This window comes from Amycolatopsis sp. NPDC058340 (assembly GCF_042723975.1).
GTDB lineage: Bacteria > Actinomycetota > Actinomycetes > Mycobacteriales > Pseudonocardiaceae > Amycolatopsis.
The window spans coordinates 584871-640057 of record NZ_JBHXIB010000001.1 but is presented as its reverse complement, the minus strand read 5'-3'; the positions used below and the strand labels follow the sequence as shown (position 1 = coordinate 640057).

Sequence of the window (55187 nt, the reverse complement as noted above, 5' to 3'; positions counted from 1 at the left end):
GCGGCTGATCGCGCATTTCCCGCAGGGCGGCGAAATGGTCTTCGACATCTTCAGCAGGCTGGGGATCAAACTGCAGAAGCTGAATCCCGTGGTCCGCAAAGCCAACGCGACGCTGTACTGGGGCATCGACGAGATCTCCGAGCTGGAACGGCTCGGGCTGACGCTGGTGTCGAAACTCGACTCGACGGATTACGCGACGCCTGAGGTGAAGGACCGGCTTTCCGGGTCGATGCGGGCGCAGTTGTGGGTCGCGGGGCTGTTCCCGGCGTTCAAGAAGATGGGGCGGATCCTGCGGTTCCGGTTCTGAGGGCGGCGCGGGCCGTGAGGGGTGCTGCCGGGGTGTTGCGAAAGTGGCTTTCACAACGCTGAAGGTTGCGAAAGTGGCTTTCGCAACACGCGGACGACGCGGGCCGGAAGCCGGACGGCAGGGATCGCGACCAGGCCGGAGGCGTGACTCGCGTGATCAGACCGCGCACTCGCGTGATCAGGCACCGCACACACGTGATCAGGCGGCGCACACACGTGATTGGACGGCGCACACGCGTGATCGGAGGCGGAACTCGGGTGTGCGGCGTCCGATCACGCGAGGCGGTCAGCGTGACTCGAGTACCCGTTCGACGAACCGGTGCAGCTTGTCCTCCAGCCGGAAGACGCGTTCCTCCAGCGTCAGCGACTCGAACGGCTGCGGCACGTCCGACTTCAGCTCGCCGCGGATGTACTGGCTGCACGCCAGATTCGCGCACGCGTAGATGCCGAGCGTGTTGCCATCGCGGCCGAGTTTGCCGGCGCGGCGGCCGGAGAACAGCGCGATGTCGGACAGCGGATGTGTCGTCGTGCACAGGCCGCACATGTTGCTCAGCAGGACACGGCCCTTCGGCCGGGGGGCGGCGCGAAGGGACAGCCCGACGGTTTCCCCGCGGTACGGCAGCACGAGATACGCCTTCGCGGCGGCCTTCGGATCGCGCCAGCCGAGGAATTCCCTTTTCTCCCAAGGGATCTCTTCGGGCCGGGCGGGCAGCGTGACCCCCTTGGCCTCGCCTCGGGTGCAGTTCACGAAGGACGCCCTGATCTCGTCCTGGCCCAGCGGTTCCATGCCCGCACGGTAACCACCGCGCCCGGGAACTGGCGAACCGTTTTCCGCCGAAGGTCATACGATCACCGGGTGCGCGGGAAGACGATGTCGAGCCGGTTCCGGCTGGTGCTCAGGACCAGTCTCGGCTTCGCCGCGCTCGGCGTCGGGTCCAGTGTGTGCGGCGCCGGCGTGGTGGCGTTGCTGCTGCTCCTGCAGGGTCTCCCGAGCGAGGTCGGCGATCGCGGCTGGATCCTCGGCGTCACCGCGGCCGGGATCGTGGCGCTGTCGCTGATCGTCGGCACCTTGTGGACGGCGTGGCTGCAGCGGCGCACGGCGGTCTGGTTCGTCTTCGGCCGCCCGCCGACGAAGGCCGAGGCCGCGCGGGCGCTCCGGCTCCCGGTCGACATGGGGATCGTGAGCGGGACGCTCTGGCTGATCGGCACGATCGTGCTCGGTTCACTCGCCCGGGTGCTCGGGTCCTGGATGGACGCGCTCGGGATGGCGCTGGTCATCGGGCTCGGCGGGCTGACCACGGTCGGCCTCACCTATCTCGCCGCGGAATGGGTCGCCCGGCCGGTGATGACGATCGCGCTCAAGGTGACCCCGCCGAAGGGGACGCTCAAGGTCACCGTGCTGACCAGGGTGGTCGTCACCTGGTCGCTGGCGAGCGGCGTCCCGTTCCTCGGCGTGCTGCTGGTGGCCACGCCGCCGGATCTCGGCCAGGGCGACCACGTCGCGAGCCTGATCATGATCTCGGTGATCGGGCTGGGCGTCGGCGCGATCGGGACGGCGCTGCTCGCGAAGGCCGTCGCGACCCCGTTGCACCGCCTGCGCATAGCGCTCGACGAGATCGCCCGCGGCAACAAGGAGGTCGTGGTCGAGGTCGACGACTCCAGCGAGATCGGCCTGCTGCAGACATCGGTCAACGACCTCGCCGCCGGGCTGCGCGAGCAGGAGCGGATGCGGGATCTCTTCGGCAGGCACGTCGGCGACGAGGTCGCCCGGCACGCGCTCGAGTACGGCGCCTCCCTTTCGGGCGACGTACGCGAGGTGACGGCGCTGTTCGTCGACGTCGTCGATTCGACGGCCCTGGCGAGCCGCACCCCGCCCGAAGACCTGGTGAAGACGCTCAACCGGTTCTTCACCAGCGTGGTGCACGCGGTCGGGGCACGGGGCGGGCTGGTCAACAAGTTCCAGGGTGACGCCGCGCTCTGCGTCTTCGGCGCCCCGACCCGGCTCGCGGACGCGCCGACGGCCGCGCTTTCGGCCGCGCGGGCGATCCGGGACGCGGTCCGGGAGACCGGCGAGCTGGATCTCGGCATCGGGGTCGCGAGCGGGCGGGTCTTCGCCGGTCAGCTGGGCACCAGCAGCCGGTTCGAGTACACCGTCATCGGCGACGCGGTGAACGAGGCCGCGCGCCTGACCGAGTACGCGAAATCCGCCGACGGCCGGATCCTGGCGAGCGAAGCGGTGCTCAAAGCGGCCTTGGCGAGCGAACGCTCGCACTGGGAGCCGTACGCGGAACTGGAGCTGCGCGGACGTCAGGAACCGACGCACGCCTGGGCGGCGAGCGCGCTCAGCCCGGAATGACGTCCGGCCAGCGCAGCAGCGTCGAACCCCAGGTCAGCCCCGCCCCGAAGGCCCCCATCACGACGCGGTGCCCCGGCTGGAGCGCCCCGTCCTTGGCCGCGTCGGCCAGCGCGATCGGGATCGACGCCGCGCTCGTGTTGCCGACCTTCTCGATGTTCGAGTACATCACGTCCTCCGCGAGCCCGAGCTGCTTCGCGCAGGTCTGCAGGATGCGGATATTCGCCTGGTGCCCGATGAACCGGTCGATGTCGCCGACCATCCAGCCCGCGGAATCCAGTACCGCGCGCGCCGACTGGACCATCCGGGCGCAGGCGTGGCGGAAGACGGTCTGGCCCTGCATCACCAGATAGTGGTCACGCGGATCGTCCGAACGGCGGTTCTTCGCGCCACCCGCCTCGACCCAGAGCAGTTCCGCGAGTTCGCCTTCGCTGTGCAGGTCGAACGGGCCGAGCGCGCCGAGTTCGCCGGGGTCGCCCGCGCGCAGCAGGACGGCGCCCGCGCCGTCGCCGAAGATCGGCACCGTGCCGCGGTCTCCGGGGTCGACGAGCGAGGTGAAGACGTCGGCGCCGATCACCAGCACCCGCCGCGCGATCCCGGCGGCGATCAGCCCGGCGCCGGTGGCGAGCCCGTAGACGAACCCGCTGCACACGGCGTTGACGTCGAAGGCGGCGACACCGTTCAGCCCGAGCTTCGTCGCGACCTGCGGCGCGCTGGCCGGGCACAGCTGGTCGGCCGTCGACGTCGCGAGCACGACCGCGTCCGCCTCGGTCTCCCCCGCCGAGGCCAGCGCCCGCCGCCCCGCCTCGACGGCGAGATCCACAGTGGACGTCCCGGGATCGACGACCCGGCGCTCGGCGATGCCGGTGCGCGAGCGGATCCACTCATCGGAGGTGTCCAGCCGCTGGGCGATCTCCTCGTTGCCCACCACGCGCGGAGGCAGCCAAGAGCCGAGACCGGCGAGAACGGCCGCCTGAGATGAGGGCACCAAGAAATCCTTTCGCGGGGAAATGAGAGGTCTGCCATTCACTTGTAAGCGCTACCATTCAGTAGACCCGCCAGTTGTGTTCCGGGTCACAATTCAAAGAATTCTCACTTTCCCGGCGGCGTGACCCACGCCGCGTGGCGGCACGATCGGAGAACGGGCGCAGGCCGGAGCCGTCCGGATAGCCTGACCTGGTGCATACACCCGACCTCGACCGCCTTGACGTCGCCATCCTCGCCTGCCTGCAGTCCGACGCCCGCACCATCGCCGAGCACATCGGCGCGAAGGTGGGCCTGTCGGCGGCGGCCGTGCAGCGGCGGATCAAGCGGCTGCGCGAGGCCGGGGTGATCGAACGCGAGGTCGCGGTGCTGTCGCCGCGGGCGCTCGGGCTGTCGATGACGTTCGTGGTGATGGTCGAGATGGAACGGGAGAACCTCGCGGTGCTCGACGGCTTCCGCCGTCAGGTGCTCGCGGACGACAACGTCCAGCAGTGCTACTACGTCACCGGCAACGCGGACTTCGTGCTCGTGGTGACCTGCCGGGACATGGCGGATTTCGAGACGTTCACGCGGCGGATGTTCTTCGACAACCCGAACGTGCGGCACTTCACGACGTCGGTGGCGATGGACCGGGTCAAGACCGGGCTGTCCCTGCCGCTGGAGCCCTGAGGGAGGCTGAAGGACGCTTTCCCCGCGTCTCATGCGACGAAAGCGTCCTTCAGCCCCCGATCCAAAGAGGACTGTCCGGCGTCACCACGGGTATCGGCCCGAACGCAAGGGGTCTGTGCCCGGCGTTACACCACTATGGACATATGCAGCCGATAGCGTGAACGTCGCGACAGTCGCGTCATCCGGCCCGCGCCCGGCCATCTCCTCCCCGAGACGAAAAGTTCGCGCCGCGCGAACCACGAGAGCACTGAGGAGTGGCCGTGCACACCGACGCAATTCACCAGAGCCAGTTCGTTCTGCTGAACAACAGCAGCACGCCCGTTCTCTCCCGCCTGTCCTTCCACGCCGGCGAGCCCTTCGCGGTCACCGTGTCGTTCCGGACCGAGCGCGGCCGGTGGGTCGAGTGGACCTTCGCGCGTGAGCTGCTCGTCACCGGCCTCACCGACCCCGCCGGGCTCGGCGACGTCCGCGTCCGCCCCGACCTCTCCGAGGACGAGGCGATGCTGACGCTCGAAATCGAGTCACCCGACGGCTATGCGTCGTTCGAGCTGGAGCGCGAGGACGTGGAGACGTTCCTCGAGTCCACTTACGAACTGGTCCCGCTCGGCTCCGAGAGCGAGCACTTCGACGTCGAAGCGCTGATCGAGGAGATCAGCAACGTCTGAAAACTTTCCCGCGGCACGAAAACGAAGGGCGGCCCGAGTGCGCTGGAGGCACTCGGTCCGCCCTTCGTCCTTTTCAGGATCAGCCGAGGACCAGGGAGGTCCCGGTCGCGGACAACGCCGGCCGCACCGGGAAGAAGTAGGTCACCGAGCTGTTCCCGCCGGACAACATGCCCTGGGCCTGGTTGCCCGCGATGAACGAGCCACCGGAGTCGCCCGCCTGCGAGCGGACGTTGGTGGCGGTCATGCCGTAGACCGTGCCTTCGGCGTAACGGACGGTCTGGTTCTTGGCGCCGACGGTGCCGCAGGTCCAGCCGGTGGTCGAACCCGACTTGCAGACCGAAGCGCCGGTGGCGGCCTCGCTCGAACCGCTCACCCGGGTGCCGTTGTTGATGACTCCGCGCGGCGTCCAGTTGCTGTTGACCCGGACGTGGCCGTAGTCGTTACCGGGGAAGCTGGCGCGGGCGAACGAGCCCATCGAGACCCGGTTGTAACCGGTCACCGTGCCAGGGCCGCAGTGCCCGGCGGTGAGGAAGCCGCCGTTGACCGAGAAGCCGATCGAGCACCGCGAAGAGCTGTTGATGTAGTAGGCGTCCCCACCGCGGACGTCGTATTTCAGGGTCGGCACCGAAGTGGTCTCGACCACCGCGACGGCGGCCTTGTCCACCTTGGCCTTCTCCAGGTACGAGTCGACGACGCCGCTCTTGCCCGGCAGGACGTTCACCGTCACCCGGTTGGTTTTGGTGTCCACACCCCAGCCGGTGATCGCGCCGTCCGCCACGCGCTCACTCGCGTTCAGTCTGTCCACAGTGGAATCGAGCTGGGCGGCCGAGAAGCGGACCAGTTCGGCTTCCGCGCCACTGGCGAGCACCTGGCCGAGTTTCGCCGCGTCCGTGACGCCGACGCGGAGCTTGCCGGTGGCCTCGTTGTAGCTCGCGCCGCCGAAGCTGCCGGCGAGCGCCGAGGCGAGTGCCTGTTCGAGTGTGCCGGCGGCGGTCTCGCTCTGGATCCGGGCGAGTGCCTGGTCGGCGGTCAGGCCGAGGTCCCGTTGCAGGGCGGGGACCATCTCGGCGTTGAGCAGGGTGTCCGAAGATGTTGAGGACGCTGCCGCGGGGGTACCCGTGACGAGCGCGCCGGTGGCCAGTGCTGCCGTGGCGGCCACACCGAGGAGCTTCGTGATCTTCATGCTTCTCCCTCGTCATCACGCACGGCTCCGGTTCGCCATGCGATAGCCCTCCCCTGACGGGTGAGGGTTCTGGACTCCGGGGAAGCCCGCAATCCGGGTCGGCGCGGGATAGGTATACCCATTCTTCGGAAACCGAATCCCCTGCTCCACGGGCCGTCACCTACAGCAGGCACCCGGACGGACACGTCCGTAAGTAGGGTTTCGAGCAAATACCTTGCGTAGTCGTTGCCACCCCCTGAACGTGGGATGAATCGCCGAATCGGGTTTGTGGCCGACGTTTCGGGTGTCCGGTGATTTTCCAACCGATGATCCGTCAGCCAACCGGTGACGCTGCGTCCGCGAACGGCCTCAGGGGGTGCCCGGGGTGTCCGTGTTGGGTGGTTTACGACCCGGTAGGCAGTGCTTAGGCTCCGCAGGACAACGCACAAGATCGTGTCGGGCTCAGCGGGAACTCCCCACCGAGGAGCGCATGATGTGGCTTGCCACCCCTCGCCCGACCTCGGTTTCGGTCCGCGCCGGATCGACGGCATTAGTGGGCCGCGACGTCGAGGTCTCGGCGATCGTGAAGATCTTGCTGCGCCGTCCCGCGGCCGTGCTGATCGAAGGCGAACCCGGGATGGGCCGCAGCAGGCTGCTCGAAGAGCTGGCCGGACGCCGCGAGTTCGCGTCCGCCCGCGTGCTTTCGGGCGCCTGCCAGCCGATGCGCGAACCGTTCCCGTTCGGGCCGCTGCTCGAAGCGCTGCGGTCGGCGGGCGACCGGCCGCTCGGTCCGCTCAGCCCGGTGGCCGGGGTGCTGAGACCCTTGCTGCCCGAACTGGCGGAAAGCCTTCCGCCCCAACCGGAACCGCTCGCCGACCCGTGCGCCGAACGCCACCGCCAGTTCCGCGCCGTCCGTGAACTGCTGATCGCCTGCGGGCCCGCGCTCGTCCTGATCGACGACCTCCAGTGGGCCGACGAAGGCACCCGTGACCTCTTGCGTTTCATCGCCGCGGCGATGCCCGCCGAGCTCGGCATCGTGGCGGCCTACCGGACCGGCTCCCCGTCCGGGCACGGTGCGGGCATCCCGTTCCGCACCCCGCCGAACGTCCAGACCGCCCGGGTGACGCTGGGCCCGCTCGATCTCGACGCCGTCGGGAAGCTCGCGGAGGAATTGCTGGACCTGCCGAGGGTTTCCGCGCCGTTCACCGCGAAGCTCCACGAGAGCACCGCCGGGATCCCGTTCGTGGTCGAAGAGACCCTGCGGGCGTTGCGGGACGCGGCCGGACGGCTGCCGATCGGCGAAGTGCTGGGCGACCGGCTGCTGGAAAGCCTCGAAGTCCCCATCTCCCTGCGCGAGGCCATCACCGAACGGCTCGACGCGCTGCCCGGACCCGCCGTCCGGCTCGCCCGCGCGGCGGCGGTGCTCGCCGTCCCCTCCGAACCGGCGGTGATCGGCGAACTCGCCTGCCTCGACGGCGACGCACTCCGCACCGCCCTTTTGTCCACTTTGGATGGCGGCGTCCTCGGCGAACTCGGCGGCGACCGCTACGGTTTCCGGCATCCCTTGGCCCGCAAGGCCGTTTACGACACGATCAGCGGTCCGGAGCGGACTCTGCTGCATTCGCGGGCCATCAAGGTGCTCGCCGAGCAGCCCGCCCCGCCGCTGACCCTGCTGGCGAACCATTCGCGCGCGGCGGGCCGGACCGGGCAATGGCGCCACTACGCCGAAGCCGCCGCCGACGAGGCCATCGCCCACGGCGACACCTCACGCGCCATCGACCTGCTCCAGTCCGTGCTGGCCGAGGCGGGGCTCGGCGAGGACGACATCGCCAGGCTGGCCACGAAACTCAGCCAGGTCGCGCTGCGCGGGTTCCGCCCGGACGTCATCGAGACACTGGAGCGGATCCTCGAAGACCTCACCGACCTGCGGCCGAGCGTGCGCGGGACGATCCGCCTCAGCCTCGGGATGCTGCTGGTCCGCACGATCGGCCGGCTCGGCCGCGGCCGGGTCGAGGTGGAGAAGGCCATCACCGAGCTGGTCGACCAGCCGGAGCTGGCCGCGCGCGGGATCAACCTGCTCGCCCAGCCGATCGACGGGCTGACCCCGTTGTCCTGGCACGAGGTCTGGATGCGCCGGGCCCGCGAGGTCTTCGACCGGATCGAAGACCCGGAGCTGCGGCTCGCCCTGCTCGGCGACCGGATCTCCACCCAGGCGCATATCGGCGACGGCTCGGCCTGGACCGAGTTCACCGAACTGGCCGACCAGGGCGGCGGTGTCGCCGAACGGGTCCAGCTGGCGCGGCTGTGGTGCAACCTCGCCGACGCGCAGTCCTGGGCCGGACATCTGGCCAGGGCGGAAAAGCTGGTCACGGAAGGGATCCGCCGCGCGACCGACGCCGGCGCGCTCTACGCCGCCGGCCTCGCGCAGGGCACCAGGGTCCGGCTCGACTGGGTGCGCGGCGACTGGTCCGGGCTCGCGGAGGCCACCGAGCAGCTCCGCGACGGCTACCCCGACCTCGGCCCGATCGTCATGGAATGCTCGCTCGTCCTCGGCGGCCTGGCCGCCGTACGCGGGGAATTCGCCGCCGCGCAACGACATCTGACCGCGGCGAGCGTGCACGCCCCGGAACACGGGCCCATCCCGGTCGTGCTCTCGGCGGCGGGCGTGCTGATCAGGGTGCTCCTCGCGACGGACGACGTCGACGGGGCGTGCGCGGCGGCCGACAACGCCGTCGCGGCGGCCCGGCGCAAGGGTGTCTGGGTGTGGGCGGCGGCGCTGGTCCCCGCCGCGGCCGAGGCCTACACGCGGGCCGGGCGCTGGTCGGAGGCGGACGCCGTGGTCGAGGAATTCGCCCGCGGGATCGACGGCAAGGATTCGCCGGTCTCCCGGGTCGCGCTGCTCGCCGGCCGGGCGATCCTGCTCGACGCTCGCGGCAAACATCCCGCCGCGGCAACGGTTTTCGACGAGGCCGCGGCCGGCTACGAGGCCTTGCCGATGCCGTATCAGGCCATCGGCGCCCGCGAGCGGGCGGCGCTGTGCCGGCTGACCGCGGGCCGTCTCACCGCCGGGCGGCTCGACGCGGGCGACCGCAAGGCGATCGAGGAGCTCGCGGCGGCCGCGGAGGCCTACGAGCGGCTCGGCGCGACCAGGGACGCCGGCCGCTGCCGCCATCTGCTGCGGGAACACGGCGCGTGGGCGCCCTCACAGCGCGGGCGGCGTGGCTACGGCCAGGAGCTCTCACCCCGCGAACTCGAGGTCGCGCGGATGCTTTCCGACGGCCGGACGAACCGGGAGATAGCGGACGGATTGTTCCTTTCCCCGCGTACCGTGGAACAACATGTCGCCAAGGTCCTGCGGAAACTCGGGGCCCGTTCGCGGACGGACGTGGCCCGCCGGATGACGAATTACGCACCCGCGGCGGCCGACCGGTAACGTCCCGGTGAACGGCCGTTATTCCTTTAGGGGCAAGAAAAGTGCCCGATCGGGCACGGTGATCCATTCCATCGGGTTCAGCGGTGTGCGTATGGTTCCGTAGGTTCATGCGCTGTGCTAGTTTGTTTTGGCCATTAACAAAGTCGGGGCCCGACCCCGTGAGGGAGTAGCGCAGAAGCATGGCTGAGCGAGCCGATTTCGCGCTGGGGACGGTCGAGGCGACAGTGGTCGGGCGGGCGCTTGGCGTCGATGCCCGCTTGTTTCCCTTGCGCGTCCAGAACACTTCGATCGACCCGGAGCGCTACGCCGCGATCGTCCGGAAGGTCTATACCGATCTCGAACAGCGCCGCCTGTCGATCAACGGCGAGCTGAACCAGGCCGTCCGCACCGCGTTCGCGCTGCTGGCGAACCACCGGATCACCGTTTCGATCAACGGTATCGACGGTATCGGCCAGGACATCGCCGTCCTCGCCCTCACCGACGGCAGGCAGGCGCTCGGCATCACGCAGGCCCACGGCGAAGACCTCCTGCAGTTCGCGCTCTTCTCCGACGAAGAGCTGGTCGAGGTCCTCTCCGGGGTGCTGCCGCGGATGCGCCCCGCGTCGACCGGCCGCCGCACGATCGTGCAGAAGGAGGAGCGCGCCGTCTCCGCGATGACCGCGCGCCGCCAGGCCGAAGCCGAGTTCGACGAGGAGGAGACCGACGCGTTCGGCAACCTCCAGTTCACCGGCGTCGTCCGCGCCCGGCCGGAAGCGCCGTCACCGCGCAACGACGAGAGCGACGTCGAGGTCTTGGAGAAGGTGCTGTCCGGGCCCCGGCTCGGCGGCGGGTACATCATCGTGAGCGGGATCGGCCGCCGCGGCGAACGGCTCCGGTCCACACCGTTGAGCTGGCTCGACACCGAAGACGGCCGGTACCTGGTCTGGACCGAGACCGACGAAGCCTCCGGCGCCGTGATCGGTCACTACGACCCGGCGAGCCAGTCGGGCGTGGCGAATTCGATCCGGGACGCCATCGCGGACATCTACTGACCCTTCCCGAATCCGGCGAGAGGACCCTCCGTTGACCGAGGAAGCACAAGAAGCGCAGCCGTTGATGGCGGCGCGCAAGGTGGCGTTCGCGAGCGCGCGGCTGAAGGACATGGCCAAGCAGGGCGGCTTCGCCGTCGACGAGACCACCGGCAAAGAGATGATCCGTTCGCTCCAAGGAGTGATCGACAGCCTTGAAGAGCGCTGGAGCGCGCTGACGAAGCTGCAGAAGTCGCCGGCGATGAGCTCCACCGCGACCGCCCGCTGGGTTTCCGAGCACATGCACGGCACCGCGACCGACGCGCAGGGCCTGCTCACCCAGCTCCAGGCCGCCCGTGCCGAGTTCCCGACCTACATCGAGGCGATCGAACTCGCCCAGCGGAACTACCGGGAACGCGACACCCAGAACCAGCGCGACCTGAAGCAGATCGACACCGAGATCTGAAGGAGAGACCCGTGACCGAATCCGAGGAGAAGACGGCGAAGGTCTCCGACCCGAACTCGCCCGACTACGACAAGCTCGACCCGCACTACGACCCGACGGCCGACTCGTCGTCCGACTACTACGTCGGGCCGCTGGCGGACGAGGCCGCCTCCGGTGACGAGATCCGGGCCGGGGCCTCTGCCGGGACGGACGCCATCTTCAACATCCTCGGCTGGGGGAACACGCCGCTCGTCCTCGTCAAGGACCAGTTCACGCAGAAGATGTACGAGGCGCAGCTGGAGAAGGCGCGCGAAGGTCTCGACAAGAACCTGGACCTCCGCAAACCCGGCGAGCCGCCGTCCACGGTCTGGGCGAACGCCACCCACGAGCAGATGCAGACCGCGATCGCGGACAACGCGGATCCGGCCGCGGTGGCCGAGACCTCCGAAGAGTGGATCCGGGCGGGCAACGACCTGGCCTCGCATCAGCGCAACCTGGCGAAGGCGATCAGCGCGAGCACGGCCAACTGGGAGGGCGAGGGCGGCGACGCGGCCCGCGAGCACCTCGCCGGTGTCGGCAAATGGCTCGGCTCGACCGCGAACGGCGCGACACTGGCCGGGCGGCAGCAGCAGATCCACTCGCAGACGCTCAACGAGACGCAGAAGCTGATGGCGGCGAACCCGCCGGTGGCGTTCAACGTGCAGGAGGCCAACGCCAACCTGCAGAAGATCACCGACCCGTACGTGTACATGGCGCAGCTCGGCAAGGATCTCACCACCTTCAAGAAGCAGCAGGACGCGCGGGACCAGGCCGCGAAGGTGATGACCGAATTCGACACCACGGTCGGCTCGGCGATCGCCACCCCGGCGTTCCCCGCCCCGCCGAAACTGGCGACGGCGACCAGGCAGCTGCAAGGGAGCCCCGCCGGCGGTGGCGCGGGTTCGCCCGCACGCACGCTTCGCGACCGGATGGCGCCCGAAGGCGCCGACGGCACCCCGTTCACCGCGGCCTCGGACCGGACGCGCCCGGACGGCCTCGTCGCTTCGATGGACGGGACGCCGCAGGGCGGGACCAGTGGCCCCGGTGGTGTGTCGCCGTTCAACTCGCCGACCGGCGGGCCGGGCGGCGGCCCCGGTGGAGGTCCCGGTGGAGGTCCCGGTGGAGGCCCTGGCGGGAGCCCCGGTGGCTTCCCCGGCGGTGGCGGCCCCGGCTCCGGCCCGGCCATGCCCAACATGCCCACCATCCCGAACGGGCCGACCGGCGGCGAGACCTACAAACCGGCCGCGTCGTCGGGCCCCAACCTCCCGAACCTGCCCAGAATCGACGACGGCACGCGCACCACGGGCTACACGCCCCCGTCCGTTTCGCCGCCGCCGTTCACCCCGCCGAACATGCCGCCGATCCCGGAGGGCGGCGGACCGCGGCCCGGCGGCGGGCTTCCGTTCACGCCCCCGAGCCTCCCCATCCCGAACGGGCCCAACAGCGGCGGGCCGAGGCCGGTCATGCCGAACATCCCGCCGATCCCGCGTCCCGGTGGCATCGGTGAGCGGCTCACCGGCCCCTCGTTCCCCGACGGCAACTCGTACAAGGGCACGCCGTACAACGCGCCCAAACTCGGCATGCCGAACATCCCCGGCGGTGGCGGCACCGGCGGGACCGGTGGCTTCGGCGGCGGAGGTACCGGTGCGGGCGGCGCGGGCGGTGGCGGTCTCGGCGGCGCCGGACGGGCGACCGGCTCGCTCGGCATGGGCGGTGCCGTCGGCGCGGGCGCGATGGACGCCGAGGCGGCCGCGGCCCGTGCGGCGGGCTCCGGCGGCAAGCCGGGCACCCCCGGCGGCATGGGCCCGATGGGCGGGATGGCCCCCGGGGCCGGCAAGGGTCAGGGCCAGGAGGACAAGGAGCACAAGGTCGCCGACTACGTCGAATCCGACGACCCGTCCTTCTTCGCCGCCGACGAGGTCGTGGCGCCGCCGGTGATCGGCGACTGGAAGAACAAGGACTGGAAGTGACAGCTTCGTTCGAGGTCGAGCCGGACGACCTGACCGCGCACGCGAGCCATCTCGACGGGCTCGTGGACCGGCTGAACACCGCGCACGCCGCGACCGGTTCGGCGATGTCGTCGGACGCGTACGGCCTGCTGTGCGCGTTCCTGCCGCCGATCGTCAACCCGGCGGGCGAACGCGCGGCGGAGACGATCAAGGCGGCCGCGGAAGGGATACAGGCGACGGCCGACAACGTCCGCACCGCGGCGAAGTCCTATGTAGACGGTGACAAGACCAACGCGGAACCGTTCAAAGCGGACTTCTCGGCTTTGGACATCGGAGGAAAGAAGTGACCGGCGCGAACGAGCTCGGCGAGCTCATGCTGGACCCGGACGAAGCCCAGCGCAAAATGGAGCGATGGGCCGCGGGGCTGGAAGAGAAGGCCCAGCGGTACGCGGCCGCCCAAGAGCGGACGGAGCAGCTCCGGCTGACCGCGTCCAGCTCGGACGGCGCCGTGAAGATCACCGTCGGGGCGGACGGCGGCGTGACGGACATCGAGTTCGGCAACAAGGCCAGGACGTACCCGCTGGAGGAACTGTCGCGGCAGATCCTGCAGACCATGCACCAGGCGCAGGCCGGGATCGCGGGCCAGGTCGCCGAGGTCATGCAGGAGTCGCTCGGCGACGAGGACCAGGAGACCAGGGCGCTGATGATCGGCACCCTGCGCAGCCGCTTCCCCGAGATCGAGGAGGAAGAGCCGCCGTCCCCGCCGCCCGCTCCCCCGGCGTCCGCGTCCGACGCTCCGCCCCCGCCGCAGGCCCCTCGCGAACGGCGTCACGAAGCGCCGGACGACGAGGAGAACTCACCCTGGTAGCCCCTCGTGAGTGGTAAGGACGGTTCTAACCGTCCTTACCACTCACGAGGCGTCAGGCGGCCGCGAGTGAGACGACGCGGTTCCGCCCGCTGTTCTTCGCCTGGTAGAGCGCGGAATCGGCGACGTGCAGCAGCCGTTCCAGCACGGTCCCGCCCGACGGGTAGACCGCGGCGCCGATCGACACCGAAAGCCCCCGCACGACCCGGGGCCCCGAAGCGGTCGCGACCTCGACCTCGATCGCCATCACCGCCCGGCGGACCCGCTCGGCCACGGGCAGCACCTCGGTCTCCGTCGCGCCGGGAAGCAGCACGACGAACTCCTCACCACCGAAGCGGCCGACGGAGTCGTAGTCGCGTACGTGCTCGGAGATCGTCTTCGCGACGACCTTGAGCACGACGTCGCCCGCGAGATGCCCGTAGACGTCGTTGACCTGCTTGAAATGGTCGAGGTCGAGCATCAGCACGCCGAGTTTGCGTTTCGCCCTCGCCGCCGACGAGAGCTCCCGTTCGCTCAGCGCGTGCCACGCGTGCGCGTTGAGGACGCCGGTCTTGCCGTCGATGTCCGCCGCGATCTCCAGCTGCCGCACCAGCACGCTGCGGTGCAGCACCAGCACCGGGAGCAGCACGAACGGGACGAGCGCCGGCGCGTGCACGATGCCGAGCGCGGTCGAGGTCCCGAGCACCAGGGTGGTGACTTCCAGCAGGTTGTCGTCGCCCGTGCCGAACAGCGACCGCGGGGATTTGGCCCCGCTGTGCAGGTAGACCGAGAGCGCCACGACGAACGCGTTGGCCACGGTGAACACGGCCGCCGCCTCGACGATCTTCAGCGAGCCGGCGAACCCGGCCGGCAGTCCGTTCCAGCCGGAGACGATGGCCCCCGCGGCCAGGCAGGAGAGCACGATCGCCGCCGCGCAGTACACGACGCGGTAGGCCGGGCGGTGGCTCATCCCCCGCCACACGCGGAACCAAAGATGCAGGTAGATGAGCAGTCCGAGGGCCAGCGCGAGCCCGGACGGCAGGACGAGCACCCCCGCGAACGTCCACACCGAAGTCATGTTGATATGCGGCCGGTCGCAAAGCGCGCGCCGCAACCGTTCCACCGAACGCGAAAGCTCGGCCTGCAGGACGGCGAGGCCGAGCAGTGATCCAAATCGGACGAATTCCGTAGTCTCGTAGTTCGATCGGAGCAAGGCGATTACCGCGGCTGCCGCGGCGAGGCCTTCCACCACAAGAAAAACCGCGGGAACACCGCGTGGTCCGGACCATAGCTCCCAGCGTCGGACCCTGGCTCTCAGACGTGTACCGGCCCCTTCTCCGGCGAGTTCCACTTCCCCCATAATCATGGTCACCGGTCCCCCTTCCGTACACATTTCAATGTATCCGAGGTAGTACTGAGGGTGGCTCGAGTCAATTCCGGAACACACAGATGGAGCAGTGGGAGGGAGGACCATCATGAACGGTCGCGAGGACTGATCCCACCAATTCAGCCGGTTCGGCTCCCGGCCGGGAGCCATACATCGGGGCCGGTGGCGATGGCCCGTTTCCAGGCCATCGCCATCGGTCCCGCCGAGGCGACGGCCACCGTCGCGGCCACCCCGACGGCCACGAACGGGCCGGTCAGCTGGGCGAGGCCACCCGCGAGCATGATCCCGATTCCTTGCACCGTCACCAAACTCGTCGAGGTCAGCCCCATCACCTGCGCCCGGACGCCGTCCGGCACCGCGCGGGCCATCAACGCGACGGCCTGCAGGTGGTATGGCGCCGCGAAGGCCCCGCTGAGCGCGATCAACGCGAGGCAGACGGGTAACGAAGGGCGAAAGAAGACAAAGACCAAAGGAACGACGGATGCGATGGCGAGAATGCCGACGATTCGCGTTTTCCGTCGCGCCGGAACCCATTTCGTGAAGATCCACGAACCTATTACCGAGCCGATCGGGTCGGCCGCGAGAATAAGACCGACCGCGAAACTGCCCGCCCCGAGCCCGACGGCGAGCGGTGCCGCGAGCCCTTCCGGCGCGATGGCGAACCCGGCCAGCATCTTCAACCCGAAGAGCACCCGGATTCCCTTGCCCTGCCACAGTTCCCTGGCGCCTTCGCCACTGAAAGCCCGCGCCACACGGCTTTTCACCGAAGATTCCGTGGCCGCGGGCCCTCGGCGACGCACCCCGATGGACACGAGCAGTGCCGAGACCACAAAGGTCACCGCGTCGATCACCAGGCCCCAATAGGGCGTCACGAGCCCGATCACCAGTCCGCCACCGCCGAATCCGGCCAGCTGTGCCGTTTGGATGGTGATCGTCCGGACCGCGAGCCCGGCGAGATACCGGTCGCCTTCGAGGACGTCCGGGAGCAACGCGAGCTGCGCCGCCCGGAACGGGCCACCCGCCGTCGTCAGGATCACCAGCAGTCCGGCCAGCACCGGCAGCGGCACCCCCGGGACGGCCATCAACGCCGCGATCGCCGCGCGCAGCAGATCGCAGACGATCATCACCGTCCGTCGCGGATACCGGTCCGCCAACCCGGCGAACAGGGTGCCGCCGATCAGCGTCGGCAGATACGTCAGGCCGTAGGTGAGCCCGGTCAGCCCCGCCGAGGCCGTTCTTTCCCAGACCAGCACCGACAACGCGACCCTGGCCAGCTGGTCACCGGCCTGCGAAAGCGCCTCCGCCGCCCACAACGCACGGAACTCGCCGACCGCGAAGGCGGCCTTGAACGCGGTGCCCCGAGCGGAATCCCCCTTCTCCATGAGCCCCTCCCCTTGGCTCACGGTAGTCGATCACTTCCGCTGTGTCAGCGGCCATCCGGCCCACGACGACCGTCAGTGTCCACTATGGACACTGTGGACCGGCGATTTCGCGTGCTCCACCGCGGCCAGCGCGAAGGCACGGACGAGCGGATGCGGCCGGGTCCCGTCGCCGGCCAGTTCCGGCTGGAACAACGTCGCCAGGAAGAACGGGTGCTCCGGCAGTTCCGCGATCCGGGCGTCGCCGTCGTCGTCGAATCCGCTGAAGACCAGCCCACCTGCCGCCAAGGTGTCCAGATGCCGCGCGTCGAGACCGTACGAGCAGTGGTACCGCTCAACGGAACGCGCCGCCCCGAGAATCCGTGCCGCCAGCGTGTCCGGCGTGACGTGGACGGCGCCCTCGTGGCCGACGAGCGAACACGCGAGCGGGACGATCAGCCGCTCGGCCGAATCCGGCTCGTTCTCCGCGTGCCCGATACCGCCGAGGCCGCAGACGTTCCGCGCGAATTCCAGCAGCGCGTGCTGGAAACCGGCACAGGTGCCGAGGAACGGGATGCCGTTCTCGCGGGCGGCGCGCACGGTCTCCACCGCGCCGGATTCGGACCGGTAAGGACTGCCGGGCACCAGCCAGACGGCGTCGAAACCGGCGAGGTCGCCGGCGGTGTCCGTCGGGATCCAATAGGCGTCGAGTTCGAGTCCGTCGCGCTCGGCGAGCCGCTCGAAGAGCATCGGGATGCGGACATGGGAGCGAACGCCGTCCGACCTGTCGCCGACCAGGGCGACCCGGGCTGTCTGTGTCATGCGGCCATCCTGACCCGCGAACCGAGTTCAGCGCCAACGATGATCCTTGCTGCCTCCATAAGCGATACTGATAGCCATGGAGACCCATCTGCTCCGCACCTTCGTGGCGGTGGCCCGCGGCGGCTCGTTCTCGCAAGCGGCCCGCGACCTCGGTTACACCCAATCCGCGATCTCCCAGCACATCGCCGCGCTCGAACACGACCTCGGCACGGAGCTGCTCACCCGGCGTCCCGTCGCCCCGACCCGGGCCGGGGAACGTCTCCTCGAACACGCCGGTCCGCTGCTGACCCGGCTCGACGCCGCCCGCGCGGACCTCGCCCGGCTCACCGCGGCCCCCACCGGACGGGTCGTCCTCGGGCTCACCCCGCTGTCGCTCACCGCCGAAGTCGCCGCCGCCGCGCGGCGCGGCACCGAATTGCGCGTCCTGAGCCGTGACGACGTCCTGACGGAGGTCGCGACGGGCGCGCTCGACCTCGGCCTCGTCGACGGTATGACCGCGCCGAGCGATCCGCTCCCGCTGCCGGACGTCGGCCCGCTCACCACCACCGTCGTCGGCGAACGCCCGCTCGCGGTCGCGGTACCCGGCGGTCATCCGATGGCCGGACGGACGGTGCGGCTCGCCGAACTCGCCGACGCGGCGTGGATCGACGCGCCGGATACGGCGATTCCCTTGGCACGCTTGAGAAAGTTCGCCTCGACCGACGGATTCCGCGGACGGCTGCGTTACACCGGGACCGACGTCCGCGGTCTGCTCGCGCTGGTCGCCGCCGGGCAGGGACTGGCACTGCTCCCGGCGGACATGCTCACCGGCGTGAGCGCGCTTTCCCTGTCCTCACCGCGGGTGGTGCACCGCACCGAACTCGTGCACGGCGATCCCGGCGAGGGCTCCGCGCTGGCCGCCGTGCTGACCGGTCAGCGGCCGTAACTCACCATTCCCTGCGCCATCTCCATCGCCAGGGAACTCGCCACGACGGGGTCCATCATGTTCCGGATGTCCTGCGTGACCTTCTCGCGCGAGCCGAGGTCGGAACGCGGCTGCTCCGGCGGCTTCGTCTCGGCGGGCGGGAGGGCGACGACCCGTTCCTTGGCGGGCTTCTTCTTCGTCGCGGGCGCTTGCTCCTTCACGGTGACCGGGACGTAGACGGTCACCGGGGCGGCCTGCGGCGCGGGCTGCGCGACCGGCGGGGCCGCCTGCTGGGTCACCACGGCGGGCAACGGCTGCTCGGGCAAGGCGGTGTCGTCGACCGGCTGGAAGGTGAAGGTGCCGGCGAACCAGCCGATCGCGAGCAACGCCACCCCCGCCCCGCCGACCAGCCAGGACCGGGCGCGACGATGGATGACGACGGCCTTGGGGCGCAGATCCTTGTCCACCACCGGTTCGCAGACCGGGGGCCGCACCGGCATCGGCTCGGGCTCGGGTTCGTTCTCGGGGCTGCGCCGCCGTTTCGGCAGGCTCGCCGCGATGATCCCGGTCCGGTCCAGCAGCTCCGCCGTCTCGACGGAGAGCGCGGCATCGGTCGGCGTACGGCGCTGGGCGGCGCGCGGCATGGGGACCTCCGGAAGGGGAATCACGAACTTGAGCATTGTGGTGCATTTCCGACGCCGCCGTAAGTAACGCACCCCGATCGAGTTATCCCGAGCCGTCCGGACCACGGAGGGTTACTCCGTTCAGTGGCTTCCGCTTTCTCAGAGATTCCGCATTCCCAAGCGCCCCAACAGGGCGAGCGGCCGCTGGTAAAAGGAGCCGAGCACGCGGGGAATCGCGTCGATGGCGTACGCGTCCGGACCGATCAGGATCCGCGCCGTCCCCCGTTCGATACCACGGACGATGGTCTGGGCGGCCTTCTCCGGCGTCGTCCTCGCGATCTTTTCGAAGCCCTCGGCGGCTTTGTCGATGTCCCGCTCGGCGCCGCCCCGCGCGTCACGGGCGATATTCGTCTTGATGCCGCCGGGATGCACGCAGCTGACCTTGACCGGATGCCGGGCGATCAGCATTTCCTGCCGCAGCGCCTCGGTGAACCCACGCACCGCGAATTTCGCGGCGTTGTAAGCGCTCTGCGTGGGCACGCCGATGAAGCCGAACACACTCGAAAGGTTGACGATGTGCCCGTCGCCGGAAGCGATCACCTGGGGCAGAAACGCTTTCGTGCCGTTGACCACGCCGCCGAGATTGATCCCCATCAGCCAGTCGTAGTCGTCCCAGGTCATTTCCTCGACCGTGGCGCCGAGCGCGACCCCGGCGTTGTTCACCACGACGTTGGCGCCGCCGAAATCGACGGCGACCTCCTCGGCGTGCGCGAGAACGGCTTCACGGTCGGCGACGTCGAGCTCGTACGCCTTCGCGGTCGCGCCCGCCTTCTCGCACTCCGCGACGGTGCCCGCCGCGCGGACGGCGTCGACGTCGGAGAGCGCCAGCCTGGCGCCCCGCCCCGCGAGCTCGATCGCGAGCGCCTTGCCGATCCCCGAGCCCGCGCCCGTGATCACCACGACCTTGTCCGTGAACGACTTCATACCCGCTCCCAACCCGCTCGACTGTTACCGGAGGTAACACATACTACGGCTGTGAGCTTGCTGTGCGTTGATCGATTCGGGCTGTGTTCGTACCCCGCTTATGGTGATCTGTAACCGACAGCCGTGGACGAGCGAAAGGAAGGCGATGCGCCGCGCCCTGTTGCTCGTGCTCTGTGTCGTTCTGTCCGGTTGCTCCGCCGCGTCGGATCCCGCGGCGACCGAAGACGGCGCCGCCGCGACGGTGGCGGCCACCCCCGCGGCACCGCCGACCAATCCCGCGATCGGCGCGCTCTTCCTGGACGGAACGCATTTCTGCACGGCCAGCGTCGTGCACAGCGGCCCCGGCGACCTCCTGCTCACGGCGGCGCATTGCCTGCACGACGGCGAAGGCGGCGAGTACGCGACGGGGATCTCGTTCGCTCCCGGCTACCACGACGGTGTCGCGCCGTACGGCTACTGGGAGGTCTCGGATCCGCAGGTTCCCGACGGCTGGGCCGATTCCTCCGATCCGGATCTGGATGTCGGGTTCGCGACCGCCCGTCAGGCGGGCACCACGAAAACCCTCGAAAGCGTCACGGGCGCCAACACCCTGCTGACCGGTGGCGGATTCGACCACCCGATCACCCTGACCGGGTATCCCGACGAACGAGAGGCGCCGGTCGTCTGCCACGGCACCAGCGCCCAGGCCGACACCTATCAGATGCGCGTCGCGTGCCCCGGCTTCACGACCGGCACCAGCGGCGGCCCGTGGGTCGTCGACCCCGACCCGAAGACCGGGCTCGGCACCGTCGTCGGCGTGATCGGCGGCTACCTGTACGGCGGGGACGATCCGGACACGTCCTACAGCAGCTACTTCGACACGGACGTCGCCACCTTGTACCGGAAGATGGACGCACGGGGATGATCTCCCCATGAGCATCCACGACGTCCCGATCACCGGTGAACCGATCCGCCTCGGCCAGTTCCTCAAACTGGCGAACCTGGCCGAAGACGGATCGCACGCCAAAGACCTCCTCGACGCCGAAGAGGTCACGGTCAACGGCGAGGTGGAGGTCCGGCGCGGCCGTCAGCTGACGAACGGCGACGTCGTGGAGGTCGGCGGCGAAGGCGGCCGCGTCGTCCTGGGCTAGCGGCCGACTCGCCTCACGCGTGACCTGTGATCAGCCGGACGCCACGCGTGACCGAGCGGACGGCACGCGTGATCAGGCGGACGACACACCCGCGGCCGGGCCCTGTCGCCGTGTCGTCCCCCTGATCACGCGTGTCGTCCGGCTGATCACGCGTGGCGTCCGGCTGGACACGCGTGGCGTCCGGCTGGACACGCGAAACTAGCGGCCCTGCAGCGGAGCCAGGCGCAACGCCCTCGCGAGTTCTTCGAGTTCGCGGTGCACCGGCTCGTTCAGCGGGACACCCAGCGCCTGGCACTGTTCGAGGTACTGCGCCTCGCGCCAGCCCGGATAGCGGACCGGGGTGCCGCCCTCCCAGCCGAGCAGGCTGCCGAACAACGCGCTCGCGGCCTTGTAGAACCCGTCGGCGCTGCGCAGCGTCGTCGGCGCGATGGCCATCACCATCAGTCCGGTGTCGTGGTCGTGGTCGCCGACGCCCGCCAGCACCCCGGCGAAGATCTCCACCAGCAGGGCGAAACCGGCGATGGCGGCACTGCCGGCGCCATCGACGTCCCCGAGCGTGTCCAGGTCGAGCACGAATTCGGGGTACGCGCCGGCGGGGGCGGCCATACCGAGCGGGTTCGCGGCCGTCCCGCGCTCCCCGCCCGCCGCCATGACGAGCCCGATCATGGTGTGCGGCAACGCCCTCGCCGCATGATGCCCGGCGCGGCCGAACGGCCCGACGCCGCGCACCGACATGAGCCCGACGCCGTACCGGCCGGCCCGGGACACCGCCCGGTCCATCGCGTCACCGACGGCCCACAACCCCGGCGCGCGGCGGTAGTCGATCAACGCGGCGGCGCCGCGGTCGGCGATCATCAGCGGTTCGGCCCTCGGCCGCACCATCCCGTCGGCCAGCATCGGCAGATGCAGCCGGGTCAGTTCGGCGACACCGGATTCCGGCGTTCCGGTGAGGTCGCCGTGGCACAACGCCTCGGCGGCCATCCTGGCCCGCGACCACGGCAGGTCGTGCGCGGTGAAGATCTCGGTGACCAGGTCGATCAGGGCGTCGATCGGGACGCGTTGCCAGACCTGTTCCGGTATCGGGGAGGGTTCGGCCGGTTCGGGGATCGGCTCGACGGGCGCACGGCGAAGAGAGCGAGGTCTGAGGGGCACTCCGCCGAGGGTGCCCAAACGCGTTTTTCGGCGTCAACGAACCAGGGCAGCTTCTAACCGACTGTGTGATCGGAGCACTCGGAAACGTCGGTGGGCGGACGTACGATCGGGGCATGTGCCGCAACATCACCACGCTGCGAGGCCTGGAACCGGCGGCGACGCCGGACGAGATCGAGGCCGCCGCCCGCCAATACGTCCGCAAGGTGTCCGGGGTGCAGAGCCTTTCCGACGCCACCCGCGAGCCGTTCGAGGCCGCCGTCGCCGAGATCACCGAGATCACCCGGCGCGTGCTGGCCGAGCTGCCCCCGCGCCGTCAGCCGCCGGCGACGGTGCCGCCGCTGCGCCGTCCCGAGGTCCAGGCACGAATCGCGGCGAAGGCCGCGAAGAGCCAGGCATCCTGAGCTACGACGGTTACGGTTAGCGGGTGACATACCCGCAAGACCCCTACGGTCAGCAGCAGCCCTACGGCCAGCAACCTCCGTACGGGCAGCCGTACCAGCAACCGGGCTACGGATACGGCCCGGCGATGCCGCCGCCGCAGGAACAAGGGCTCGCGATCGCGGCACTGGTCGTGTCGATCGCCAGTCTCGTCGCGTGCAGCGGGCTGCCGTCGATCGCCGGCGTCATCATGGGGCATATCGCGCATTCCAAGGCCAAACGCGGGGAAGCGGGCGGCCAGGGGATGGCGCTCGCGGCGATCATCATCGGTTATCTCGGCGTCGCGGTCATCGTGCTGATCCTGATCGGCGTCATCTTCGTCGGCATCCTGACCGACTGGGACTTCGACTAGTCCATCCATGCCCCGCCACCACCCTCAACGGAAAGCTTCGCTTCGACTAGATCCGAAGCGTTTCACCAAAGTCCCGTCGGATATCCTCGACGGCGGTAGCGTGTCCGAGCGGCCGAAGGAACATGTCTTGAAAACATGCGAGGGCTCTGTCCTCCGTGGGTTCGAATCCCACCGCTACCGCCAGTCCTGAGAAACGAAAGCGCCCCAAGTCCACCGACCTGGGGCGCTTCGCATCACGCGGGCACCAGTGCCCAGACGGTCTCGTCGCTACGGCCGCCCAGGAACGGCCGCTGCTCCAGCAGCGAAGCCGTGCCGTTGTCGATCTGCCGCACGGCCAGCTTGCTCGCCCGGTTCACCAGCCCGTAGCGCATGTCGGCGCTCCGCAGCAGCTTCCACTGCTGGTTGATCGCCGAGCCGCAATGCGTTTGCTCGAACTGCGCGCCCTCCGCGGTGCTGCCGGAGACCGGCCGCAGGCATTGACCGCTCCGCTCGTTGGAGATCCTCCAGTACCCGCCGCCCACGTCGGTGAGCCGCCACTTCTGGCCGTTGTCGTTCTGCCTGGCCACATTGGTGATCTTCGCGCCGGCCGACGACGAGCCGTCCACGACCGCCGCGCTGTTGCCGTTGGTGGCGACGGTCAAGTAGTACTTCTTGCCCGCCTTCGGACCGGGATCGGCGACGGGGTTCAGAGTCCACTGCTGGTTCGCCGCTCCGGTGAAGGGCCGCTGGACCAGCGGCGCCGGGTACGCGCCGCCATCGGTGATCGCGTAACCCGTCAGATAGTTGAAGATCGCCACCTTGCCGTTGCCGAGCGGCTGGAACGCCCACCGCATGCCGTTCTGCCCGTTGCAGTCGTACTGCAGGATCGGCGTTCCCGGCGCCGTCCCGCTCTGGGCGCTGTCGGCGCACAGCTGACTGTTGGCGTTGACCAGCTGAAGACCGGTGTTGTACCCCAGGATCCACTTCTGGCTCATGGCGTCGGTCCGCGGCCGGTGGCTGAGGTTGACCAGGCCGCCGGTCGACGAACCCACGACGTCGATCGCGTTGCCGCTCGCGCCCGTGATGACGTAGGTCTTCCCGCCCCTGGCGTGGCCGTCGTCGTTGTCGGGGGTGTCCTTCTTGATCAGGAACGCGCTGTTCGCGACGTTCCAGTGCGTCGCGAGCCAGCTGCCCGGCGTGGGGTTCGTGCTGAAGTAGTCGTCGTTGCCGCAGTCCAGCAGCCGGTCGAAGTCGCGTTCCGTGCAGTCGAAGGACTGGGTGTCGCCGTAACACATCAGATCCCATTCCTGGGAGCAGTGCCCGCCGCCCTGGTAGTGCGGGGCACCCGGCAGGACGGCGCCGAGCATGTGACCGAGTTCGTGGGCGGCCGCGTTGACACCCCAGCAGGAGACGGCGATCTCCGTGTAGTGCCTGCCGTTGTTGAAGGCGTTGGCGGGGCCGGGCTGGTCGTCGCTGTCGCCCCAGGTGCCCGCGCAGGTGTGCGGGTTGTCGGAGAACAGCATGTAATCGCGGTTCGCGTCGAAGAAACCGGCCTGGATGGCGCGGTCGCGGATGGCGCCGGACTTGTAGGTGCCGTCGGGCACCACGAGATTCGCGACGGCGACCTGGCAGCCCGCGCCCGCGGTCGTCACGTAACGGAGATGCCTGCTGCCGCCGGTCGCGGCGGCGCTGTCGTTGAACGAATCGTCGATCCCGGACGCGTAGGCGCGCAGGGACGGAACGACGGTCGCGTACCGGTCGGGCTGGCCCGCCTCACGGACGTACACCAGCTCGACACGTTTGCCGGAAACCCCGTCGCCCTCGCAGATCACCGGATTCGCGGCGATCAGCGCTTGAGCGACGGCTGGAGCGAGCGGGGCCGGGGCCCCACCGGAGGCGACCGCTTCTCCGGTGAGCAGGCCACAGATGAGACCGATGGTCACAAGCAGGCAGGCTGATCGCCGTTTCGCCTTGGACAAGGGCTCTTCCTTTCGCGATGGAGGAACGCGACAAGGACGCTAGAGATCGGATGTATAGCCGCACCAGGCAGAAGGACCGGCAGTCTGGCGCTACCCTTCCGGCATGCCCAAGTACCTGCTGCTCAAGCACTACCGCGGCGCTCCGGCAGCGGTGAACGACATCCCGATGGAGCAATGGGCGCCCGAGGAGATCACGGCGCATATCGACTACATGAGGGACTTCGCGAACCGGCTCGTGGAGACCGGCGAGTTCGTCGGAGAGCAGGCTCTCGCCCCCGAAGGCACCTTCGTGCGATACGACGGCGAGGGCAAACCGCCGGTCACCGACGGCCCCTTCGCCGAGACCAAGGACCTCATCGCCGGTTTCATGATCATCGACGTCGACAGCTACGAGCGAGCGCTCGAACTGGCGGGTGAACTGTCGGCCGCCCCGGGAGCGGGCGGGAAGCCGATCCACGAATGGCTCGAACTGCGTCCGTTGTGGGGCGAGCCGCTCGTCACCACGGAGTGACCGCCGAGCTGGACGAGGCCCTGCTCCGGAGCCTCACGCCGAACGTCCTCGGGATCCTCGTCCGCCGCGGAGCCGACTTCGCGTCGGCCGAGGACGCCGTCCAGGAGGCGCTGATCGAGGCCGTCCGCGTCTGGCCCGATGGACGGCCGAACGATCCGAAGGGCTGGCTCGTCACCGTCGCGTGGCGCAAGTTCCTCGGCATGGCACGGTCCGACGCCGCCCGCCGCCGTCGCGAGGACCTCGTCGACGAGGAGCCGGCGCCGGGTCCCGCGCCCGCGGTGGACGACACGCTGCAGCTCTACTTCCTGTGCGCCCACCCGTCGCTGACGCCGTCTTCGGCGGTCGCGCTCACCCTGCGCGCCGTCGGCGGGCTCACCACCCGCCAGATCGCCCAGGCGTACCTGGTGCCCGAAGCGACGATGGCGCAGCGCATCAGCCGCGCCAAGCGCACCGTCTCCGGAGTGCGTTTCGACCAGGCCGGCGACGTCGCCACCGTGCTCCGCGTGCTCTACCTCGTGTTCAACGAGGGCTACTCGGGCGACGTCGACCTCGCCGCCGAAGCCATCCGGCTCACGCGGCGGCTCTTCGCCTCGATCGACCATCCCGAGGTCGCCGGGCTGCTCGCCCTCATGCTGCTCCACCACGCCCGGCGCGCCGCGCGGACGGCGGCCGACGGCGAGCTGGTGCCACTCGCCGAACAGGACCGCGGCGCCTGGGACACGCGCCTGATCGCCGAGGGCGTCGAGATCCTCCAAGCCGCGCTGGCCCGCGACCGGCTGGGCGAATTCCAGGCGCAGGCCGCCATCGCGGCGCTCCACGCCGACGCGCCCACCGCCGAAGAGACCGACTGGGTGCAGATCGTCGAGTGGTACGACGAACTCGCGCGGCTGACCGGCAGCCCGGTCGTCCGGCTCAACCGCGCGGTCGCCGTCGGCGAGGCGGACGGACCGCGCGCGGGGCTGGCCGCGCTCGCGGAACTGGACGATTCGCTGCCGAGGTACGCGGCGGTGGCGGCGTACCTGCACGAGCGCGACGGTGACCTGGAGACGGCGGCACGGCTGTACGGCGAGGCCGCCGACAAGGCGTCCGACCAGGCCGAACGCGCGCACCTGACGCGTCAGGCGGCGAGGCTCAGGAAGTGATCGGCGGCAGGCGCGGCAGGCCGTCGATCTCCGACAGGTGATCCAGCACCCGCCCGAAAGCCTGCCCCAGCACGCGCTGCTCCTCGGGGGTCAGCAGGTCGATCAGATGCTCCCGGACCCCTTCGACATGCGTCGGGGCCGCACCCTCCAGCAGTTCCGCGCCGCTTCCGGTCATCTCCGCGACGACACCGCGCTTGTCCGCCGGATCGCGGGTGCGGCGGATGAGGCCGTCGGCCTCCAGCCGGACCATTTGGTGCGAAAGCCTGCTCTTGGTCGAGCCGAGCATGCTCGCCAGCTCCGTCATCCGCATCCGCCGGTCGGGCTGGAGCGAAAGGCAGACCAAGACCTCGTAGTCGGCGAGGGTGACATCGTGACGCTCGGAAAGTTCACGATGGAGACGCTGTCGCAGCCGCATGGTGGCGACGATGTACGAGCGCCAGGCGACCATCTCGGACTCGGACAGCCAGCGCACTTCCTTCTGCTCCACCGCCATCCACGCAGAGTAGAGCGTTGATCGCACAAGGCGCATACCCACCGGTCACTTTTCGGCCCGTGAAAAATCCGGCGGAACATTCGCCCGAAGGAGGGTTACGAAAAGGTTGAGACTCGGCGCGAAAAGGCGCATTCTGCTTGTCAGCGGATGGTCGGGCAAGTACCGGGCGGACCGTAAGGATGGCCGCCGGACCTGCTCCCCAGCCGGGAAGGGTCAGGTGGTGGTATGGCGGGTGATTCTCGCGGTTGACCGCCTGCTGTGTCCCCGCGACCGGAACGGAAAGGACCGGGTCGGTCGCGACTGTGAACAGCGACGAGCGCGGGCATCTCGGATGCGCTCGACAATTCTGGCGCATTCGGCGTCACTCCGGCCTGTTTCGGGTTCGCGGCCTCTTCGACCGCCTCGGCAGCGCAGGACGCCGGCCCGGTGATCGCGGCCAACCGGCGATCGGAACAAGACAACCTCGGTAGTCCTGGGTGCGGCCGCACTGCGCGGCCGCACCCAGGCGTATCCGGGGTCTTCCGGCTACGCTTTCCCCGTGCGATTCGACGAAGGCGCGGGCCTGGACACCTCCGAGGTCGAGGACCTGCGAGGCGGCGGTGGCGGTATCGGCGGCCGGGTGGCACTCGGCGGCGGCGGGCTCGGCGTGGTCGGCCTCGTCATCTACTTCCTCTTCTCCCAGTTCGGCGGCGTGAGCCTGAACCCGTCGTCCGGCGGGATCGGCAGCCTCGGCGGCGTGGGCTCCGGGCAGCAGATGGACAACACGTCGCTGTCGCAGGAGTGCAAGACCGGCGCGGACGCGAACCGGAACCACGACTGCGCGATCGTCGCCATCATCAACTCGATCCAGGACTACTGGGGGCAGGAGTTCCAGCGGTCCGGGTCGACCTACCGCAAGGCCGTCACGAACTTCTTCAACGGCGGCGTGAACACGGCCTGCGGCAACGCGACCTCCGACGTCGGGCCGTTCTACTGCCCCGGCGACTCCGAGGTCTACATCGATCTCGGCTTCTTCAACGAACTCCGCACCCGGTTCGGCGCGCAGGGCGGGCCGTTCGCGGAGGCGTACGTGCTGGCCCACGAATACGGCCATCACGTGCAGAACCTCACCGGAGTGTCCAAAAAGGGCACCGGGAGCGGGCCGACGTCGGGTTCGGTGCGGCTCGAACTGCAGGCCGACTGCTACGCCGGCGTCTGGGCGAACCACGCCACCACCACCCCGACCGAATCCGGGCGGCCGCTGATCAGCGAGATCAGCCAGGAGGACGTCAACTCCGCGCTGGACACCGCTTCGCGGATCGGTGACGACTACATCCAGTCGAAGCTCGGCGGGGGCCGGGTCGACGAGTCGAAGTTCAGCCACGGCACTTCGGCGCAGCGGAAGAAGTGGTTCACCACCGGCTTCCAGACCGGCCAGCCGGCGCGGTGCGACACCTTCGCGACCAACAACCTGGGCTGAAAAACTCGTGAGTGGCAAGGACGGTTAGAACCGTCCTTGCCACTCACGAGGCTTCTTGAGGATCAGGCGGCGACGTGGTGGTCGTCGGCCTGGACGGAAGCCGTCATGCTCCGCTGCTGAGACCGCTCAGTCGCGCGAAGGGCCTTCGCCTTCGCGGCCGAGCTGCCCGAGACACCGTTGATGTTCGCGGTGCTGGTCGCGTACACGCCCAGCGCCCAGGCGACGGCGTCGGAGTTGCGTTCGAGCGCGACGCGGTCGACGTTGCCGAGGTTGTCGCAAGCCTGGTGGTAGCACTTGTCGTAAGGAACGTCGGCGCTGCCGCCCCACTTGGCCGCCTGCGCCGCGGTCTTCACGCCTTCGGCACCGGTGAACAGGCCACCGGCCGGGATGCCGACCGCGATGAACCGCCCGTAGTCGGAGCGACCGGTGAAGTCCGTGCCCTCGACCGGAACACCCTTGCCGAGCTGCAGGTAGTCGACCAGGGTCTTCTCGAGCTGCGCGGAACCGTACGGGCCCGCACCCGCGCCGACACCGTCGGAGTTGTCACCGTCGTAGGCGAAGTACGCCGCGTTCGGCGAGCCGATCATGTCGTAGTTGTAGTAGAGCGCGATGTCGAGCTGCTGCTCGAAGCTCAGCGAGTTGACGTAGTGGGTCGAGCCGACGAGGCCGAACTCCTCGGCGCTCCACCAGCCGAAGCGGACGGCGTTGTTGGCCTTGGGCTTGCTGCCCAGCTGCAGCGCGGTCTCCAGCAGCGCGGCGGAGCCGGTGCCGTTGTCGTTGATACCGGGGCCCTCGGTGACGCTGTCGAGGTGGGCGCCGAGCATCACGACGTTGTCCTTGCGGCCGGTCTTGGTCTCGGCGAGGACGTTGTAGCTGGTCCGCGCCTCCTGGAAGGCACGCAGGTCGAGGGTGACCGAGGCACCGGCCTGGCCGGCGAGCGCCTGGCCGTCGGCCTGGGTGATGCCGCCGGTCGGGATCTTGGCCGCGGACGGGTCGCCGAGGGTGCCGTTGACCGGGCCCGGGACGTTGTTGTAGACGATCGCGCCGATGGCACCCGCCTCGGCGGCCGTCGCCTGCTTCTGCGCGAAGGAGCAGCCACCGCGCTGGATCAGCGCGATCTTGCCGGCGACCCCGCCGGCGTAGTCGGCCGCTTCGCAGCCGCTGGTGTCGTCCACCGGGACCACGGCGAGCGGGGCGGTGATTCCGCCGTCCGGTGTCGACGGGCTGTAGGACATGATGATGATCGGGACGTCGGCGCCCGCGACCGTCAGTTTCTCCGCGAGGGTTTCCGCGTAGGTGAAGGGGAACTCCTGACGCGTGACCGTGAAGCCGGCCTGCTCCAGCTTCGTGGCGACGTACTCCGCGGACCGCTTGTGGCCCTCGGTGCTGGCCGCCCGGCGGCCACCGGTCGCGTCCGAGATCCGCTGGAACGCGATCAGATGCCGGTTGACGTTGTTCACGTCGACCTTGTTGACGAGCTGCCTGGCCAGCGCGGGGCCGTCGAGCCCGGTCGTCGCCGTCGCAGCGGGAGCCATTCCGACCGTGAGCGCGGCGGTGGCCATCACCACGATCGAGGGAACAATGCTTCTTCGCGAATATGACATGGGCGTCACCTTTGTGTGGTTTGCGCCACAGGTCAACCGACGTTCGGCGGACTTTACGACACCGGGATAGGGTCGTTTGTATGTACGCGATCACCATCCGTGAGCCCGGCGAACCCGATGTTCTCGAATGGACCGAGGTCCCCGATCCCGTCGCCGGTGAAGGCGAAGTCGTCATCGAAGTCGCCGCCAGTGCCGTCAACCGCGCTGACCTGCTGCAACGCCAGGGAAACTATCCCCCGCCGCCGGGTGCCAGCGAAATCCTCGGACTCGAATGTTCGGGCACGATCGCCGAAATCGGCGAAGGCGTCGAAGGATGGCGAATCGGCGACGAAGTTTGTGCTTTGCTCGCCGGTGGCGGCTACGGGGAAAAGGTCGCCGTGCCCGCCGGACAACTGCTTCCGCTTCCCGCCGAAGTCGAATTGCTCGCGGCCGCCGGACTGCCCGAAGTCGCCTGCACGGTTTGGGCGAATGTGGTGATGCACGCCGGCTTGTCCGAGGGTGACGTCCTGCTCGTCCACGGCGGCGCGGGCGGGATCGGCACGCACGCGATCCAGGTCGCCAAGGCGCTCGGCGCGACGGTCGCGGTGACCGCTGGTTCGGAAGAACGGCTGGAGAGCTGCCGTCAGCTCGGCGCCGACCTCGCGATCAACTACAAGGAACAGGATTTCGTCGAGGTGCTGCGCGCCGAAACCGGCGGCGCGAACGTCATCCTCGACAACATGGGCGCCAAATACCTCGGCCGCAACATCGACGCGCTGGCCATGGACGGCAGGCTGGTGATCATCGGCATGCAGGGTGGCGTCAAGGGTGAGCTGAACATCGGCAAGCTGATGGGCAAACGCGCGAGTGTGTTCGGCGCGGGCCTGCGTTCGCGGCCGCTGGCGCAGAAGGCGGCGATCGTCGCCGACGTCCGCGAGCGGTTGTGGCCGTTGGTGGAGCAGGGTTCGGTGCAGCCGATCGTCGGTCAGGTCGTCCCGATGGCCGAAGCCGCTTCGGCGCACCGGGCGCTCGAAGAAGGCACGGTTTTCGGCAAGGTTCTTCTTGCTGCGAAGAGCTAGCGGATCTCTTCCAGCACCCGGACGAGCTGATTGACCTCGAAGACGTTCGAGTAGTGCGCGAGCCCGATGCGGACGGCGCCGCCGACTTCGGCGGCGCCGAGCGAGCCGAAGACACCACTCGTGCCGTCGTCGGCGAAGGCGCAGAGCCCCTGGGACGCCAGGTATTCGGCGACCTCGGGCGCTTTCTTGCCCGCGACGGCGAACGCGAGCGCGGGGATCCTGCGCATGGCGTCACCGATGACCATGACGTGCCGCAGCGAACGCAGCTCCGTGGACAGTTGCGCCAGCAGTCCCGCGTGGTACGACTTCGCCGAGCCCAGCGACGTCACCAGTTTCTCGCGCCGGGAGCCCAGCGCGGCGTCGTCCAGCCCGGCCAGATAGTCGATCGACGCGATCAGCCCGGCCAGCAACGGGTACGCGTGCGGCCCCAGCTCCATCCGGGCCGGACCGCGCGCGGCCGGGTCGAGCGAGACCGACGGCAGCCGTTCGAGCAGTTCGGGGTCGCGGAAGACCAGCGCCCCCACCGACGGCCCGCCCCAGGCCTGTGCCGAAACGACCATCACGTCGGCGCCGAGCGCGTTGAGGTCCAGCGGCACGAACGGCGCCGCGTACGTCGCGTCGACGACGACCAGCGCGCCGACGCGTTTGGCGAATTCGATCACCGTCGGGACGTCGGGCCGGGTGCCGACCGAACCGGACGCCAGCGTGACCGCGACGGCCTTCGTACGCGCGGAGACGAGGTTCTCGTACTGCCAGGCGGGCAGCTCGCAGGTCTCGATGTCGATCTCGCCCCAGCGCACGACCGCGCCGACGCGTTTCGCCGCGCGGCGCCACGGCGCGAGGTTGGCCTCCTCGTCGAGCCGGGAGACCACGACCTCGTCGCCGATCGTCCAGCGATCGGCCATCGCGTCGACGAGACGGCGGATGAGATCGGGCGCGTTGGGCCCGAGCACGACTCCGGCCGGGTCGGCGCCGACCAGGTCGGCGACCGCCCGGCGAGCGGCCGTGACAATGCTTTCCGCGCGCTGGGAGGCCGGAAACGCTCCGCCCGGCCCGGACACCGGAGCGCGCATGGCCGTGGATACGGCCGAAGCGACCTGTTCAGGTACGAGCATTCCGGCGGCGCCGTCGAAGTGAATCCAGCCGTCACCCAGCGCGGGAAACAACCCACGGATACGAGCGACGTCGAACGCCATGGGGACACCGTACGGACGTGCGGTTTGGCGCTTTACCCGGGGTTGGCTGCCCGACCACGGGGCGCGACGATTCCCGCTACGCTCGGAGACGGCGCCGAAAACCACACTGCGCTTCGCGCCCGACGTAGGCCAGGATGGAGCACATGACCGACCCAGTTTCCCGCGAATCGACCACCCCCGGTGACGGCGGAGGAGACTCCACACACCATGTGGTGGTCGTCGGTCCCGACGGCACCCCGGTCGGCACCGCGCGTGTCGCCTCCCCCGGCGCCGACTCCGGCGAGGAGGCACGCGAGGAATCGCTCGGCGACCTCGTCGAAGAGCCCGCCAAGGTGATGCGCATCGGCACGATGATCAAACAGCTGCTGGAAGAGGTCCGCGCCGCGCCGCTGGACGACGCCAGCCGCACCCGCGTGCGCGAGATCCACCAGACCTCGATCCGCGAGCTGGAGCAGGCGCTCGCGCCCGAGCTTCAGGACGAGCTGGAGCGGCTCGTACGGCCGTTCACCGAGGATTCGACGCCGTCCGATGCCGAACTCAGGATCGCGCAGGCGCAGCTCGTCGGCTGGCTGGAAGGGCTGTTCAGCGGCATCCAGACCGCGCTGTTCGCGCAGCAGATGGCCGCTCGGGTGCAGCTCGAGCAGATGCGGCGGGGGCTGCCGGCGGGTCCGTCCGCGGGCGGCGCCGCTTTGGGCGGGCACGCGCCCGGTGGCGAGTCGCACGGACCCGGCCAGTACCTCTAGCGCAGCGGACGGAAGAACGTCCGCAGGTCGTCGATGAGCAGATCCGGCACCTCCAGCCCCGGGAAGTGACCGCCTCGGTCCGGAGTGGACCAGTGCACGATGTTGTCGGTGCGCTCGGCGAGGTGCCGGATCGGCAGGCCGGTGTCCTTCGGGAACACAGCCACGCCGGTGGGCACTGTGGACTCCGGCGGTGGCGTACCCCAAGCCGGACCCGACGCGGCGTAGATCCGCGAAGACGAGTTCGCCGTGCCGGTGAGCCAGTAGAGCATCACGCTGGTGAGCAGATCGTCGCGATCGATCGCGTCCTCCGGCACGTCCCGCGAGTCCGAATAGGACTTGAACTTCTCCACGAGCCAGCCGAGCTGCCCGGCCGGCGAGTCGGTGAGCCCGTAGGCAAGCGTTTGCGGTTTGGTCGCCTGGATCATCGCGTAGCCCAGCTCGCCGGTCTGGAACTCCCGCCCGCGCGCCAGCGCGGCCTCGCCCCGCGCCAGTTCCTCACCGGTGAGCCCCGCGAGATCGGCCTCGGATTCCGGCACCGCGTGCGGCAACATCGTCAGATGCGCGCCGATCACCCGCTCCGGGGACCGGACGCCCACCTCGCGCGACACGATCGCGCCCCAGTCGCCGCCGTGCACCCCGAACCGCTCGTACCCGAGCCGCGACATCAGCACTCCCCAGGCATCGGCGATCCGCCCGGTGCCCCAGTCCGCTTCGGTCGTCGGCCCGGAGAAACCGAACCCCGGCAACGACGGGACGACGACGTGGAACGCGTCCCCCGGGTCGCCGCCGTACGCGCGCGGATCCGAAAGGGGCCCGGCGACGTCGAGGAATTCCACAATGGACCCCGGCCAGCCGTGCGTGAGCACCAACGGGATCGCGTCCGGCTCCGGTGACCGCGCGTGCAGGAAATGGACGTTCGCGCCGTCGATGTTCGTCAGGAAACCGGGGAAGCCGTTGAGGCGTTCCTCGTGGGCGCGCCAGTCGTAGCGGAGCCGCCAGTATTCGGCGAGCTCCTGGAGGTACCCGAGCGGCGTCCCGAGCCCCCAGCCGACGCCGTCGATCTCGTCCGGCCAGCGGGTGTTCGCCAGGCGGGCGGCGAGGTCGTCGAGGTCGCGTTGGGGGACGGCGATCGTGAACGGCGTGATTTCGTCGGTCATGAGGGCGACGGTAGGGAGGATCGAGGACAGCGGCGGTCCTCAACCTCCCGGCAGTTGAGCACGCAGACGGTCGAGCCACCGGGCGATGGTGTCCTCGTACCGGCCGGGGTCGTTCCGTCGCTGTGCCTCGCCGACGGACTGATCGAGCGCCGCTCGGATCCGCGCGGCGTGCTCGGGCAGGGCGAAGACCTCCTGGAAGTAGCCCTCGCGCATCTGGACGTCCGCGACCAGCTGGTAGTCGCGCGCCGCGTCGGGGACGACGAGGCCGTACGCCCAGCCGGGAGTGGCGCCGGGCCCGCGTGCGGTGACGACGATGACCGTCGGGCGGACGGCCTTGACGACGTCCGTCGGCGAGGCGCCGTGCGCGATGGCCTCGTCGTTCAGTCCGATGTAGTCGATCGACTTCCAGCCGCTGTAGTACGGGATCGCCCCCGCGTCGGAGACCGCCAGGCTCCGGGCCGCCTCCGGCACCTGGGCGTTCGCGAGGCCCTTGCCGATGGCGACGTGGGCACGCTGCAGGTCGGGACCGTAGTTGGCGATCACCGGCAGATCCGCCGACTGGGCACCGGCGACGGCGACCCAGCCGACCGCCACCGCGCCGGGCACCGCGGCGATCCACCGGCGGCCGAGGTGCGCCATGGCCAGTCCCGCGCCGAGGCACAGCACCGGGAAGGCGTGGAAGGCGAACCGGTGGATGTAGTCCATGGTCGGCCCGGACACCGCGTAGGTCATGCCGGTCAGCAGGACGACCGAGGACAGCACCAGGCCCGCTCCCCTGCTCGCCCTCCGGAACAGCAGGAACGCGGTCAGCGCCAGCAGCGGGAGAACGAGCCAGGCGGTGGTCTCCAGCCAGACCGACCCGGCGTCGAGGTTGCCGAACTTGACGTAGAAGGTGTTCGGGAACGGATGCCCGAAGTACGTCCACCGCCAGGCGAAGTATCCGCCTCCGAGGACGAGGACCGCGGCGGCGAGCGCCCAGGTCCGGCGTCGCCCGCGCCCGAGCCACAGCCAGATGAGGAACGCCGGGAAGGTCGCGAGGACACCCTCGGGCCGGATCATCCCGGCGAGCAGCAGCAAGAGCGGCGGCTCCCAGTCGCGCACCGCGCGGCCCTGGACGAGGTCCACGCCGACGATGGCGGCACGCAGCACGACCGCGGCGAACGCGATGGTCTCCAGGCCGGCGGTGACGTGGAAGTAGGTCGGTACGAACAGCAGCAGCGCGCCGCCCGCCACGAGCGCACCGAGGATGCCCGCCGCGCGATGGCCGGCGCGGACCAGCATCACCATGATCAAGCCGCCCAGTACGACGGACGTCACCTTGGCGACGGTCTCCAACGGCAGGCCCGCGAGAGCGAACGGGACGTGCCAGAGCATCCAGAGGAAGTTCGTGAAGCCCTCGATCGGGTCTTCCCCCACGTTCCACACCGGACCGTGGCCGTCCGCCATGTTCGCCGAATACCGGAAGGTGATGAAGGCGTCGTCGATGGTGAAGAACCACGCCGCCCAGCACCCGGCGAGGAACAGCGCTCCGCAACCGAGCAAGACGGCGAGAAACCCTCGACGCGGTTTCGGTTCCGGGACGGCGTCGGCCTCGCTTCGCTCCGCCGTGGTCGTCATTCCGCCATCCTCGTCTCCAGCCGGTCCAGTACCCGGTCGACTCCTCGCCCGTCCACAAGAGCCATCGAAGTCCCGGAAAGACCGTTACGCGTCGCCGGGTCCGACAGCAGTCCCTTGAGCGTCTCGGCGGCTCGGCCATCCAGTGCGTCCGCGCTCCCCAGCCCGGCCGCCAGCCCGAGATCGAGTACCGCGCGATATCCCGCGTCCTGGTTCTCCACGAGCCGGACGACGGCGGTGGGCACCCCGAGGCAGCACAGTTCGAGGAGGGTCACCCCCGCCGCGCTGATCGCCACGTCCGTTTCCACCAGCAGATCGAGCAGGCCCGGCCCCGGCGGCGCGATCCGGAACTCCTGACCGGACAGCGGTTCGGGCACGGTCGGCTCACCGCGTACGAGCACGTCGGCTTCGAAAGGTTCCTGAGTGTCGCGAAGGGCCCGTAAGAGCGCGCTGACCGTTTCGGCCCATTCCGCGCCGCCTCCCAGCACGACGGTGATGCGCGGTCGTTCCCCGCTTGGGCTCTGGGACCGCTTTTCGCGCGCACGCACGACGGCTTCCCTCAGCGGCGCGTAGCGCGCGCCGCGCAGCAACTCCCCGGAGCCGTCCTCAGGACGCGGCATCGGCTCGAAGGCGCAGTCGACGACGAGGTCCGCAGCTCGCCTGCCGAAAACGTCGTCCTCGATGGACACCAGCAGCGCGCCCGCGGCGTTGACCTCCTCACGCAGTTCTCCGAGGCCGTAGTGATCGACGACCACCGCGTCGAAACCCTCGAAGGGAGTGGACGGCACCACCGGAACCGAAAGCTCGCCGAACCGGGCGGCCAGCCATTCGGCGTTGTCCACCCGGCCCGCGAACACGACCTCCCAGCCCCGCGCGACGGCGCGTTCGGCATAGGCGACCATGCGCGAGACGTGGCCTGCGCCGATCGACGGCGAGGCGTCGGCGCGAAGCAGCAGCCTGGTCACCTGGCCACCTTCTTCTGCTCGACGTGCGCGTTGAGCTTCACCAGCTCGGGCCGGGATCGCAGCACCGCGACCACCTCGCGCCAGTCGCCGACACGGTCGCCCAGTTCGGCGACGATCGCTTCGATGACCGACCAGTCCTCGACGGTGTCCAAGGTCACGCGCAGGTCGTCGGCGGGCGGGCTGACGACGATCCCGGCGCACGAGTACCGCTCCGGGTTCGCGTAGACGCCGGAAGTGACGTGCTCGCGATCGGCGCCCCGGGCCGTCTCGATCTGTTCGGCGAGCACTCCGGCGCGCACGAGCTCGGCGTCGAAACCGCGCGGCAGGGTCCGCACCAGCACGGTGCTCAGATAGTCCAGCGACGGCTGCGCGCGCCACTGCGCCACGAGCTGGCCGATGAGCTGGGGATCCAGCAGCGGACAGTCCGCGGTGAGCCGCACGACGGCGTCGGCCGGGTAGGACTCGATGGCGACCGCGAAACGCGCGAGGACGTCGTCGAGCGGTCCTCTGGCGACCAGGGCACCGTGCCGGGCGGCCTCCTCGGCCACCGCGTCGTCGTCGGCTTCCGTCGAGGTCGCGACCACGACCTTGTCGATCCCCGGCGAAGCCGCGGCGGCGCGGACGACCCAGCCGAGGACGCTGCGGCCCGCCAAGGGCCGGAGCACCTTGCCAGGTAGCCGGGTGGACGACGCGCGTGCCTGGATGACGGCGTTGACCACGTGGGCCCCGGGGTCTGGATCCATGGGTGACATGATGTCCTGCGGCAACAGCACCGAAACGCGGAGGTCGACGATGTCCGAGCTGGATGGCTCCAGCATCCTGCTCACCGGCGGGACCGGTTCGTTCGGCAAGGCGTTCATCACCTACGCCCTGGCCGAGCTGAACCCGCGACGGCTGGTCGTGCTCTCCCGCGACGAGCTCAAGCAGTACGAAGCGCGCCAGCAGTTCGACAACGACCCGCGGCTGCGCTGGTTCATCGGCGACATCCGGGACCGCCGCCGCCTCGAGCGCGCCATGCACGGTGTCGACTACGTCGTGCACGCCGCCGCGCTCAAGCAGGTCGACACGGGTGAGTACAACCCGTTCGAATTCGTGCAGACCAACGTCGTCGGCTCGCAGCATGTCATCGAGGCCGCGATCGACACGGGTGTGAAGAAGGTCGTCGCGCTGTCGACGGACAAGGCGTCCAGCCCGATCAACCTCTACGGCGCCACGAAGCTGTGCGCCGACCGGATGTTCATCAGCGCGAACCACTACGCGGCGACGCATCCGACCAGGTTCTCCGTGGTCCGCTACGGCAACGTGATGGGTTCGCGCGGCAGCGTAATCCCGTTCTTCCGCGCGCTCGCGGCCAAGGGCGAGTCGCTGCCGATCACGCACAAGGAGATGACCCGGTTCTGGATCACGCTCCCGCAGGCCGTGCAGTTCGTGATCGATTCCTTCGACCAGATGAACGGCGGCGAGCTGTACGTGCCGCGGATCCCGAGCATGCGGCTGGTCGATCTCGCGCAGGCGATCGCGCCCGGTTCGCCGATGCACGAGGTCGGCATCCGCCCCGGCGAGAAGCTGCACGAAGAGATGATCGCCCCCGACGACGCCCGCCGCACCGTGCGGCTGAGCGACCGGTACGTCGTCCAGCCGCATATCGCGGGCTGGGGTTACGAACCGCCGACCGGCGGCGAGGCCGTGCCGGAGAACTTCGCCTACCGCTCGGACACCAACGACCTGTGGCTCGACGCGGACGAGCTGCGCGACCTGGTCGAGCAGTATGGCTGACTTCCTGCCGTACGGCCGTCAGTCCGTTTCGGAAGAGGACATCGCCGCCGTCACCGAGGTGCTGCGCGGCGACTGGCTGACCACTGGCCCCGCCGTCACGCGCTTCGAAGAAGACCTCGCCGAGCACACCGGTGGCACGCCCGCGGTGGCCGTCACGTCGGGCACGGCCGCGTTGCACGTCGCGTACGCGGCGGCCGGGGTCGGCCCTGGTGACGAGGTCGTGACCTCGCCGATGACGTTCGTCGCCACCGCCGCGACGGCCGCGTTGCTCGGCGGCAAGGTCGTGTTCGCCGATGTCGAGGCGGACACCGGCAACCTCGATCCGGCGGCGGCTTCGGCGGCCGTCACCGCGCGCACCAAGGTCGTCGCCGCCGTGGATTACGCCGGCCACCCGGCCGAATTGGACGAACTCGGCCGGATCGCCCGCGACAACGGCGCGCTGCTGCTGGAGGACGCCGCGCATTCGGTGGGCGGAAGCTGGCAGGGCAGGCCGGTGGGCTCGCTCGCCGACCTCACGACGTTCTCCTTCTTCCCCACCAAGAACCTCACCACGGCCGAAGGCGGCGCGGTGGTCGCCGGTTCGGACGAGCTGCTGACGCGCGCCCGCGGTTTCCGCAATCACGGGCTGGTGCGAGACAAGGCGGCGCAGCGTTATCCGGACGAAGGCGCATGGCATCAGGAGGTGCACGAGTTCGGCCTCAACTACCGGTTGCCGGATGTGTTGTGCGCCTTGGGAAGCAGCCAGCTGCGCAGGCTCGCGGAGTTCAAGAAGCGCCGCGCGGAGATCCACGCGCGCTACACCGCCGCACTGTCCTCTTTGGACGGAGTGCTGACACCTGCCGTGCGCGAAGGCGCGGATCCGGTGTGGCACCTGTACCCGCTGCGAGTCCTCGAAGGACGCCGCCGCGCGCTGTTCGATCACTTGCGCGGCAAGGGAATCGGCGTACAGGTCAACTACATCCCCGCGTACTGGCACCCGGTGTTCGAAGACCTCGGGTACCGGCGCGGGATGTGCCCGAACGCGGAGCTGTACTACAGCCAGGAGCTTTCGCTGCCGCTGTTCCCGGCGCTGACCAACGCCGACGTGGACCGCGTCATCGACGAAGTCCAGGCGTTCTTCGGCTGAGGCCTCGTGAGTGGCAAGGACGGTTCTAACCGTCCTTGCCACTCACGAGCTAGATCAGGCCCCAGGTGAGCGCGGTGCCCTTCGGGACATCCGAGGAGAAGGTGCGGCCGAGCACGTTCACGATCTCGGCGGGGGCCAGCCCACCGGCCGGCCTGATCGAGCGGACGTTCTCCCGCGTCACGGTGTCCCCCGCGCGCACGTCTTCGACTACGTAGAGGGAACGGCGCAGCCGCAGGCCTTCCTTCTCGCTCTCGCGCGGCCCGATCACCGCCGCGCCCAGCGCCTCCCACGCGCGGTGCGATTCGGTGACCAGCGCGGCCAGTTCGGCGGGCTCCAGGGAGAACTCCGAGTCGACACCGCCGTCGCTCCTGGCCAGCGTCACATGCTTCTCGATGGCGACGGCGCCGAGCGCGACGGCCGCGAGCGGGGCGCCGATGCCGGGTGTGTGGTCGGACAGGCCGACGAGCGTCCCGGTCACACCCGCCAGGACAGGCAGGCCACGCAGGTTGCTCTCGGTGGGCGACGCCGGGTAGCTGGCTGTGCAGCCGAGCACGATCAGCTGGTGGTTGCCCGCCTCGCGCGCGGTCCGGACCGCCGCGTCGATCTCGGCGACGCTGGCCATCCCGGTCGAGATGATCAGCGGTTTGCCGGTTTTCGCGCACAGCTCGATCAGCGGCAGGTCGACGATCTCCGACGACGCGATCTTGTACGCGGGCGCGTCCAGCGACTCCAGCAGCTCGACGGCGGTGGGGTCGAACGGGCTGGAGAAGATCTCCAGGCCACGGGAGCGGGCTCGTTCGAACAGCGGCTCGTGCCATTCCCACGGCGTGTGGGCGCGCTCGTAAAGCTTGTAGAGGTTCTCGCCGCCCCACAGCGAATGCGAGTCGCTGACCCGGAAGGCGGGGGCGTCGACGTCGATCGTGATCGTGTCCGGCCGGTAGGTCTGCAGTTTGACCGCCTGCGCCCCGGTTTCGGCGATCGCGTCGACGATCTCCAGTGCCCTGGCGAGCTCGCCGTTGTGGTTACCGGACATTTCGGCGATGACGAACGGCGGATGCCCGGCCCCGATGCGGTGCGCGCCGATCCGGACTTCCTGTGCTGACATGGACGAAACGCCTCCCTGACGACGGTCTGGTCAGGACACAGTCTTACGCAGCTTCCGGAAACCGTCGACGGCAGGCGCGGTCTCGGCGTATCCGGCGCGGTCGAAGAGCGCGGCCGACGCCGCGTTGTCCCGGTGCACGGCCGCGACCACCGCTCGCACCCGGTGACCGGCGGTGAAGGCCCGCTCGCCCTCCGCCAGCACCGAAGCGGACAGTCCACGGCCCCGGCTTTCCGGCGCGAGCGTGATGCTGACCTCCCAGACGCCCTCGTCCTCGCGGTCGAACCGGACGGTGCCGACCGGGATCCCGTCGAGTTCGACGACGTACAGCACCCTGTCCGGCGACGCCAGCACCCCACGCAGCCAAGCGGAATGCTCGTCGAGCGTGATCACCGCGGTCGAACGGGACGCCTGACGCGTACGAGGGTCGTTCCGCCAGGCCAGCAGCAACCCGGCGTCGGCCTCCGTGGCCTCACGAGCCAGCACGGGGCTACTGCGCCTGCTCGATGGTGTCGCGCTGGCGGTCCTCGATCCGGCGCAGCCGGTCCTCGTACCGGGCGATCCCGGCGAGCCGGACGCGGATCTGGGCGTGCTGACGCTGGATCTCCTGGATCAGGCTGCGCGCCTCGGCCAGCTCGGGCTTGTCGGCGTGCACCGGCAGCGACAGCGACTCGCGCAGGTCCTCCAGCTGGGCCTCCTGTGCCGCGACGCTCGGGATCAGGCGGTCCAGCTCGGCGCGGGTCCAGCGCAGGTCGCCGCGGGCGTGTTCGAGGCCGCTCTCGGCGCCGTCGAGCCGCCGACGGTGGTCCGCGGTGGCGTGTTCGAGGTCGTTGACGCGCCCGTTGAGGTCGCGAAGCCGCTCGTCGATCCGGAAGTCGATGAGCCGGGCGATCCGGCCGATCACGCCGCTGCGGAGTTTCTGCACTGCCATGGGGTTCCTTATCGGGATGGGCTGGCTGGAGTTCAGCGCAGGAGTTCGGTTTCGCCGGTCTTCGTCCACGAGTCCAGCAGCCTGCCCTCGGCGGCGATGCGGTGCTCGGGTCCGACGATGCAGGAGTCGCCCGCGGCGTGCTCCCAGTGGGTCTGGGCGGGGTCGTCGATGAACGAGAACCCGGACAGGACCAGCGTGGCGTGCGGGAACGACGTGCGCGCGATCCAGGCGGCCAGCGTCCCGGTGGTCGACCACAGGCCTTCTTCGCGGCTCGGCAGCCCGAGCGCGTCGGAAAGCGGCAAAACGACCTCGCGGTTCGGCACCGGCACGTAGCCGAGGTCGCCGGGCCACCAGCCCGGGATGTCTTCGGGTTCCCAGTGCATCCGGCCCGGCTCGACCAGCAGGTAGAGCCGCTTGCGGTAGTCACGGAAGACGTGCTTCGTGGCGCGGACGGCGCGGTTGAACACCACGACGTGCACCCGGCTGCCGACCGTCTCGGGGCCGCCCGGCTCGTCGACGACGAAACCGTTGACGCGGATCACGAGGTCACACGCGTCGATGGCCTTCGCCCGCCGGGGGTCCGGCGGAAGCGGCTGATTCCCGACCACGGCCACCGAACGGGGCTCCGGCCGGTCGGCGTATGCGGCGAGCAGATTGACCATCAGGCTCGCGTCGCCGAGTGCAGCAGTCATGAGGGCAGAAAGTACCAGCACACGCACCGCGTTCGGGTTCGAATCCGACGGTAGCGTTCCGTGGTCGGGACGGGGCGCCCCAGGCATCATCGGCCCCATCGGTACCCTCGTTCCCGTGCATGCCACCAGCACGGTTCACGCCGCCGACGGTGCTGCGCCGACCTCGGTTCCGCCGATTTCGGACAGCAAGACCTTTTCGCGCGCGTTCGCCGATATCAAGACCGGTTTCGCCGCCAAAGAGCTGTGGGGACACCTCGGCTGGCAGGACATCAAGCAGCGCTATCGCCGCTCGGTGATCGGCCCGTTCTGGATCACCATCAGCCAGGGCATCATCGCGCTCGGCCTGGGGCTTCTGTACTCGCAGTTGTTCAACCTGCCGACCGCGACGTTCCTGCCCTACATCAGCACCGGATTCATCATCTGGGGCTTCATCAGCGGCTGCCTGTCCGAGGGCATGGAGACCTTCATCTCCAACGAGGGGCTGATCAAACAGCTCCCGGCGCCGCTTTCGGTGTACGTGCTGCGGACGGTGTGGCGCCAGACGCTGATGCTGGCGCACAACCTGATCGTCTACGTGATCGTGGTCGCGATCTTCTTCACCAGCCTGGACCAGCCGTACGCGATGAGCGGCGAGTGCGTCGGGCAGGTCCTGTGTCACCCCGGGCTCGGCTGGTATTCGCTCAGCGCGATCCCCGGCATCCTGGTGCTCGCGCTGAACGCCGGCTGGGTCACCCTGTTGCTGGGCATCATCTCGACCCGCTACCGGGACATCCCGCAGGTGATCAACTCGCTCATTCAGCTGCTGTTCTACATGACGCCGATCGTCTGGCCGATCGACCAGCTGATGGCGGGCGGCGCCCGTGACGGCATTTCGGGGGCTCTTCCGTTCGTCTATGCCAACCCGCTTTTCCACTTCATCCAGATCGTGCGCGCGCCACTGATCGGCCAGGCCGTCAGCATCAACAGCTGGTACGTGGTGCTCGGCATCACCGTCGTCGGCTGGGGCCTCGCGCTGGTCGCGATGCGCAATTACCGTTCCCGCGTCTCTTATTGGGTGTGACAGATGGTCAGCATTGATGTGCACAACGCCTACGTCGACTTCCCCATTTTCGACGCGAAGACCCGCTCCATGAAGAAGAAGGTGCTGGGCAAGGTCGGCGGCAAGATCGGCACCGAGAGCAAGGTGCCGATCATCGAAGCCCTCCACGACGTGAGCCTCCAGCTCCGCGAAGGCGACCGCGTCGGCCTCGTCGGCCACAACGGCGCCGGCAAGTCGACGCTGCTGCGGCTGCTGTCCGGGATCTACGAGCCCACCCGCGGTTCGGCGAAGATCTCCGGCAAGATCGCGCCGGTCTTCGACCTCGGCATCGGCATGGACCCGGAGATCTCCGGGCTGGAGAACATCATCATCCGCGGCCTGTTCCTCGGGATGACCGCGAAGCAGATGGAAGCCCGCGTCGACGACATCGCGGAGTTCACCGAACTCGGCGACTACCTGCAGATGCCGCTGCGGACGTACTCCACCGGTATGCGGGTGCGCCTGGCGCTGGGTGTGGTCACCTCGATCGACCCGGAGATCCTGATCCTCGACGAGGGCATCGGCGCGGTCGACGCGGCGTTCCTCAACAAGGCGAAGGACCGGCTCAAGGACCTCGTGAAGCGGTCGGGCATCCTGGTGTTCGCCAGCCACTCGGACGAGTTCCTCTTCGAGCTCTGCGACTCCGCCATCTGGATGGACGAGGGGCACGTCAAGCAGCGCGGTTCGCTGCGCGAAGTGCTCACCGGCTACAAGGGGCGCGACCCGTTCGAGAACATGAGCAAGGAGACGCTGGAACGGTTCGGTATCGAACCCGAGCCGGTGGCGACGACGAACGGTGGCCAAGGATGACGAACGAGACCCGGCAGTTGCCCGAAGGCGCCGTCGTCGGCGTGGTCGTCACGCGCCATCGACGGGAACTGCTCGCGGACTCGCTCAAGGTGATCGCCGCGCAGACCCGGCCGGTCGACCACCTCGTCGTGGTCGACAACGGGCCGGACAAGTCGGCGCGGGACATCGTCGAGAACTACCCGCTGCCCTTCACGTACCTGCCTTCGCACCGCAACCTCGGCGGCGCGGGCGGGTTCGCGCTCGGCATGTTGCACGCGCTTTCCCTTGGCGCGGACTGGATCTGGCTGGCCGACGACGACGGCCGTCCCGCCGACGAGAACGTCCTCGCGATCCTGCTGGACGAGGCCGAGAAGCGGGATCTGGCCGAGATCTCCCCGGTGGTGTCCAATATCGACGCGCCGGACAAGCTCGCGTTCCCGTTGCGGCGCGGGCTGACCTGGAAGCGTTCGTCGTCGGAGCTGGGCGTCGACTTCCTGCCGGGGATCGCCTCGCTGATGAACGGCGCGTTGTTCCGGGCGTCCACTTTGGACGTCGTCGGCGTGCCGGATCTGCGGCTGTTCTTCCGCGGCGACGAGGTCGAACTGCACCGGCGCCTGGTGCGCTCCGGGCTTCCGTTCGGCACCTCGCTCAAGACCGCGTACCTGCACCCGGACGGCTCGGACGAGTTCAAGCCGATGCTGGGCGGCCGGTTCCACGCGCAGGATCCGGAGAACGAGGTCAAGCGCTACTACACCTACCGCAACCGCGGGTATCTGCTGTCCCAGCCGGGTATGCGCAAGATCGGCGCGCTCGAAGTGCTGCGGTTCGGGCTGTACTTCGTCGGTGTGAAGCGGGATCCGAAGGCTTTCCTGCAGTGGCTCAAGCTGGTTCGCCAGGGCCGCAAGGAAAAGTTCTACCGCTACTGAGTTCCACGGAAAAGGGGCCCCTCGCTCGCGCGAGGGGCCCCTTTTCCGTCCGTCTCACCAAACCATGTCGGCGCACGAACGTCCGTCTACTCGCCGATGACCGGCGGCGCGGTGCGCATGTCGGTCCCGAAGACCTCATCGGGGTCGCCCTCGACGAGGTACGTCGGACGCTGGTGCTCGGTGTCCTCGTCTCCGTCCGCCTGCTGACCGCGGCCGCCCATACCGCCGCCCATCCCCGGTCCGCCGCGGCCCGCGGCGCCACCGCCGAGGCCGCCCATACCGCGGCCGGCGGCCGCTTCGGCGGCACCGATACCGCCAGGGCGGGCCGCGCCGGACGCGGAACCCGAACCGGGCGTGGAACCGCCGCCGCTGCCGGGGCCGAACCCGCTTCCGCCGCCACCGCGGCCGGTTCGGCTGTTGTAGTCCGAGTCACCCATACCGCCGCCCATCATGGGCGGTGCCATCGGCATGGGGCTGATCGGCATCGCGGTGTTGTTGTTCGGGCCGGGCGTGGTGATCGGCGCCGGCCCGTTCTGGAAGCCGGACGGTGTCGTCCCCGCCGGAAGGCTGCCGGACCCCGTGGTGCTGCCCGGGCCGGGCAGGTTGGAGCCGTAGCCGCCACCGCCACCACCGCTGCCCCCGCCACCACTGCCGGGCGGGATGTAGGTGTTGCCGGGGTTGTTGGAGCCGGGCGTGTTCGAGCCGGGCGGAACCTGGTACGGCTGCGGCTTGCCCGGATCGTCGATACCGCCACCGCCGCCCGCGCCGAACTTCGGCGGCTCGGCGAACACCGGCTGTTTCGACGCGGCCTCGTACAAGGACTTGTCGTAGCTGTTCATGGCGGAGGCCGCCTGAGTGTGGGCCTCCTGGCTGTCCTTCTGCTTCTGGATGGACTTGTCGATGTTCTCCCCGAGGTTGAACGGGTTCGACGTCATCCACCCCCCGACCTCTTCCTTCCAGCTGAAGGGGATCGGTTTGGGCATCGTGTTCTTCACGGTGGAAGCCGCGGTGCCCTGGTCGTAAATCGTTTCGGAGGCGAGCTTCGCGTTCTGGGAGTTCGTCTCCGACCACTTGCTGAGGCTCTTGAAATAGCCCTGCGCGCTGCCCGCCGCGTCACCTTCCCAGGTGCCCTGCGAGGCGGTGACGGCCTGGTCCATCGTCCTCGAGAAGGTGTCGAAGGCCTTGTGGATCTCGTGGTACGCGGTCGAGACCTCGGAGACCTGTTCGACGCTCAGGTTGCTGTTGACGAACTGTTCGAGCTTCTCGTGGTCGTAGCCGAGGTAGTCGCCGTTCGGCGGCTCGAGCCCCTCGACGTACTTGACGTCCTTGTTCTTGGTCAGCTCGTCGACGGTCTTGTCGCCGACGTCTTCGGACTGCTGCTGAGCCCGGCCCTGCGCGATCAACCGCTGGAAGATGCCGAACGGCCCGTCGCCGCCCTCGCCGCTCGCCTTGTCCCGGTAGTACTGGTCCCGGGCTTGGGGCGAGAGACCGGCGACGTACTCCTGCTCGGTCATCTGAGCCTTGTTGCTGGTCATCCTGGTCCCCCTAGCCCTTCGGAAGCTTCGGTTCGACGATGTCGGCGATCTTCTCCGCCATCCCGCACGACTTCTCCGGATCCGAGGCGACGACCACGATGTCGGCCCGGGCCGAGGCGCCGATTTCGAGCGCCATCAGGCAACCGGAGGGCGGTTTCGGGACGAGCACCGCTTTACGGCCGTTGACGTTGCCGGTGGTCTTGCCGTTCCCGCCGTCGGAGACGCTGTCGATCCCCTGCTTGTCACGGATGTCGACGCCGAGCGAAACGGCATCCGCCGCCGTCTCGTTCTCCTTGGTGAACTCGCAGCCGCGGGCACCGGCGTCGTTTTGAGGCACCGGCGCCTTGAAAGTGCCGTACGAAGCGAGATCGGCCACGCCGAGGAGTGAACACGGATCGATCGACGCGGGGTCGGCACCACCGGTGGTCGTCGCCGGGGCGGTGGACTCGCCGCCTTGCGCGGGCGACGACGGCGCCGCGGACGGGGTGCCCGGCTTTTCGGTGGAACAAGCCGCGAGCACGAACGCGGCCGCCGTCAGCGGTACGAGGAGCAGCTTCTTCATTCCGCCTCAGTTCTTGAGCCGATCGAGCGCCTCGACCGTGTCTTGTTCCTTCTTCTTGTACTGGCCCGACGCGCGCAACAGCGCTTCTTCGGTGTCCTGCACCACTTGCTTGAACTTGCCGAGCACGGCACTCGCCGAATTGGCCGACTGGGCGGCGCCCTTGTGGTCGTGGGCGGCGACGGCCCTGCCGTACGGGTGATCGCCGAGTTGCGGCGCTTCGGAGAGCCGGATCGTCTGCCGCTCCAGCCTGGCGAGCTCGGTCCCCATGTCGCGCACCGCTTGGAGAAGTGGCTTGACGCCTTCCTCGGTGATCTTGAAGCCACCGCTCTTGGCGGCCGAGACCAGCTTCTGGGTCTCCGCGCTGACCTGGGCGATCGCGGCCGCGTTCAGGCCGCCCATCGCGACGTAGTTGGCCGCCGCGCCCACGGCGGAACCGATCGAGAAGTCCGGTGCCGCCTGTCCGCCGTCCGCTTCGAAAGCCATCGCCCGCCCCACTGCCTCGTCTGCTCGCCCGTGCGTATCGCCCGGAAGTCTACTAGCCGGACACTCAGCGCGACGGTGATTCACCGATCGCCGAAGATCTCCGAAACTGTGACGAAACGGGCGTCACCCCGGTTCCCCGTGGTTCAGAACTGCCCTTCGAGCTGGGTGTACAGCTGCTGTGCGATCCTCGCGTTGTCGGCGGGAGCGTAGGTCAGCCAGCTTTGCCCGTCGGCCGCCTGACGCGAAGTCATCATGAAGCGGCCCGCTTCGGTGTCGAACCACGCCAGCGGCGGGAAGACCTGGCCGCCGCGGATGAACACGCTGAACTGGCCCACCCGCGTCTTCGGTTTCTCGAAGATCCGCTCCACCTGCCGCTGCTGCGGGTTCGACCCGTGCGACCGCGGCCCGCTGACCTTGGCGAAGGGGTCGTACGCGTCGTCGTTCCGGGGGCGCTTCGGCGCGCTCGCCGGCTTCGCGATGGTGACCGACTGACCGGGGCCCGCCGGGGTGAGCGGCAGCAGGTCCACGATCGACGCGACGATCGCGGTCGGCCTGGTCTCCTCGAACACGAGCAGGTTCTCGTCCTGGCGCACGAGTACCCCGAACTGCCCGTTCGTCGCCGCCCGCGCGAACAGCTGCTTGTCCTTGTCCATCTGCGCGACCGCCCAGACGGCGAGCTGCGGGTTGGCGAACGTGGCGACCGCGAGTTCGACGTCGGCGTCCAGCCTGCCGCCGCGCATCAGGCCGCGGCCTTCGAGGTCGCGGAAGACCGCCTCGCGCACCATCGCGCGCTGATCGGTCGTCGTGCCGATGTGCGGGATCTCGAACGGGACGGGCGCCGGCCCGAACCGGCCGTGTTCGAGCAGGATGTCCACCGCCGCCAGCGACAACGAGAACGAATGCGGCATCGCCATTTCCCCCCGCGGGTGTCTTGTCCGTCGGGATGAACGTAGTCCACGCGCCCGATACGCCCGCAGCGAACCCGCTTGCCCGGCCGTGATCAGGGCTGGTGCCATGGATTCATGGCAGACCAGAAACCCGCGCTCGTCCTCCATCTCGCCACCGGCGGGGAGCCGCTGCTCTTCGCGCTCACGGCGGAAGAAACCGAACGGCTGACCAAGGATCTCTCGCATTTCGTCCGCACCGGTTCGGTGCAGACGATCCAGACGAGGGACGACTCCGAGGTGGCGATCAACTTCTCCCACGTCGCCGCCGCCTACATCGACGACCTGAACCGCAAGACGCGGGTGTTCGGTCTCCACTAGTCCCGGGAAAAGAGCTCCAGCAGCCCCGTTTTGATCTCGGGACGGCTGGCGGCGACCAGCAGGAAGGTGGCTTCCCGGACGAGCCGCTGGGGGTGTCGTCCGGCGAGGACCGACGTGCTGCCGTTGGCCGCGACCAGCGCGCCCGCGGCCCGGAAGGCGAGCTCCGCGCCCGCCGCCCTGGCCGCGGGCAGCGACGGCGGATCGGTGAGCGCCGCGTCGAGCCTGCCGCGGACGACGTCGATCTCGGCCCGGATTCCGGCCGCGACGTCGGCCTTCCCGAGCTCCTCGATGAGCCGCGCGGCGCGGGCGGCGAGGCCGAGGGGCGCGCAGCCGTTGAGCCGGGAGGCGAAGGTGTTGCCCGCGACGAAGTCCGCGTGCGGGATCTTGCCGTAGACGCGTTCGTCGGACAGGAAGTAGCGGGTGAAGCCGAGGTGCACGGTGGACGTGCCCTGCGCCGCGACGAGGTCGAGCGGCCGGACCTCCAGCTGTTCCCCCGCCACCGGGTCGATGATCGCGCTGACGACGGTGTCGCCGTCGCGGGCGCAGAGCTGGAGCAGGTCGATGACGCCCCAACCGCTGACGAACGGGGCCTCACCGTCGAGCAGGTAGCCGCCCTCGACGCGTTCCGCGCGCAGCCTCGGCGGGGTCGGGATCACCGCGGCGAAGGCGGCGCCCGCCTTGAGTTCCCCGCTGACCAGCCGCGGGAGGTAGCGGTCACGCAGGTCGGCGTTGTCGGCCGTCGTGAGCGCCGCGACCAGGCCGTGGTGCTGGATCCAGGTGAACATCGTGCTGAGGCAGCCGCCCGCCAGCGTCTCGAGGACCTGGACGATCGTCGGGAGGTCGGCGCCCGGGCCACCGGCTTCCTTGGGCGCCGCGAGGCCGTAGAAGCCTTCGGCGGCGAGGGCATCGAAGTGGCTTGCGGGCACTTCGCCCTTGAGGTCGACTTCGGTGGCCGCGGGGAAGAGGAGATCGTCGGCGAGGGCGTGGGCTCGGGTGACCAGATCCGTCATGCGGTAAGGCTACCCTTACTTGGGCGGCGATGGGTCTAGCGACGCTAGGAAAGCTAGCGGTACTAAAGGTCCCTTGCTCCCCTTCCAGCGGCTGGGGCGGCGCGGCGCGAGGGGTTGCGAAAGCCACTTTCGCAACGTTGAAGGTTGCGAAAGTGGCTTTCACAACCCCCCGGCGGCAGGTGACCAGAGTCGAGCACAGCGAAAGGGCCCTTCACCGCGTCTTATGCGGCGAAGGGCCCTTTCGGCTCACGTCAGTGCTTACAGCTCGTAGAGCCGCTTCCAGTTGTCCCGCGAGGTCAGCTCGGGCATGGCGCGCTTGTACTGCTCCTGCACCGCCGCGCCTTCCTTACGGAGCCGCTGGATCACCTTCGCGCCCCGGCGCGCCAGGTCGAACATCTTCGCGCGGTCGTACGAGCGGACCCGCACGCCTTCCTGCGAAGCGTCGGTGACGACGGCGGTGTCGAAGGTCGCGACGTGCCACCAGTGGGCCTCGTCGATCGGGATCGCGCCGAGCGAGTGGCGGCTGCGGCCGAGCACCCGGTCGAGGATCCGCTTGATCAGCACGAGGCGCTGCATGCTGGGCCGCGGCGCGCTGTTGATGATGCCGATGTCGTTCGACGCGATACCCGGGACGTCGGTGGCCTTGTGCCGCTTGGTCTCGGGGTACTCGTCGCGGATCCGGCGGATCTCCTTCATCGCGGCGACGCCGCCGTCACGCAGGACCTCCGGCCCCTCGAGGAAGTCCTCGACGGCCTTGATCAGCGTGGCGGACAGGCCGTACTGCATGCCGAGCAGGTACCGGACCAGCTGCGCGACGAGCACGCGCGAAAGCAGGTTCAGGTTGAACGGCGAGTGCAGCGCGGCGGTGATGATCGAGTTCCGCAGGTTGAAGTAGCGGTGCCACTCGTCCCAGTCCTTCCAGTGGAAGTCGGCGTGCCAGACGCCGGCGCCCGGAAGGGTGACCGTGGGGAAGCCGTGCGCGCGGGCACGGTAGCTGTACTCCGCGTCGTCCCACTGGAAGAAGAACGGCAGCGGGTAACCGGTGGCCTTGACGACCTCGTACGGGATCAGGCACGACCACCAGCCGTTGTACCCGGCGTCGAGGCGGCGTTCCTGGCGGTTCGGCTTGAGGGTCTCCTCGTCGACGCCGAGCAGGTCGGCGGTCGAGAGCGAGTGCTGCACCGGCTGGCCGGGCTCCAGCGTGTTCAGCCGGGCGTATTCGGCGCCGACGTGCAGCTGGTTCGGGTGCAGCAGGTTCAGCATCTGCCCGCCGACGATGACCGGGTTGACCGTGCGGTTGGAGAACGCGGTCATCCGGATCACCAGATCCGGCTCCAGCAGCACGTCGTCGTCCATGAACAGGACGTTCGCGTGCTCGGTCTCGGTGTGGCCCGCGACCTCGTAGAGGCCGCGGGTGAACCCGCCGGCGCCGCCGAGGTTCGGCTGCTTGATGTAGTGCAGCTTGTCGCCGAGGTCCTTCGCGACCTGCTCGAAGCCGTCGCGCGACTCGACGAGGTCGGTGCCCTGGTCGGCGACGTAGATCGCGTCGAGCGTCTCCAGCGAGGAGACGTCGGCGGCGAGCGCCTGCAGGTTCGACAGGCAGTCGTCGGCGCGGTTCATCGTGCAGATGGTCACCGCGGTCGGGCGGATCTTCTCCGGCGCTTCGACCGTCCAGCGGACCTTCTCGACACGCAGCGACTGGCCGCCCTCGGTCTCGATGTCGAGCCAGAGCGCGCCGCCGTCGTAGAACTTGTCGAGCTTCGCGGTGAGCGTCACCTTCTGCTGCTTCGCGCCCGCGACGATCTCGGCGGCGACCACACGCGAGTCGCCCTCGATGTCGGAGGCGCCGACGGACAGCTGGCCGTCACCGGTGACGACGGCCTCGACCTGCACCTCGGTCACGTCGGTCCAACGCTGCCAGTAGCTGGCGGGGAACCGGCCGAAATACGTGTTGCCGGACACCTTCGACGCGGGCTCGATGGAGATGCCCCCGCGCTCGCGCACGGCGGTACCCCATTCGAGTTCGGCGTAGAGGTCCTTGCTGACAATGGGGGCCGGGCCGGCGTAGAGCCCGCGCTGCGCGGTGAGACGGCCCTGCGGGGTGCGTTCCGCGAAGCGGGTGTCGTCGACAGTGCTCACCATGGCGCTCGGGGCCTCTCCGGTGACGGCGGCTTTACCGGGCATGAATCCTCAGTTCTCCTCTGTGCTGGTGGCGGTGGCGCGGGGCTCACGGAAGACGACCCACTTGAGCATGACGAAGTTGATCACGGTCGCGGTTGCCTGCGAGACGACCCAGCCGAAGGTGGCCTTCCAGGCCGACTCCGGCAGGACGTGCAGCATCGTGCGGTTGACGCCGACGGCCACGAGGAACGTGACGGCGTACAGGAGCACGAAGCTACCGATCTGACGCGCGCCCTCCTGACGTCCACCGGCGAAGGTGAACTTGCGGTTCAGGAAGAAGGCGGTCGTGGTGCCCACGATGAAGCTGAGCGCGCGAGCGATGTCCACCCACGGCGTCGCGTCCATTCCGAGGGCACGAAGCCCCTGGTAGACGCCGAAATCGACCAGGGCGCAGAAGCCGCCGATGAGGCCGAAGCGGATGAGCTGCCCGAGCAGCCCAGGGGAGGACGGCGCTGCTGCCGTCACGCCGGCTTTCGGGTCGGTCGCCACCACTGCTCTACCTCATAAACTGCTGGGGCTGATGCGCAAAGTGTAGAAGCGAGCACTTCAGGGTCACGTTCCGGGCAGTGTTCGGCGTGGTTACCCTGGTCGGCGTGACCCAAGCACCCAAGACACAGCGTCAGTCGCTCATGGGCTGGGCAAGGACGTCGCCGACCATCGCGGACGTCCTGAGCACCCCCGACGTGGAAGTCATCGCCAAGGCGGTGACGCGGGCCGGGGAACGCGGGGTCATCGCGCGTGGTCTCGGCCGCTCGTACGGCGACCCGGCGCAGAACGCGGGCGGCCTGGTCGTGGACATGACCGCGCTGGACCGCATCCACTCGATCGACCCGGATTCCGGCATCGTCGACCTCGACGCCGGGGTCAGCCTCGACAAGCTGATGCGCGAGGGCCTGCCGTACGGCCTGTGGGTCCCGGTGCTGCCGGGTACGCGCCAGGTGACCATCGGCGGCGCGATCGCCAACGACATCCACGGCAAGAACCACCACTCGGCGGGCAGCTTCGGCAACCACGTGGTGTCGATGGACCTGGTCACCGCCGACGGCCAGGTGCGCACGATCACGCCGGACGGCCCCGACTCGGAGCTGTTCTGGGCGACCGTGGCGGGCATCGGCCTCACCGGCATCGTCGTCCGCGCCAAGATCCGGATGACGAAGACGGAGACGGCCTATTTCAAGGCCGACATCCAGCGCACGGCGAACCTCGACGAGACGCTGGCGCTGGTCACCGACGGCTCCGAGGACAACTACACGTACTCCTCCGGCTGGTTCGACTCGATCTCCACGGGTGCGAAGCTCGGCCGCGCGGCCTTCCAGCGCGGCTCGCTCGCGAAGCTGGACGAGCTGCCGCCCAAGCTGCGGGCCGACCCGCTCAAGTTCAACCCGGGCACCCTGGCGACCCTGCCGGACGTGTTCCCGAACGGGCTGGCGAACAAGCTGTCGTTCTCCGCGATCGGCGAGCTGTACTACCGCAAGACCGCGAAGAACGCGCGCGACCAGATCCAGAGCCTGACCGCCTTCTACCACCCGCTCGACCTGTTCGGCGAGTGGAACCGGGCGTACGGGTCCAAGGGTTTCCTGCAGTACCAGTTCAGCACGCCGCTGAACGCGCACGAGCCGCTGCGCCGGATCATCCAGAAGGTCGCCGACTCCGGGCACGTTTCGTTCCTCAACGTGTTCAAGCAGATGGGCGAGGGCAACCCGGCACCGCTGTCGTTCCCGCACCCCGGCTGGATGGTCTGCCTCGACTTCCCGATCAAGGACGGGCTGAGCCGGTTCTGCCAGGAACTCGACGAAGACGTGCTCGCCCTCGGCGGCCGTCTGTACACGGCGAAGGACTCGCGCACCTCCGCGGAGAACTTCGCGAAGATGTACCCGCGGCTCGAGGAATGGCGCAAGGTCCGCGCTTCCGTTGACCCCGAAGGCGTTTTCGCCTCTGACATGTCCCGAAGGTTGGAACTGTGATCGACGCTGTGGGCAACCCCCAGTCCCTGCTGCTGCTCGGCGGCACCTCCGACATCGCGCTCGCGATCGCGGAGAAGTACCTGTCCGAGCGGCCCCTCCGGGTCGTGCTGGCCGGGCGGCAGTCGCCGCGGCTCGACGCGGCCGCTCAGCGCCTGAAGGACAAGGGCGCCGAAGTGTCCACGGTCGACTTCGACGCCAAGGCCCTCGACACCCACCCCGCCGTGCTGGACAAGGCCTTCGAGGGCGGCGACATCGACGTCACCGTCGTGGCGTTCGGCCTGCTCGGCGACCAGGAAGAGCTGTGGCAGGACCACGCGAAGGCCGTCGAGGCGGCGACCGTGAACTACACGGCCGCGGTGTCCGTCGGGGTCGCGCTGTCGAACAAGCTCAAGAAGCAGGGGCACGGCAAGGTCATCGCGCTGTCGTCGGTCGCCGGTGAGCGGGTCCGCCGGTCGAACTTCGTCTACGGCTCCTCCAAGGCCGGTTTCGACGGCTTCTACCTGGGCCTCGGCGAGGCGCTGGCGGAGTTCGGCGTGCAGATCACCGTCGTCCGCTCCGGCCAGGTCCGGACCAAGATGACCGAAGGCATGAAAGACGCCCCGCTGACGGTGGACGTCGAGCAGGTCGCCGAGACCGCCGTCGCCGCCTCGCGCGCCGGCAAGGAACTGGTGTGGTCGCCCGCGCCGTTCCGCCTGGTCATGTCGGCCCTGCGGCATATCCCCCGGCCGATCTTCCGGAAGCTGCCGATCTAGCCTCACAGCGCTGAAGGGGGGGTTAAACGCAAAAAAAGCGGGGGGAGGAGCCCCCGGGCCGCCTGACGAGTAGGTCCTGCCCCGACGCGCCGAGCCGGGGCGGGGGCGG

Annotated in this window: 56 protein-coding genes and 1 tRNA gene (1 of these 57 only partly in view); 29 read left to right on the top strand and 28 right to left on the bottom strand. The window is 69.3% G+C overall.

What is annotated here, in order from left to right; all coding sequences use genetic code 11:
- Window positions 1-307 carry the end of a class I SAM-dependent methyltransferase gene (locus ACFWIW_RS03100; RefSeq protein WP_378366838.1) on the top strand. It extends 509 nt beyond the left edge of the window, so only the last 307 of its 816 coding nucleotides appear in the window; the start codon falls outside the window, past its left edge; its stop codon occupies window positions 305-307.
- Between the two features lie 285 nt (window positions 308-592).
- On the opposite strand, the gene ACFWIW_RS03095 is transcribed toward ACFWIW_RS03100, so the two are convergent.
- Window positions 593-1093 (bottom strand): FBP domain-containing protein, encoded by a 501-nt coding sequence (locus ACFWIW_RS03095; RefSeq protein ID WP_378366837.1) that lies wholly within the window; start codon window positions 1091-1093, stop codon window positions 593-595.
- An 84-nt stretch (window positions 1094-1177) separates the two neighbouring features.
- Here ACFWIW_RS03095 and ACFWIW_RS03090 point away from each other — a divergent pair, with 84 nt between their 5' ends.
- A complete protein-coding gene (locus ACFWIW_RS03090) occupies window positions 1178-2662 on the top strand; it encodes an adenylate/guanylate cyclase domain-containing protein (protein WP_378366917.1) in 1485 nt (494 codons plus the stop codon).
- On the opposite strand, the gene ACFWIW_RS03085 is transcribed toward ACFWIW_RS03090, so the two are convergent.
- Window positions 2649-3647 carry a beta-ketoacyl-ACP synthase III gene (locus tag ACFWIW_RS03085; protein WP_378366836.1) on the bottom strand — a complete coding sequence of 333 codons (999 nt, stop codon included), beginning with the start codon at window positions 3645-3647 and terminating at the stop codon, window positions 2649-2651. The genes ACFWIW_RS03090 and ACFWIW_RS03085 overlap by 14 nt on opposite strands.
- 191 nt (window positions 3648-3838) lie before the next feature.
- Here ACFWIW_RS03085 and ACFWIW_RS03080 point away from each other — a divergent pair, with 191 nt between their 5' ends.
- Both ACFWIW_RS03080 and ACFWIW_RS03075 read left to right on the top strand, forming a co-directional pair.
- Window positions 3839-4312: an Lrp/AsnC family transcriptional regulator gene (locus tag ACFWIW_RS03080; RefSeq protein WP_378366835.1), complete on the top strand. Its 474-nt coding sequence runs from the start codon at window positions 3839-3841 to the stop codon at window positions 4310-4312.
- A gap of 260 nt (window positions 4313-4572) precedes the next feature.
- On the top strand, window positions 4573-4977 hold the full coding sequence (locus tag ACFWIW_RS03075) for an SsgA family sporulation/cell division regulator (protein WP_240596138.1): 405 nt from the start codon (window positions 4573-4575) through the stop codon (window positions 4975-4977).
- Window positions 4978-5056: 79 nt separating this feature from the next.
- On the opposite strand, the gene ACFWIW_RS03070 is transcribed toward ACFWIW_RS03075, so the two are convergent.
- Window positions 5057-6160: a S1 family peptidase gene (locus ACFWIW_RS03070; protein ID WP_378366834.1), complete on the bottom strand. Its 1104-nt coding sequence runs from the start codon at window positions 6158-6160 to the stop codon at window positions 5057-5059.
- Window positions 6161-6632: 472 nt separating this feature from the next.
- On the opposite strand from ACFWIW_RS03070, the gene ACFWIW_RS03065 reads away from it, so the two are divergent.
- From ACFWIW_RS03065 to ACFWIW_RS03040, 6 genes are all read left to right on the top strand, one after another.
- On the top strand, window positions 6633-9572 hold the full coding sequence (locus tag ACFWIW_RS03065) for an ATP-binding protein (RefSeq protein WP_378366916.1): 2940 nt from the start codon (window positions 6633-6635) through the stop codon (window positions 9570-9572).
- A 179-nt stretch (window positions 9573-9751) separates the two neighbouring features.
- Window positions 9752-10603 carry an ESX secretion-associated protein EspG gene (locus tag ACFWIW_RS03060; RefSeq protein WP_378366833.1) on the top strand — a complete coding sequence of 284 codons (852 nt, stop codon included), beginning with the start codon at window positions 9752-9754 and terminating at the stop codon, window positions 10601-10603.
- Window positions 10604-10634: 31 nt separating this feature from the next.
- Complete coding sequence (locus ACFWIW_RS03055) at window positions 10635-11045, top strand: hypothetical protein (protein WP_240596141.1); 411 nt, start codon at window positions 10635-10637, stop codon at window positions 11043-11045.
- Window positions 11046-11056: 11 nt separating this feature from the next.
- Window positions 11057-13033: a hypothetical protein gene (locus ACFWIW_RS03050; RefSeq protein ID WP_378366832.1), complete on the top strand. Its 1977-nt coding sequence runs from the start codon at window positions 11057-11059 to the stop codon at window positions 13031-13033.
- Complete coding sequence (locus ACFWIW_RS03045) at window positions 13030-13359, top strand: type VII secretion target (protein ID WP_378366831.1); 330 nt, start codon at window positions 13030-13032, stop codon at window positions 13357-13359. The genes ACFWIW_RS03050 and ACFWIW_RS03045 overlap by 4 nt, the downstream gene beginning before the upstream one ends.
- A complete protein-coding gene (locus ACFWIW_RS03040) occupies window positions 13356-13880 on the top strand; it encodes a YbaB/EbfC family nucleoid-associated protein (RefSeq protein ID WP_378366830.1) in 525 nt (174 codons plus the stop codon). Before ACFWIW_RS03045 ends, ACFWIW_RS03040 begins: the two co-directional genes overlap by 4 nt.
- A gap of 52 nt (window positions 13881-13932) precedes the next feature.
- Here ACFWIW_RS03040 and ACFWIW_RS03035 read toward each other — a convergent pair whose 3' ends face one another.
- The 3 genes from ACFWIW_RS03035 to ACFWIW_RS03025 all read right to left on the bottom strand — a co-directional run bounded on the left by ACFWIW_RS03035 (window position 13933) and on the right by ACFWIW_RS03025 (window position 17423).
- A complete protein-coding gene (locus tag ACFWIW_RS03035; RefSeq protein ID WP_378366829.1) occupies window positions 13933-15069 on the bottom strand; it encodes a diguanylate cyclase in 1137 nt (378 codons plus the stop codon).
- A 293-nt stretch (window positions 15070-15362) separates the two neighbouring features.
- Complete coding sequence (locus ACFWIW_RS03030; protein ID WP_378366828.1) at window positions 15363-16625, bottom strand: MFS transporter; 1263 nt, start codon at window positions 16623-16625, stop codon at window positions 15363-15365.
- A gap of 72 nt (window positions 16626-16697) precedes the next feature.
- Complete coding sequence (locus ACFWIW_RS03025) at window positions 16698-17423, bottom strand: hypothetical protein (RefSeq protein ID WP_378366827.1); 726 nt, start codon at window positions 17421-17423, stop codon at window positions 16698-16700.
- Between the two features lie 76 nt (window positions 17424-17499).
- Between ACFWIW_RS03025 and ACFWIW_RS03020 the strand changes: the two genes are divergently transcribed.
- Entirely contained in the window at window positions 17500-18348 is an 849-nt protein-coding gene (locus ACFWIW_RS03020) for a LysR family transcriptional regulator (RefSeq protein ID WP_378366826.1), read from the top strand.
- Here ACFWIW_RS03020 and ACFWIW_RS03015 read toward each other — a convergent pair.
- Both ACFWIW_RS03015 and ACFWIW_RS03010 read right to left on the bottom strand, forming a co-directional pair.
- Entirely contained in the window at window positions 18336-18971 is a 636-nt protein-coding gene (locus ACFWIW_RS03015; RefSeq protein WP_378366825.1) for a hypothetical protein, read from the bottom strand. The genes ACFWIW_RS03020 and ACFWIW_RS03015 overlap by 13 nt on opposite strands.
- Window positions 18972-19109: 138 nt before the next feature.
- On the bottom strand, window positions 19110-19934 hold the full coding sequence (locus tag ACFWIW_RS03010) for an SDR family NAD(P)-dependent oxidoreductase (protein ID WP_378366824.1): 825 nt from the start codon (window positions 19932-19934) through the stop codon (window positions 19110-19112).
- A 145-nt stretch (window positions 19935-20079) separates the two neighbouring features.
- On the opposite strand from ACFWIW_RS03010, the gene ACFWIW_RS03005 reads away from it, so the two are divergent.
- Window positions 20080-20838: a trypsin-like serine peptidase gene (locus ACFWIW_RS03005; protein ID WP_378366823.1), complete on the top strand. Its 759-nt coding sequence runs from the start codon at window positions 20080-20082 to the stop codon at window positions 20836-20838.
- Between the two features lie 7 nt (window positions 20839-20845).
- Complete coding sequence (locus tag ACFWIW_RS03000; protein WP_016330720.1) at window positions 20846-21064, top strand: RNA-binding S4 domain-containing protein; 219 nt, start codon at window positions 20846-20848, stop codon at window positions 21062-21064.
- 198 nt (window positions 21065-21262) lie between these two features.
- Here ACFWIW_RS03000 and ACFWIW_RS02995 read toward each other — a convergent pair whose 3' ends face one another.
- Window positions 21263-22216, bottom strand: coding sequence for an Ldh family oxidoreductase (locus tag ACFWIW_RS02995; RefSeq protein ID WP_378366822.1), 954 nt, complete (start codon window positions 22214-22216; stop codon window positions 21263-21265).
- Between the two features lie 113 nt (window positions 22217-22329).
- On the opposite strand from ACFWIW_RS02995, the gene ACFWIW_RS02990 reads away from it, so the two are divergent.
- From ACFWIW_RS02990 to ACFWIW_RS02980, 3 genes are all read left to right on the top strand, one after another.
- Window positions 22330-22617, top strand: coding sequence for a DUF2277 domain-containing protein (locus ACFWIW_RS02990; RefSeq protein ID WP_037336023.1), 288 nt, complete (start codon window positions 22330-22332; stop codon window positions 22615-22617).
- Between the two features lie 23 nt (window positions 22618-22640).
- Complete coding sequence (locus tag ACFWIW_RS02985; protein WP_360088580.1) at window positions 22641-23006, top strand: DUF4190 domain-containing protein; 366 nt, start codon at window positions 22641-22643, stop codon at window positions 23004-23006.
- A gap of 94 nt (window positions 23007-23100) precedes the next feature.
- A tRNA-Ser gene (locus ACFWIW_RS02980) sits at window positions 23101-23189 on the top strand.
- A gap of 50 nt (window positions 23190-23239) precedes the next feature.
- On the opposite strand, the gene ACFWIW_RS02975 is transcribed toward ACFWIW_RS02980, so the two are convergent.
- Window positions 23240-24928: an RICIN domain-containing protein gene (locus tag ACFWIW_RS02975; RefSeq protein ID WP_378366821.1), complete on the bottom strand. Its 1689-nt coding sequence runs from the start codon at window positions 24926-24928 to the stop codon at window positions 23240-23242.
- 139 nt (window positions 24929-25067) lie between these two features.
- Here ACFWIW_RS02975 and ACFWIW_RS02970 point away from each other — a divergent pair, with 139 nt between their 5' ends.
- Complete coding sequence (locus ACFWIW_RS02970; RefSeq protein WP_378366820.1) at window positions 25068-25475, top strand: YciI family protein; 408 nt, start codon at window positions 25068-25070, stop codon at window positions 25473-25475.
- An 8-nt stretch (window positions 25476-25483) separates the two neighbouring features.
- Window positions 25484-26617, top strand: coding sequence for an RNA polymerase sigma factor (locus ACFWIW_RS02965; protein ID WP_378366915.1), 1134 nt, complete (start codon window positions 25484-25486; stop codon window positions 26615-26617).
- Here the strand turns inward: ACFWIW_RS02965 and ACFWIW_RS02960 are convergent.
- A complete protein-coding gene (locus ACFWIW_RS02960) occupies window positions 26607-27110 on the bottom strand; it encodes a MarR family winged helix-turn-helix transcriptional regulator (protein ID WP_378366819.1) in 504 nt (167 codons plus the stop codon). The two genes, ACFWIW_RS02965 and ACFWIW_RS02960, sit on opposite strands and share 11 nt — an antisense overlap.
- Before the next feature lie 538 nt (window positions 27111-27648).
- Here ACFWIW_RS02960 and ACFWIW_RS02955 point away from each other — a divergent pair.
- Entirely contained in the window at window positions 27649-28569 is a 921-nt protein-coding gene (locus tag ACFWIW_RS02955) for a neutral zinc metallopeptidase (RefSeq protein WP_240596159.1), read from the top strand.
- A gap of 62 nt (window positions 28570-28631) precedes the next feature.
- On the opposite strand, the gene ACFWIW_RS02950 is transcribed toward ACFWIW_RS02955, so the two are convergent.
- A complete protein-coding gene (locus ACFWIW_RS02950) occupies window positions 28632-30173 on the bottom strand; it encodes a M28 family peptidase (RefSeq protein ID WP_378366818.1) in 1542 nt (513 codons plus the stop codon).
- 80 nt (window positions 30174-30253) lie between these two features.
- Between ACFWIW_RS02950 and ACFWIW_RS02945 the strand changes: the two genes are divergently transcribed.
- Window positions 30254-31231 carry an NAD(P)H-quinone oxidoreductase gene (locus ACFWIW_RS02945; protein WP_378366817.1) on the top strand — a complete coding sequence of 326 codons (978 nt, stop codon included), beginning with the start codon at window positions 30254-30256 and terminating at the stop codon, window positions 31229-31231.
- On the opposite strand, the gene ACFWIW_RS02940 is transcribed toward ACFWIW_RS02945, so the two are convergent.
- On the bottom strand, window positions 31228-32427 hold the full coding sequence (locus ACFWIW_RS02940; RefSeq protein ID WP_016330709.1) for a cysteine desulfurase-like protein: 1200 nt from the start codon (window positions 32425-32427) through the stop codon (window positions 31228-31230). The genes ACFWIW_RS02945 and ACFWIW_RS02940 overlap by 4 nt on opposite strands.
- A 134-nt stretch (window positions 32428-32561) precedes the next feature.
- Between ACFWIW_RS02940 and ACFWIW_RS02935 the strand changes: the two genes are divergently transcribed.
- On the top strand, window positions 32562-33170 hold the full coding sequence (locus ACFWIW_RS02935; protein WP_378366816.1) for a bacterial proteasome activator family protein: 609 nt from the start codon (window positions 32562-32564) through the stop codon (window positions 33168-33170).
- Here the strand turns inward: ACFWIW_RS02935 and ACFWIW_RS02930 are convergent.
- The 4 genes from ACFWIW_RS02930 to ACFWIW_RS02915 are packed head-to-tail and all read right to left on the bottom strand — an operon-like array spanning window position 33167 to window position 37649.
- On the bottom strand, window positions 33167-34327 hold the full coding sequence (locus tag ACFWIW_RS02930) for an epoxide hydrolase family protein (RefSeq protein WP_378366815.1): 1161 nt from the start codon (window positions 34325-34327) through the stop codon (window positions 33167-33169). The genes ACFWIW_RS02935 and ACFWIW_RS02930 overlap by 4 nt on opposite strands.
- Before the next feature lie 39 nt (window positions 34328-34366).
- Window positions 34367-35944 (bottom strand): hypothetical protein, encoded by a 1578-nt coding sequence (locus ACFWIW_RS02925; RefSeq protein WP_378366814.1) that lies wholly within the window; start codon window positions 35942-35944, stop codon window positions 34367-34369.
- On the bottom strand, window positions 35941-36906 hold the full coding sequence (locus tag ACFWIW_RS02920; RefSeq protein WP_378366813.1) for a spore coat protein: 966 nt from the start codon (window positions 36904-36906) through the stop codon (window positions 35941-35943). The genes ACFWIW_RS02925 and ACFWIW_RS02920 overlap by 4 nt, the downstream gene beginning before the upstream one ends.
- On the bottom strand, window positions 36903-37649 hold the full coding sequence (locus ACFWIW_RS02915) for a cytidylyltransferase domain-containing protein (protein WP_378366914.1): 747 nt from the start codon (window positions 37647-37649) through the stop codon (window positions 36903-36905). The genes ACFWIW_RS02920 and ACFWIW_RS02915 overlap by 4 nt, the downstream gene beginning before the upstream one ends.
- 49 nt (window positions 37650-37698) lie before the next feature.
- Between ACFWIW_RS02915 and pseB the strand changes: the two genes are divergently transcribed.
- Together pseB and ACFWIW_RS02905 are read left to right on the top strand one after the other, a co-directional pair.
- Window positions 37699-38682, top strand: a complete 984-nt coding sequence (gene pseB / locus ACFWIW_RS02910) for a UDP-N-acetylglucosamine 4,6-dehydratase (inverting) (protein WP_038507572.1) — start codon at window positions 37699-37701, stop codon at window positions 38680-38682.
- Window positions 38675-39808 (top strand): DegT/DnrJ/EryC1/StrS family aminotransferase, encoded by a 1134-nt coding sequence (locus ACFWIW_RS02905; RefSeq protein ID WP_378366812.1) that lies wholly within the window; start codon window positions 38675-38677, stop codon window positions 39806-39808. The genes pseB and ACFWIW_RS02905 overlap by 8 nt, the downstream gene beginning before the upstream one ends.
- A 49-nt stretch (window positions 39809-39857) precedes the next feature.
- Here the strand turns inward: ACFWIW_RS02905 and pseI are convergent, their stop codons facing one another.
- From pseI to ACFWIW_RS02885, 4 genes are read right to left on the bottom strand one after another with little or no spacing between them, the layout of a single operon-like run.
- On the bottom strand, window positions 39858-40913 hold the full coding sequence (pseI, locus tag ACFWIW_RS02900; protein ID WP_378366811.1) for a pseudaminic acid synthase: 1056 nt from the start codon (window positions 40911-40913) through the stop codon (window positions 39858-39860).
- 30 nt (window positions 40914-40943) lie between these two features.
- Window positions 40944-41396: a GNAT family N-acetyltransferase gene (locus ACFWIW_RS02895; protein WP_378366810.1), complete on the bottom strand. Its 453-nt coding sequence runs from the start codon at window positions 41394-41396 to the stop codon at window positions 40944-40946.
- Window positions 41397-41400: 4 nt separating this feature from the next.
- On the bottom strand, window positions 41401-41841 hold the full coding sequence (locus ACFWIW_RS02890) for a hypothetical protein (protein WP_378366809.1): 441 nt from the start codon (window positions 41839-41841) through the stop codon (window positions 41401-41403).
- Window positions 41842-41873: 32 nt separating this feature from the next.
- Window positions 41874-42503, bottom strand: coding sequence for a hypothetical protein (locus ACFWIW_RS02885; protein ID WP_038507558.1), 630 nt, complete (start codon window positions 42501-42503; stop codon window positions 41874-41876).
- A 145-nt stretch (window positions 42504-42648) separates the two neighbouring features.
- Between ACFWIW_RS02885 and ACFWIW_RS02880 the strand changes: the two genes are divergently transcribed.
- Genes ACFWIW_RS02880 through ACFWIW_RS02870 form a run of 3 tightly spaced genes read left to right on the top strand, consistent with a single transcriptional unit; the run spans window position 42649 to window position 45326 of the window.
- Window positions 42649-43593 (top strand): ABC transporter permease, encoded by a 945-nt coding sequence (locus tag ACFWIW_RS02880; protein ID WP_378366808.1) that lies wholly within the window; start codon window positions 42649-42651, stop codon window positions 43591-43593.
- Between the two features lie 3 nt (window positions 43594-43596).
- The gene (locus ACFWIW_RS02875; protein ID WP_063277308.1) at window positions 43597-44421 is read left to right on the top strand and encodes an ABC transporter ATP-binding protein; all 825 of its coding nucleotides are present in this window, start codon (window positions 43597-43599) and stop codon (window positions 44419-44421) included.
- Entirely contained in the window at window positions 44418-45326 is a 909-nt protein-coding gene (locus ACFWIW_RS02870) for a glycosyltransferase (protein WP_378366807.1), read from the top strand. Before ACFWIW_RS02875 ends, ACFWIW_RS02870 begins: the two co-directional genes overlap by 4 nt.
- A gap of 86 nt (window positions 45327-45412) precedes the next feature.
- On the opposite strand, the gene ACFWIW_RS02865 is transcribed toward ACFWIW_RS02870, so the two are convergent.
- The 4 genes from ACFWIW_RS02865 to ACFWIW_RS02850 all read right to left on the bottom strand — a co-directional run bounded on the left by ACFWIW_RS02865 (window position 45413) and on the right by ACFWIW_RS02850 (window position 48814).
- Complete coding sequence (locus ACFWIW_RS02865; protein ID WP_378366806.1) at window positions 45413-46861, bottom strand: hypothetical protein; 1449 nt, start codon at window positions 46859-46861, stop codon at window positions 45413-45415.
- Window positions 46862-46871: 10 nt separating this feature from the next.
- Window positions 46872-47423, bottom strand: coding sequence for a DUF3558 domain-containing protein (locus tag ACFWIW_RS02860; protein WP_378366805.1), 552 nt, complete (start codon window positions 47421-47423; stop codon window positions 46872-46874).
- A gap of 6 nt (window positions 47424-47429) precedes the next feature.
- A complete protein-coding gene (locus ACFWIW_RS02855; RefSeq protein ID WP_378366804.1) occupies window positions 47430-47906 on the bottom strand; it encodes a hypothetical protein in 477 nt (158 codons plus the stop codon).
- A gap of 143 nt (window positions 47907-48049) precedes the next feature.
- The gene (locus ACFWIW_RS02850; RefSeq protein ID WP_378366803.1) at window positions 48050-48814 is read right to left on the bottom strand and encodes an ESX secretion-associated protein EspG; all 765 of its coding nucleotides are present in this window, start codon (window positions 48812-48814) and stop codon (window positions 48050-48052) included.
- A gap of 114 nt (window positions 48815-48928) precedes the next feature.
- Between ACFWIW_RS02850 and ACFWIW_RS02845 the strand changes: the two genes are divergently transcribed.
- Window positions 48929-49171 carry a hypothetical protein gene (locus ACFWIW_RS02845; RefSeq protein ID WP_240596176.1) on the top strand — a complete coding sequence of 81 codons (243 nt, stop codon included), beginning with the start codon at window positions 48929-48931 and terminating at the stop codon, window positions 49169-49171.
- Here ACFWIW_RS02845 and ACFWIW_RS02840 read toward each other — a convergent pair.
- The 3 genes from ACFWIW_RS02840 to ACFWIW_RS02830 form a co-directional block, all read right to left on the bottom strand.
- Window positions 49168-50181, bottom strand: a complete 1014-nt coding sequence (locus ACFWIW_RS02840) for an acyl-CoA dehydrogenase family protein (protein ID WP_378366802.1) — start codon at window positions 50179-50181, stop codon at window positions 49168-49170. The two genes, ACFWIW_RS02845 and ACFWIW_RS02840, sit on opposite strands and share 4 nt — an antisense overlap.
- Window positions 50182-50439: 258 nt before the next feature.
- Window positions 50440-52365, bottom strand: a complete 1926-nt coding sequence (locus tag ACFWIW_RS02835; protein ID WP_378366801.1) for a glycosyltransferase — start codon at window positions 52363-52365, stop codon at window positions 50440-50442.
- A gap of 6 nt (window positions 52366-52371) precedes the next feature.
- The gene (locus ACFWIW_RS02830) at window positions 52372-52854 is read right to left on the bottom strand and encodes a GtrA family protein (protein ID WP_037333430.1); all 483 of its coding nucleotides are present in this window, start codon (window positions 52852-52854) and stop codon (window positions 52372-52374) included.
- 101 nt (window positions 52855-52955) lie between these two features.
- Between ACFWIW_RS02830 and ACFWIW_RS02825 the strand changes: the two genes are divergently transcribed.
- The gene (locus tag ACFWIW_RS02825) at window positions 52956-54326 is read left to right on the top strand and encodes an FAD-binding protein (RefSeq protein ID WP_378366800.1); all 1371 of its coding nucleotides are present in this window, start codon (window positions 52956-52958) and stop codon (window positions 54324-54326) included.
- Window positions 54323-55078: a decaprenylphospho-beta-D-erythro-pentofuranosid-2-ulose 2-reductase gene (locus tag ACFWIW_RS02820; RefSeq protein ID WP_378366799.1), complete on the top strand. Its 756-nt coding sequence runs from the start codon at window positions 54323-54325 to the stop codon at window positions 55076-55078. Before ACFWIW_RS02825 ends, ACFWIW_RS02820 begins: the two co-directional genes overlap by 4 nt.
- Window positions 55079-55187 lie beyond the last annotated feature (109 nt).

Coding starts and splice junctions, on each gene's coding strand:
- ACFWIW_RS03095 (WP_378366837.1), bottom strand. CDS start 1,093: ATGGAACCGCTGGGCCAGGACGAGATCAGGGCGTCCTTCGTGAACTGC.
- ACFWIW_RS03090 (WP_378366917.1), top strand. CDS start 1,178: ATGTCGAGCCGGTTCCGGCTGGTGCTCAGGACCAGTCTCGGCTTCGCC.
- ACFWIW_RS03070 (WP_378366834.1), bottom strand. CDS start 6,160: ATGAAGATCACGAAGCTCCTCGGTGTGGCCGCCACGGCAGCACTGGCC.
- ACFWIW_RS03065 (WP_378366916.1), top strand. CDS start 6,633: ATGTGGCTTGCCACCCCTCGCCCGACCTCGGTTTCGGTCCGCGCCGGA.
- ACFWIW_RS03060 (WP_378366833.1), top strand. CDS start 9,752: ATGGCTGAGCGAGCCGATTTCGCGCTGGGGACGGTCGAGGCGACAGTG.
- ACFWIW_RS03030 (WP_378366828.1), bottom strand. CDS start 16,625: ATGGAGAAGGGGGATTCCGCTCGGGGCACCGCGTTCAAGGCCGCCTTC.
- ACFWIW_RS03025 (WP_378366827.1), bottom strand. CDS start 17,423: ATGACACAGACAGCCCGGGTCGCCCTGGTCGGCGACAGGTCGGACGGC.
- ACFWIW_RS03020 (WP_378366826.1), top strand. CDS start 17,500: ATGGAGACCCATCTGCTCCGCACCTTCGTGGCGGTGGCCCGCGGCGGC.
- ACFWIW_RS03015 (WP_378366825.1), bottom strand. CDS start 18,971: ATGCCGCGCGCCGCCCAGCGCCGTACGCCGACCGATGCCGCGCTCTCC.
- ACFWIW_RS03010 (WP_378366824.1), bottom strand. CDS start 19,934: ATGAAGTCGTTCACGGACAAGGTCGTGGTGATCACGGGCGCGGGCTCG.
- ACFWIW_RS03005 (WP_378366823.1), top strand. CDS start 20,080: ATGCGCCGCGCCCTGTTGCTCGTGCTCTGTGTCGTTCTGTCCGGTTGC.
- ACFWIW_RS03000 (WP_016330720.1), top strand. CDS start 20,846: ATGAGCATCCACGACGTCCCGATCACCGGTGAACCGATCCGCCTCGGC.
- ACFWIW_RS02990 (WP_037336023.1), top strand. CDS start 22,330: ATGTGCCGCAACATCACCACGCTGCGAGGCCTGGAACCGGCGGCGACG.
- ACFWIW_RS02970 (WP_378366820.1), top strand. CDS start 25,068: ATGCCCAAGTACCTGCTGCTCAAGCACTACCGCGGCGCTCCGGCAGCG.
- ACFWIW_RS02960 (WP_378366819.1), bottom strand. CDS start 27,110: ATGGCGGTGGAGCAGAAGGAAGTGCGCTGGCTGTCCGAGTCCGAGATG.
- ACFWIW_RS02950 (WP_378366818.1), bottom strand. CDS start 30,173: ATGTCATATTCGCGAAGAAGCATTGTTCCCTCGATCGTGGTGATGGCC.
- ACFWIW_RS02945 (WP_378366817.1), top strand. CDS start 30,254: ATGTACGCGATCACCATCCGTGAGCCCGGCGAACCCGATGTTCTCGAA.
- ACFWIW_RS02940 (WP_016330709.1), bottom strand. CDS start 32,427: ATGGCGTTCGACGTCGCTCGTATCCGTGGGTTGTTTCCCGCGCTGGGT.
- ACFWIW_RS02935 (WP_378366816.1), top strand. CDS start 32,562: ATGGAGCACATGACCGACCCAGTTTCCCGCGAATCGACCACCCCCGGT.
- ACFWIW_RS02930 (WP_378366815.1), bottom strand. CDS start 34,327: ATGACCGACGAAATCACGCCGTTCACGATCGCCGTCCCCCAACGCGAC.
- ACFWIW_RS02925 (WP_378366814.1), bottom strand. CDS start 35,944: ATGACGACCACGGCGGAGCGAAGCGAGGCCGACGCCGTCCCGGAACCG.
- ACFWIW_RS02915 (WP_378366914.1), bottom strand. CDS start 37,649: ATGGATCCAGACCCCGGGGCCCACGTGGTCAACGCCGTCATCCAGGCA.
- pseB (WP_038507572.1), top strand. CDS start 37,699: ATGTCCGAGCTGGATGGCTCCAGCATCCTGCTCACCGGCGGGACCGGT.
- ACFWIW_RS02905 (WP_378366812.1), top strand. CDS start 38,675: ATGGCTGACTTCCTGCCGTACGGCCGTCAGTCCGTTTCGGAAGAGGAC.
- pseI (WP_378366811.1), bottom strand. CDS start 40,913: ATGTCAGCACAGGAAGTCCGGATCGGCGCGCACCGCATCGGGGCCGGG.
- ACFWIW_RS02890 (WP_378366809.1), bottom strand. CDS start 41,841: ATGGCAGTGCAGAAACTCCGCAGCGGCGTGATCGGCCGGATCGCCCGG.
- ACFWIW_RS02885 (WP_038507558.1), bottom strand. CDS start 42,503: ATGGTCAATCTGCTCGCCGCATACGCCGACCGGCCGGAGCCCCGTTCG.
- ACFWIW_RS02875 (WP_063277308.1), top strand. CDS start 43,597: ATGGTCAGCATTGATGTGCACAACGCCTACGTCGACTTCCCCATTTTC.
- ACFWIW_RS02870 (WP_378366807.1), top strand. CDS start 44,418: ATGACGAACGAGACCCGGCAGTTGCCCGAAGGCGCCGTCGTCGGCGTG.
- ACFWIW_RS02865 (WP_378366806.1), bottom strand. CDS start 46,861: ATGACCAGCAACAAGGCTCAGATGACCGAGCAGGAGTACGTCGCCGGT.
- ACFWIW_RS02860 (WP_378366805.1), bottom strand. CDS start 47,423: ATGAAGAAGCTGCTCCTCGTACCGCTGACGGCGGCCGCGTTCGTGCTC.
- ACFWIW_RS02855 (WP_378366804.1), bottom strand. CDS start 47,906: ATGGCTTTCGAAGCGGACGGCGGACAGGCGGCACCGGACTTCTCGATC.
- ACFWIW_RS02850 (WP_378366803.1), bottom strand. CDS start 48,814: ATGCCGCATTCGTTCTCGTTGTCGCTGGCGGCGGTGGACATCCTGCTC.
- ACFWIW_RS02845 (WP_240596176.1), top strand. CDS start 48,929: ATGGCAGACCAGAAACCCGCGCTCGTCCTCCATCTCGCCACCGGCGGG.
- ACFWIW_RS02840 (WP_378366802.1), bottom strand. CDS start 50,181: ATGACGGATCTGGTCACCCGAGCCCACGCCCTCGCCGACGATCTCCTC.
- ACFWIW_RS02835 (WP_378366801.1), bottom strand. CDS start 52,365: ATGCCCGGTAAAGCCGCCGTCACCGGAGAGGCCCCGAGCGCCATGGTG.